Here is a 55,653-nt window from a genome sequence, read left to right on the forward strand (position 1 = left end):
TGAGGATAGGCTCGACGAGCAACCCTCGCTTCAACACTGCCAGTGTAGGGCGAACCACCTCACAGCCGGCAACCAGAAAGGACATAAGGTCTTACGTCGCTTGCCCGGCGCGTCAGGGACCAGCGGCAGCGCGAGCGCGGCCGCAAGGTCTATTCCCTGCACGCTCCCGAGGTGGAATGCATCGGCAAGGGTAAGGCCCACAAGCCCTATGAGTTCGGCGTCAAGGTCTCGGTCGCCACCACGCTGCAGCGCAGCCGCGGCGGCCAGTTCGTCGCCCATGTCAAGGCGCTGCCCGGCAATCCCTATGACGGCCACACGCTGGCCACCGTCATTCCCGCCATCGAAACCGCGATCGGCGCCAATCTCGGTAAGATCGTCGCCGATGCCGGCTATCGCGGCCACAACGCGCCGAAGGACAAGATGTTCAAGGTCCATGTCGCCGGCTACAGGCGCGGCCTCACCAAGACCATCAAGCGGGCACTGCGACGCCGGGCCGCCGTCGAACCGGTCATCGGCCATCTCAAGCAGGACCACCGCATGGGCCGAAACTTCCTGGCCTTCACCGAAGGCGACGCCAACAACGCCATGCTCGCCGCCGTCGGCTACAACTTCAGCCTCTTGCTCAACTGGCTGAGGCTTTTGTTTGCCTTCTTCCTGGCGCTGCTTGCAACCGCTCCAGCGTCACCGGTCCAGCCACGATCAGCCTGACCTCCGCAGATCAACCGCAATAGCCTCTGAAACGGGGCTCGCCTTCAACGCCGGTGCCGAAATGGCTTTCTTCACGGGCGACTAACAACAATCGGTAATCAAGTCGTTGCGATGAACGAAATGCCGTCTTCGCCGGAGTTCCGCGCGTAGGGAAACTTTGGCTTCAGCACGCCAGCTCCGCGACATCAGATACTGGTCCTCCGCTGGAACCTCCTCGCTTTTTATTGCCTTTGAAATCGTAATCGGCTCTCACGACCCAGCCTCGCAATGCACACTGCTAACCTCGGTCTCGCTGCCCGGCAGAGAAGACAACATCGTAAGGCGTAACTGCGACAACAGCCGAGTGTCGGTTGTCGTTCAAATGGTCACAGATTTACCGTCAACCTGTATGCTTCCAAAATTGCGGCATGGATCGTGCGCGACGTTAAGGCGTCGCCGATCCGGTGCAGCGCGAACCCGTCCCCAATTTGCCGCGGCTGCGGTAACCATTCTGCCATTGCATCAACATCCGTAATTCCCTTGTTGAGCGAACGTTCGCTTAGATCAAAGAAAAGCTCCGCTACGGGCATCGTTCCCGTCTCCAAAACTACCTGATCAGTGGTGATTTCTTGCCGGGCATTTGTGAGTTGATGGATCAGCGTTGCGACAAGCCGATTGCCCTCTCTACGGATATCGCTAAGCTTCAGGTATGGAAGTGTCGTGACGTCCTGCGCCGCCAGCCGCTTGTGAAAGATTATCCTATCGGGGTACCCCATCTCAGTTGCGGCATAGGCGTCGGCCGTGGCTAACGTGACAATGTGCCCGTTGCCCGAAAGATGATCGGCCGTGGCAACGGCTTCGTGGCGACCGGTGTGGTCGCAGATCAGCACGTGTTTTTCGGGACGAACATCCCCGGAGAGAATATCCCAACTTGAAACTGCAAGGTTGGCGCCGGGGAGGTTGGCGCCAGGGAGGTCACCACCGGCTGGTATGCCACCTGTCGCGACAAAGACATGATGCGGGCGTTCAGCCAGCACGTCGTCCGCTTCCGCGAATACGTTGCACCGTACGTCCACACCGAGCCTTTCTAGTTCGCTCACCCGCCAATCAACAATGGAAATCAGATCCTTCCGCCAAGAGGTTTTGGCTGCTAACAAGATTTGCCCACCAAGACGCGGGGCGGCTTCGAATAAAACTACGTTGTGCCCGCGTTCGGCAGCGACGCGCGCGGCTTCCGTTCCTGCCGGCCCGCCGCCAATAATGACGACCTTCTTGCTCGGCGTCGCGCTCGCGGTCACGGTCATCGGCAACAATGTCTCTCGGCCCGAAGCGGGGTTGTGGATGCAGTGCGGCTTTTTGTAAATGCAATGCGAAGCGCCGATGCAAGGGCGGATCCGATCCTCTTCGCCACGCACGATCTTGTTGACGATCTCTGGATCAGCAATATGGGCGCGGGTCATGGCTACCATGTCGAGCAGGCCTTCGCGGATCGCATGGCGTGCAGTAGCAACATCAGTAACTCGCGCCGCATGGAACACCGGCACTCCGATCTCTCGACGAAACCGGCCGACCAGGTCGAGGAAGGGTGCTAGAGGGCGGCTCATGCCAGGCATGTTTTCTTCAACCAGGGTCAGCTCCGTATCCATTCTGCCGACCATGCAGTTGAAGAAATCAACTGCTCCTTCTTGCTTCAAGATCGTAGCTATTTCCAGAACCTCATCGAACCTCAACCCGCCGTCACCCTCATCCAGCGACAATCTCATACCGACGACGAATTTCTCGCCGACTTGGCGGCGAATTTCTTCGTGAACCATGAGTGCGAAGCGAACACGGTTCTTGATGCTCCCCCCGAAGTCGTCGTCGCGTAGATTGGTTCGCGGCGAAAGGAACTGACCGATCAGATGTCCACCGGCTAAGGTCTCCAGACCATCCAGCAAGCCTTCGCGGCAGCGGCGAGCTGCTTGACCGAATGCGCGCACGACTCGATCGATGTCGCACCGATCCATTTGCCGGGGAAAATTCCGGTGCAGTTCTTCGCGTACCGACGATGGCGCAATCATCGGCAGCCACGCCCCAGTCTGGGCATCGCCGCGACGACCGAGATGGGTGATTTGGCACATAAGGGCAGCATCATGCTGATGAATGCGCTCAGCGAACTGCTGGAAGTAGGGAATGATCCGGTCGATTCCGGCGTCCAACTGGCGAAACGTCGAAGGCGAATCCGGCGCGATGTTGGAACTGCCTCCGAACATGGTCAGCGCTAGACCACCTTTGACCTTTTCCTCATGATAGCGCTGATACCGCAGATTCGGCATATTGTCGTCATCCATGGCGGAGGCATGAGCCGAGCTCATAACGCGATTTTTCAGCGTCAGACCACGAATGGTCAGAGGCTGGAGAAGCGGATCCTTCGTCATTTGCTCAACAGTTGTCATTGCCGTCACTCGAAGCTCCAGGGCAAGACTGCGCGGTGTCGGCTTATAAAATCAACTAAAGCATCACTAAAGACGCGACGATTTAGAAGGGCCATATCGTCCTCCCTTACTGGCGTTCGTATCCGTATGGCGGCGCAATCCAGTCGCCCTCATGTTGACAGAATGACAGCGCGTGACATATTGTCAAGCGGCTTGAACTTTAAGGCAGGGCATCTGATTTGATGGCACTCTTTTAGCGACCGCGGCACGCGTACGGCATGGAAATGCTTGATCCAAACACGGTGACTGTCGATGATGGCGCACCGCGACGGAGACGCGCGACGGATTTGCAATCTGTATAGGTGCCAATGATGAAACGTAAGTCGAGCAATGGGGCGCATCAGCTAGGTGAACGAAATACTCGGTGTGTGCAGGACGTTTTGGAAGTGCTCGCTCAACTCGTGCCCCAGATTGCGCGCAGCATAGCCAATGACTGCGAGGTGGCGCTGCACGATAATCGGACTTCGCCACCGCGTATTCTTGCGATCGGCAATGGACATGTGACGCGCCGCGGTATAGGCGATCTCATGACTCGCATTGCGATCGGCGAGACCGAAATGCACGATATGCGAGAGCCGCTGTACAATTACAGTTCGATCGGCCCAGACGGCAGACAACTGCGGGTCAGTTTGCTGCCGATTATGATCGGTGGAAAAACGATTGCTTACTTAGCCATCAACTACGCAACGGGCGACCTGCTCATGGCGCAAAAAGCGATCGCACAGCTCACCCGGACAGAGCCTCACCCGAAAGAGATACTCGAGACTTTTTTGCCGAGCTCACTGCCATTGCGGCAGGTGATAAGTCGTCAAATTGAAGAATCGCCCCGTCCACCGCATCTTCTCGACCGTGAAGATCGTATCGAGCTTGTGCGCCGCTTGCATGGTCAGGGTGTATTCCAAATGCGCGGTGCAGTGCGCGAAACTGCGGCACGGCTCGGCATCAGCCGCACGGCTGTCTACTACTATCTGAAGCTGGCGACGGGGGAAGCGAAGTCACCATAGCTAACCGCGTGCATTTTCAAGCGAGCCCAATTCTTAACGGAGCACAGGATCGCGCGGCTTTTTGGCGTCGATCTATCTACTTTGTCGGCGCGGGTCTGATCGAGAGAGTGGTGCTAATTGGCTGGCGTGCCAGTGCCTGCCCAAGCGGCTGCGGTGAAAGAATGGCCCGTCCAGTCGACATATGCGCTAAGTCGGCTGGTCGCCACACCGCAGGGGGAGTGAAAAAGGCTCAGCACATTTCGAGCCTCGCAATTTGAAATGCCTCCGGGCCGAAGTCCAAGCGGGGGTGCGATAGCGCTGGAGCTAATTTGTCACTGTCCGTCGGTAGCAAAACGTCCGCTGGGATCGACGCCGGCGTGCTGGCGCAACCCTGCGACGTAGTGCTTGTGTCGACTCGTTGGGTCCAGACCTCCGGCAGAAACGCTGAAGCGGTTGCGTGACACGAAATCTGGTTCTTCAGTTGATGGCATATACGTTTCCGTCAGCTTACTACCCGTATGACTATGGCTCCCCACATCCAATTTCCTCCTTCCGGTGAGCGATATAGGCATCGAGTTCCTCGCGGATACCCGGATCCATGGTGGGTTGCTCATATTCGCGCAACGCCTGCCGCCAGATATCGGTCGCGCGGTCGAGCGCGTCCTTGCCCCCGGCTTCCTGCCAAGCGCCGTAGTTTTGCCAGTTGGAAAGTATCGGCTGGTAAAAGGCGGTCTCATAGCGCGTGACCTGCTCCCGTGAAATGTCCTCGCTTTGAGGTTAGCCTGTCATCCGGATGAGGAGACAGGGCAATGAAGCGACCGAGATTCTCCGACGAACAGATCATCGGCATTTTGAAGGAGCACCAGGCGGGGCTTTCGGCCACGGAGCTTTGCCGAAAATACGGTGTGAGCGATGCGACGTTCTACAAGTGGCGCTCGAAGTATGGGGGCATGGACGTATCGGAGGCGAAGCGGCTGAAGAGCCTCGAGGAGGAGAACGGCAAGCTGAAGCGCCTGCTGGCCGACGCCATGCTCGACGTCTCGACCTTGCGCGAGATGCTCGGAAAAAACTTCTGACGCCTGGGTCGAGGAGGACCGCCGTGACCTGGGCGATCGAGAACAAGGGCTATTCGCAGCGTCGTGCTTGCGGGCTCGTCGGCATGGAGCCGCGGGTTTACCGGTATCGCTCGAGCCGACCGGACGACGCGGGCCTGCGAAAGCGGCTGCGGGAACTGGCAGCCGAGCGCCGACGCTTCGGCTATCGCCGGCTGCACCTTCTGCTGAAGCGCGAAGGCGTGGCGGTGAACTGGAAGAAGCTCTACCGGCTTTATCGCGAAGAGAGGCTGACGGTGCGCAGACGCGGTGGCCGCAAGCGGGCGCTCGGCACGAGAGCACCGATGGCGATACCGCAGGATGCCAACCAGCGCTGGAGCCTCGACTTCGTCTCCGACACGCTGACCGACGGCCGCCGCTTCCGGATCCTGTGCGTCATCGACGACTTCAGCCGGGAGTGCCTGGCGACCGTCGTCGACAACTCGATCTCGGGCGAACGTGTCGCCCGAGAACTCGACATCATCGCCGAGCATCGCGGCTACCCCTGCATGATCGTGTCGGACAATGGCACTGAGCTGACCTCGAATGCCATTCTGGCGTGGCAGGAAGACCGGCATGTTGAATGGCACTACATCGCGCCGGGCAAGCCGATGCAGAACGGCTTCGTGGAAAGCTTCAACGGAAGGATGCGCGACGAGTGTCTCAACGAGCGGCTCTTCACCAGCTATCGGCATGCCCGAGACAGCATCGAAGAATGGAGGATCGACTACAATGTGAACCGCCCCCACACGAGCCTCGACGGGCTCACACCGAACGAATTTGCAACCCGGTCCAGATCGGACCACAACGTGAACAGGGCTAACTTATAGGCGCGGACAAAACGGGGAGCAGGTCACGCGACCTGGTGTGCTCCGAGCCGAAGAAGTGGCCACCGGCCGACACGGCCTTGATGGCCTCAAAGCCGAGATCCTCCTCTGCGAAGGGCATAGGCTTGAGATAGTCTATCATGTTCTGAAGAATCTCGACGTCAAGCACGAGCTTCTCGTAGGAAGCGGTCAGTCCACCCTCCAGCCAGCCGGCCGCGTGATAGATCAGGTTGGCGCCACCCAGGACTGCCCCCCAGGTCGCCATTCCGGTCTCGTAGGCTGCCTGCAGGTCGACAGCGTTTGATGCGTTGGCGTTTGAGGTGCGGTATGGCAGGCCGTAGCGGCGCGCGAGCTGGCCACCGATGACGTTCGCCTTGGCATTTTCGGGCGTGCCGAAGGCCGGCGCACCCGAACGCATATCAACGTTGGAGGTGAAGGCGCCATACATGACAGGCGTGCCGGGATTGACGAGCTGCGTCAGAACCACCCCGAACAGCGCCTCGGCATTCTGCTGGGATAGGGCTGCAGCGAGCGTGACAGGTGTCATCGCGCCCATCAACGTGAACGGCGTCACCGTCACCGGCTGGCCATGCTCGGCCATGGCGATCAGTCCGTCTGCCATCGCGTCGTCGAACAGGCGGGGCGAATTGACCGAAATGATCGTAATGACGCCCGGAGTGGCGCGCATGTCCTCAAGCGTTGCCCCGCGCGCGATCGCCATCATCTTGATGCCGTCGATCGCTCGGCCGCGGCCGATTGCCGTGCAGTGGTAGCAGAGGTCGCTTAGCGTCAAGTTGGCATTGTAGGTATCGAGATGGCGAGAATTCGCGGGCAGCTCGATGGGCGCGCAGACCTGGTTGCCAAGGATGTGGATCGCATTGAAATAATGCGCGAGCCGCGTGAAGTCGTTGTAATCCTTAGCATTGCCAGCGCGGCGGCCATTGACGCGATCGTGTACGTTGGGTGGCCCCGCGACCAAGCCGAAGGCCATCGCATTGCCGCCGATGGTGAGCCGCTTAGCGGGATTGCGACTGGTCAGCGTGAAGCTCGAGGGAATGGTCGCCAGCGCGGCATCAACGAACGACTGGTCAATTCGAACGGTCATGTTCTCGCGATCGATGATACCGCCAGCTTCAGCGAAGATGTCCAAGGCCCTCTCGCTCAAAACTCGAATCCCGAGCTCCGATAGGATGCGCATGGAATTTCGGTGCAGCGCCTCAATGCGCTCCTCGTCAAGGATCTGCGTGGGTCCGTAGGTATTACGCACTTCTTGCCAAGGCAATTGCGGAATGCCGCCGCTAGCCCGCGCAGCCCGTGATCGCCGTCCGCCGCCGCGCCTGTCCTGACTCATCACCGAATGCCTTTCGTTCCGTTGCTCCAGCGATCGAGGTCGAGCCGCCCGTCCCCGGCTCGAACATCCCGAATGCTCTGTTGTTGGATACCTGCGCGTTTTCGCCACCGGGCGTCTTTATCAGCGTGGCGTACACCTCGATGGTCCAGACTATGACCAAAGTGAGGACGCCCATCACGCGATAAGAACGCAGTCAATGACCAAGAAAACCGAGGTCATGGCGCGAAGGCTGTTGCAGCAGCGGTAGGGACCGCTTACTGTGGGGAAAGAGGACCCTATGAAACCCCCTCCACCGCCCCTTAACTACATAAGATCTTTCGAATGCTCGGCTCGGCATCTGAGTTTCACAGAGGCCGCAAACGAGCTCGGGTACACTCAGGCTGCGATCAGCAACCACGTGCGCGCGTTAGAGCAATATCTCGGTCGGCAGCTCTTCATTCGCTATCCGCGCAGTCTGATGCTGACAGAGATGGGCGAGGCGTTCCTCCCGACACTTAGGCAGGCACTCAATCAGATCGATTTTGCGACCGAATCCGTGCTGGCTGCGGCGCGCAACAGGACTGTGGTTATCTCGTGTCCCACCAGCCTCGCAGAGAACTGGCTAGCGCGCTGCATTGCGAACTTCAGCCGGCAAAACCCGGAGATCGAAATCCTGTTGCACGGCACGATCTGGGAGGAGCGCACGGAGCAGATCGCCGATTTCGTAATCACTATTCGGCGCTACGATAACCGGCCTAATAGCGCGCTACAGCTTTGGGGGGACCGGCTTATACTTCTCTGCACGCCGCAGTTTCTCGAGGGGCCTAACGCCTTCAGAGCCCCTGAGGATGTGCTCAAGGCTAACTGGATCTCAGTCCATGGTCGTCAAGAGCTCTGGCAGGACATGGCGACGGCGCTCGGCATTGATGCGGCAGCGAATGATAAGCGGCTCTCGACTAACTCAACGAACATCGCGCTTGAATTGGCCGCTAATGGTGCAGGGTGCGTAGTGACCACCCTCTCGCTTGCACGCACCTATATGGAGCGCGGGCTGCTGGTCGAGCCCTTCGAGACGCAGGTCGAAAGCCCTTGGAACTACTATCTTTCGGAGGGCCAGACTTCGAAGGGTGCGGTGGTCAAGAAAGTGCGGGAATGGATACTCGCGGAGGCGCAAAGCTTCATGCCGGGAGCGCTGCCTATCCATCCAGACGCCCATACACCATCGCCGGCGGCAGGTGAGGCTAATTCCGTCGTAGATTTTTAACGGTCAATGACCTCGTTTTATTTGGCCAGGGACGGTCGGAACTGTGGTCATCGGCGCTTTCCGAATTTTTCCGCTGTCTCTAAGATGCCCTCGATCGGCGCCCTAACGCCGCCAAACTGAGATCGATTATCATTCGAGGGGCCCACACAATGCGTACTCATGCACAAGCCGTCGTCATTGGCGGCGGTCTGATCGGCTGCTCGATCCTTTACCATCTCGCCAAGTTCGGCTGGACGGACGTCGTGCTTTTGGAGCGCAGCGAGTTGACCTCCGGTTCGACATGGCATGCAGCGGCCAACATCCACGGCCTGCATGATTCCACCAACATCAGCCGCCTGCAGCATTACACGATGGCGCTCTACAAGGAGCTGGAGGCCGAGACCGGCCAGGGCTGCGGCATCTTCCAGCCGGGCTCGCTCTATCTCGCCCAGACCGAGGCGCGCGAGCATCAGCTGCGGCTCCAGGAAGCCAAGGCGCGGCGCTACAAGATGAACTTCTACGAGGTCGGCCGCGACGAAGCGGAACGGCTGCATCCGCTGGTCGATTTCGACGGCATACGCTGCATCATGTATGAGCCGGAGGGCGGCAATGTCGATCCTTCAGGCGTGACGGCGGCCTACGCCGCCGGCGCACGGCAACGCGGCGCCGAGATCCATCGCTTCACGCCGGTCACGGCGACCGAGGCGCAAGCGGACGGCAGCTGGATCGTTCGTACGCCGAAGGGCGACATCCGCACGCAATGGGTGGTCAACGCCGCCGGCTTGTGGGGCAGGGAGGTCGCCGCCATGGCCGGGTTGCAACTGCCGCTGATCCCGACCGAGCATCAATATTTCGTCACCGAGACCATTCCCGAAATCGCCTCCATGGGCCGGCGCCTGCCCTCGGTCGCCGATCGCGACGGCGAATATTATCTGCGCCAGGAAGGCCTCGGCCTGCTGATCGGCGCCTATGAGCGCAACATGAAGTTCTGGGCCGAGGAGGGAACTCCGCTGGATTTCGGCCACGAGCTGTTTCCCGATGACCTCGACCGCATCGAGGAAAACATGATGCGCGCCGTTCAGCGTGTTCCCGCGGCCGCCACCGCCGGCGTCAAGAAGGTGATCAACGGTCCGATGATCTGGTCGCCCGACAGCGCGGTGCTGTTTGGCCCGGCGCCGGAGGTCAACAATTATTTCTGCTGCAACGGCATCATCCCCGGCTTCTCGCAATCGGGCGGCATGGGCAAGCTCGCTGCCGAGTGGATGATCGAGGGGGAGCCTTCGCTCGACATGTTCGGCTGGGACATGGCGCGCTTCGGCCATTGGGCCGGCAAGGCCTTCACCAAGGCGCGGGTGCAGGACCAGTACAGCCACCGCTTCAAGATCCATTTCCCGAACGAGGAGCGCGCCGCGGGCCGTCCGGTGCGGACCCGCCCCGCCTATGAAATGCAGAAGGAGATGGGTGCCGTGTTCGGCTTCAATTTCGGCTGGGAGCATCCGTTGTGGTTCGCCGCGGAAGGCGAGCCGCGCGAGGAAACGATCGGCTTCACGCGGCAGAACTGGTGGGGACCGGTCGGCCGCGAAGCCCGCATGCTGCGCGAGCATGCCGGCATCATCGACATCTCCAATTTCGCGAAATACGAGGTGAAAGGTCCGGGCGCCGAAGCCTGGCTCAACGCGCTCTTCGCCAACCGTATGCCGACCAAGGTCGGCAACTCTTGTCTAACGCCGCTGATCGGCAAGCGCGGCGGCATCGCCGGCGACTTCACGGTGACCAGGCTGGCCGATGACGAGTTCATGGTGATCGGCTCCGGCATGGCGGAGCGTTTCCATCAGCGCTTCTTCAAATCGGTGCCGCTGCCCGAAGGCACGACCTTCCGCTCGCGCACCGAGGAGCTTGGCGGCTTCAACATCGCGGGGCCGAAATCGCGTGAGCTGTTGCAGCGGCTAACCAATGACGATTTGTCGAACGAGGCGTTCCCATTCATGCGCTCGCGCCAGATCACGGTCGCCGGCGTCGATGTCGTGGCGCTGAGGGTCTCCTTCACCGGCGATCTCGGCTGGGAGCTGCACTGCAAGGCCGCCGACCAGGTCGAGCTCTACAGCGCGCTGCTCAAGGCCGGCGCGGAAGTCGGCGCCGGGCCGGTTGGTTCGCGGGCGCTGATGTCGCTGCGCGTCGAGAAGGGTTACGGCAGCTGGAGCCGCGAGTATTCGCCGGAATACTGGCCGCAGGAGGTCAATCTCGACCGCCTGATCAAGACGGACAAGGAGTTCCTCAACCGCGATGCCTATCTGGCCGTGGCTGACAAGCCGGCGCGGGACGAGCTGATCATGCTTTCCGTGTCCGCCAAGGATGCCGACGCCACCGGCGGCGAGCCGATCTTCCTGCCGGACGGCACGCCGATCGGCCAGGTGTCGTCGGGCGCCTATGGTTATTTCGTCGAGCAGTCGCTGGCGATGGGCTACGTCAAGGCGGGAGCCGCCAAGGCCGGCGACAAAGTGAGCGTTGCGATCCTAGGTCGGCCGCATGAGGCGGTCATTCTCCATAAACCACCTTTCGACCCCGAAGGACTCAGGCTGCGGGCTTAGGTGGCGCTGCGAAACCACGGCGAGAAAAGGCTAGGAACGCGGTGGAATTTATCCACACCACCGAGCTTGGGGCGATCCCGCCCGATGTCCTCAAGCATGCCAAGCGCTTCCTGCTCGATCTGATCGGCGTCGCCGCGGCCGGATCCAAGCTCGAGGCAAACCGGATCATACGCGACACGGCACTTCAGCTTTTCGCGGCGTCGCATTCAGGCAGCCGTTTTTTCTTCTACGGGCGCTCGGCAAGCATAGCAGGCGCGCCGCTCGCAAATTCCACGACGATCGACAGGTTCGACGCCATGACGGCCATCCGCTGACGAAGGGACACGCCGGTTGCGGTGTCTTGGCCAGCCGAGTCGAAGCGCCGTCTGGACTTGGCAGGCCTCGCACGGGCGCCGCAACTGCGAAATCGCCATTCACTCCGCTATTTCGCTGCACGGCACCGTTCCCGACTACCATACGTCTGGGGCCTGGGTGGCACGATCCATCAGCGCTACAATCTGTGCCGCAACGTTAGCGTCACCCTTCAATCGGGTGGTGCAGGATTGGGGAATGTACTTGCACGACAACAGTATGAGTAGGACAATACTCGATCGGCGATCGGCTGACGCATCATTGCCATCACATTGAGTCCGATGGACGCAGCTATCGTCTCAAAGAAGCCGCTGAAGCCCTTGCCCATGAACAAAGTCAACCCAACAAATCCACTTCCGGTCCTGCCTTGCAGGTGAGGGAGTTGATTGAACGTAACCGGGGAATTTGAAGTGATCGCGGAGCTGTGAGATGACGTCTGCGCTTTTTTATTGATTCAACATCCACTCTCGTGAGGTGGATGATGGCGAGAGCATTAAGCGAGGAATATTCGATCGGGGTTTGAAGGCTTCGGACGCGGGTATGTCGGCGCGGCAGGCTGCGGCACGATTCGACATTGGGAAGGTAATCCCACGTTCTATAACAAGGCTAGTGCGCGTTTAGCACAAAGCTCGTCTTGTTGAATTGTGAATCAGCGATATTGAGAGCTAAGATCAACGAGCTCGTCCCAGAGGCTTTCAGCAAACCCCCGCAGTACCATCAGCTCGAAGCCAAATTCGGTCATTCTCGTGATAGTGACCGCGATGTGGTCCATTAGCATCGTCGTCGCATGGCCAACCGGGAAAGCTTCCAAGGCAAGGTCCACCGCCGTACCCTTGGCAAGCACCAGAGCGGCCTTGGCGCCAGAAATCTCGAATCGAACGCGGCCGTGGCTCTGGTCTACCACGTCGGCATATGGCTTCAGCTTGTGTACGATCTCGGAGAGAGCTGCGGGCGACACAGGATCATGGCCAACGATGCAATATTGGCCCGGCGATAGGCTCCTGACGGCGAGAGCATCACTTTCAAGCGCGGTAATAATCGTCTCAGAGAGATTACCGCTTCCGCTTGCGGAAAGCGCCTGTAGAACAAGTCCTTCCGGAAGGGCAGTCAGTGTCACGTCTGCCGAGAGGAGGGGGTTTTTGCCTCTGAGCGCAGCGCGGTGTTCGATCGCGAATATGGACATCGGGACCTCAGGTTTTCAGTTTTTCGTTGGTCGGATCGACGAACGTCGGGCTGCAAAGTCGCACGGTCGTGTACTCGCCGCGAATGCCGTTCCACACCTGCACTTCCTCGCCATGACGCGATGCGCCGCGCTTGACGAGCGCAAGGCCGATGGTCGCGCCGACATGCGGAGAGTAGCAGCTCGAACTTACATAACCCTGGTCGTTTTCCAGCGTTGCGGCCGCACCTTTCTGCAGAATGTGGGAGCCGCTGCGGAACGAGGAGGTAGGGTCGAGCGGGACGACGCCGACAAGCTGATGGCGGTTCGGGTCGTTGAGGCCCTCGCGTTCCAACATCCGCTTGCCAATGAAATCAGCCTTGGTGGCAGAGACCATCCGGCCGAAACCAAGATCGCCAGGCACGATCGTGCCGTTGATCTCATTGTGCGTGACATGTCCTTTTTCGATACGCAACACCGACAGCGTTTCAACGCCATAGGCGCAGATGTCATGTTCCTTGCCGGCTTCCATCAGGGCGTCCGCCACTGACTCGCCGTAGCCTGCGGGCACGGCCAGTTCATAGGCCAGTTCGCCGGAAAAGGAGATGCGAAACAACCGCCCCGTCAGCCCGCCGCCGAATAGCGAGACTTCTTTGGCTCCCAAAAAGGGGAAAGCATCGTTGGCAATATCCTCGTCGACGATCTGCTGCAGAATTAAGCGCGCTTTGGGTCCCGCAATCGCCATCTGCGCCCATTGATCGGTGACGGAGGCAAGTCTCACGTCGAGTTCTGGCCACAGCGCCTGAGCGCAGAATTCCAGATGGTTCATGACGCCAGCCGCATAGGCGGTGGTCGTTGTCATGAAGAAGCGGTCCTCTTCGAGCCTGCTGGTGGTACCGTCATCGTAGATGAAGCCGTCTTCACGCAGCATGAGGCCATAGCGGGCTTTGCCGACGGGCAGCTTCTTGAAGGCATTGCAATAAACGCGGTCGAGAAATTCCGCGGCATCCTTGCCGGTAATCTCGATTTTTCCAAGCATCGACACATCGCAAAGGCCGGCATTGATGCGGACATTCTTTGCTTCGCGATCGACGCTTTCGCGCCAGCCGGTCTCTCCCGACCGGGGGAACCAGGCAGAACGGTACCAGAGACCGCTTTCCACGAAGACCGCACCGTTCTTTGCGGCCCAATCGTGCAGCGGCGATTTGCGCACCGGCTGGAAATGCTTTCCATGCGACGTGCCCGCAAGCGCACCGAATGAGACAGGCGTATAAAAGGGGCGGAACGTCGTGGTGCCGACAGCGCCTGGAGAAACGCCGCGCGCCTCGGCCAAAAGACCAATGGCATTGACGTTCGAAAGCTTGCCCTGGTCAGTCGCCATGCCGTTCGTGGTATAGCGCTTGGCAAGCTCGACGTGCCCGTAGCCTTCGCGCACCGCAAGGCGGATATCCTTGCGATGGACGTCATTTTGGTAGTCGATGAACGCCTTGCCCTTTACGCCAGGAACGGTCCAAAGCGCCTTCCCGACAGGAGAAACGATATCACCGTCCACCACCCCGAAGGCTGCGGCCTCTGCCTTGAGGCCGAGGGAGCCAAGCAAAGTGACTGCCTTGGCGGAGCCGGATTCGAGACATGCGGCGATCCCGATCGTCGTCGCGCTGGCGCCTGCCAATGACAGTCCCTTGCGGTCCTCGTCTGCTACGAACGCACCCTCTGCATCCGACCAAGTAGGCCTGCCGCCACGATGAAATGCCAGATTGATGATCGGGCTGAAGCCGCCGGAGACTCCGAGCGCATCGACACGCAGCTTTTCTGTCCGGCCACCCTTGAAGATGGTGATGGAGGAAAGTGCCTTGCCGCCGTGGGCGTCGGAAACGAACGCCCCGCGAATGATCCGGGCAGAGCCGGTATAGACGTTCGCCGCTGGTCCCGAAGAGCGGCTATCAATAATGGCCGCAAGCCGCACGTCGGAGGCTTCGAGGTCTTGAGCCAGCGCATACCCGCTGTCGTTGGTCGTGAAGATCGCCACCGATTTGCCCGGAGCAACGCCGTAACGGTTGAGATAAGCACGCATTGCGCATGCCATCATTACACCGGGAATATCGTTGCCGCCGAAGACCAGCGGGCGCTCCTCCGAACCGGTGGCGAGAATGGCGTGCTTTGCCACGATGCGCCACAACCGCTCGACCGGCACTTCGGCCCGAGGTTCGGCGATATGCTTCTGTACCCGCTCGATCGCGCCGAAGACATTGCCGTCATACCACCCGAAAGCAATCGTGCGCGAGAGAAGCTGCACGTTGGGCAAAATTTGAAGCTCAGCGATTGTTTGACGGACAAAGCTTGAGGCAGTCAGGCCGCCGATCAGGGCGGTCTCGAACAAAAGACCGCCGCCGAACATTGAATTTTCGTCGACCAGGATGACACGCGCACCGGCACGGCCAGCCGTCAGCGCTGCCGCCAAGCCGGAGGCGCCGCCGCCGATGACCAGGAGATCGCAATGCGCCCAGGATTTCTCATAGCGGTCGGGGTCGCTCTCATAGGTCGCCTTGCCAAGGCCGGCGGCTTTGCGAATGAAGGGCTCGTAGAGCTTTTCCCACAGACCAGCCGGCCACATAAACGTCTTGTAGTAGAAACCGGCGGAGAGGAAGGGCGACAGCAGACCGTTGAGCGCGCCGATGTCGAAATCGAGCGAGGGCCAGCGGTTCTGGCTCTGCGCCACGAGGCCTTCATAAAGCTCCTGCATGGTGGCACGGGTATTTGGTTCGGTGCGTCCGCCCAGGCCAATCGTCATCAGCGCATTGGGCTCGGATGCGCCAGCCGACAGGACGCCGCGCGGCCGATGGTATTTGAACGAGCGGCCCATCAGCATCTGGCCGTTTGCCAGCAAAGCCGATGCGAGACTGTCGCCTTCGAGGCCGACCAGGTGTTTGCCGTCGAAGGTGAAGGAAAGTTGCCGAGAGCGATCAACGAGACCACCCTTCTCAAGACGATAGGACGTCATTCCGCTGCCTCCTTGCGCGCGGCGTCACGCACGTCATCAATATCATGGGTGGCCGTATCTCGGCTTACCACCAGCCAGCGGCGACATCCGGAGGTGTGGTGCCAATATTCCTGATAGGCGCCGCGTGGATTGTCGCGCAGGTAGACATAATCGAACCATGTCTTCTGGACTGCGTCCGCAGAGGGACGGGTAAGAGCCGCACCCTTGATCGTGAATTCTTCCTTGGGCCGTTGCCCGCAATGGGGGCAGGGGATGAGGCTTGCCATTTGGGTGTCCTTGCTTTCCCGGAAAATCAGTGAAGGTTCGGTTGTGCGCCCTGGCCCTTCTCGTCGATGAGATAGCCGTGCTCGAACCGATCGAGACGCATTTCGCGGGTCACTGCATGCGGCTCGTTCTTAGCGATAAGGTGAGCAAAGCAGAACCCGGACGCCGGCGTCGCCTTGAAGCCGCCGTAGCACCAGCCCGCATTGAGGTAGAGATTGTCGATGGAAGTGCGGTCGATGATCGGCGATCCATCCATCGACATGTCCATGATGCCGCCCCAGGACCGCAGAACCCGGACACGCGAGAGAGCAGGGATCATCGCCTTGCCGGCTTCCATGACGTGTTCGACCGTCGCAAGATTGCCGCGCTGAGCGTACGAATTATAGCCGTCGAGGTCGCCGCCAAAGACCAGGCCACCCTTGTCGGACTGCGACACGTAAAAGTGCCCCGCGCCGAAGGTCACGACGCAATCGATGAAGGGCTTGAGGCCTTCCGAGACGAAAGCCTGCAGCACATGACTTTCGATCGGCAGCTTCATGTCGACCATGGCGGCAACTTGCGACGAGTTGCCGGCGACGGCGACGCCAAGCTTGCCGCAGCCGATAAACCCCTTCGATGTCTCGACGCCGGTCACCTTGCCGTTTTCACGTCGGATGGCGGTGACTTCGCATCCTTGAATGATATCGACGCCGCGCATGTCGGCGCCGCGTGCATAACCCCAGGCAACACCGTCATGGCGTACGGTTCCGCCCTGCTTCTGTAGCAGTCCGCCCTGAATAGGGAACCGCGCCTCGTCGAAATTCAAGAAGGGAAGCTTTTCCTTCACCTGTGCGCGGTCGAGCAGATCAGCGTCGACCCCGTCCAAGCGCATTGCGTTGCCACGCCGTGTGTAGGCATCTCGCTGCGCGTCGGAATGGAAGAGGTTCAAAACGCCGCGTTGCGAGACCATGGCATTGAAGTTGAAGTCCTGCTCCAAACCTTCCCAAAGCTTCATGGAGAGCTCGTAGAATGGGTTGTTGCCGGGCAGAAGATAGTTTGAGCGGATGATCGTCGTGTTACGGCCCACATTGCCCGAGCCGATATAGCTCTTTTCCAGAACTGCGACGTCGCGGATGCCAAATTCCTTGGCAAGATAATAAGCTGTGGCAAGGCCATGACCGCCGCCACCAACGATGATCACATCATAATGACGCTTCAACGCCGGTGCACGCCATGCAGGCTTCCAGGCGGTGTTGCCACGGAAGCCGTTCAGGAAAATGGAGAAAGCTGAGTAGCGCATTGACCTGTTCCATTTCGTTCGGCTTTCTATAGCGGGAGACTTAGGGTACGACTTTCACAAAACGGCCAGAAAAAAGCAGGTGACGGCCATGAGCCAGCAAAACAGCCGGTTAACTCAAAACATTGGGTTTCTATTACTACCGGGGTTCGCACTAATGTCCTTCGCCTCGGCGACAGAGCCGCTGCGAGCCGCAAACCTGTTGGCGGGCCGGTCTCTTTATGATGTGGAAACGCTATCGTCCGATGGCACGGCGGTCGAAAGCTCATCAGGCGCCATCGTTCCCTGCCGGCGGATGGGCTTATCGCGCTTTGACATCATCTTCGTATGTGCGGGTGGCAATCCGTCGAAATTGGGGTCTCCTGCGCTCTATACGGCTCTTCGGCAATTCGCTCGAGGGGGGGGCCGAATAGGTGGGATTTCAGGCGGTCCCTATGTTCTAGCAGCGGCCGGTTTGCTGGATGGACGAGACTTTACAATTCACTGGGAACATGCCGCAGCTCTCAAAGAAGCCTTTCCACACCTCAATCCCAGACAGGCTCGTTTCGTTCTGGATGGCAATCGGATAACATGTGGCGGGGGCGTGGCGCCCTTAGACATGATGCACGCCCTTATTGCCGACAGGATGGGAGGGGATTTTGCCCGCCGCGTCACTGATTGGTATCTTCATACCGCAGTAGCGGAGCCGACCGCCCCGCAAAGAGCATCTTCTGCGGAGCGTTTTGGCGTCAACCATCCCGTCCTACTCAATATTCTGGCAAAGATCGAAGCCGCAATTGAGCAGCCGATGGACCGGGCTCAGATAGCTGCCTATGCCGGTGTAAGCACGCGCAACCTTGACCGTTTGTTCGCCGAGCACCTTAAGGCGGGCTATACTGAAGTCTGTCGAAATCTCCGGCTCGCCCACGCGCGCCGGCTTCTGCAACAAACTCCTCTGTCGGTTTCCGAGATTGCATTTGCCACCGGCTTTTCAAGCGCTGGGCATTTCTCCCGTTGCTACTCGGATTTTTTCGGCAAAAGTCCGTTGAAAGATCGGCGTTCATGTAGACGAGGTGCGGTGAGCAGCATCCCGTATCGACCTGTTTCGGAGAGACCACCTGCATGATCTTGGCGACACTTCGGTAACCGCTATGAAATCCAGCGGCGCCGCGCACTGCCGGATCAGGTCAAAAACAGACCTTTTCCTGGTGCGGCCGGGGATTATGGAGGAATTTGCGTGCCGATCGGGCTATGCGGTCTCTATGACAGTTCAGGGCGACTATACTGCAATCATTATTGAAGGCAAATCTGAGTGCGATGCCGGCCTACATGAAGGACCTATTTTTTGTCGATACCCGCTCGGCAGGCGGCATGAAGCCATGTTTAGAGAGCGTGGTTGCCGCATGACTGGCGGTTTTCTGGTCGGCCATGACGTAAATCCAACACTTTACCTCCTGACGATGGCAAATGATAGCGTCTGGACTGGCTCGGAACGCCTATGCAGACAGATATCCTAAAAATACTCGCGCTCCACCTTTCGGCCTCTGCCAGGCTGTTCACGAGCGTCGAAGTGCTCACTTCGGGCGATGCTGGAAGCTCAGGATTAGCCATAAGAGCTGAATGAGAAGGATGTGGTGGTAATCCGTATTAGATTCAGATAGCCGTGCGGCGCTCTAGGATACACCCAATCATGTTGCACTCATAGTCGGCCACAAAGTTATGCCTTCGCAAAACATCATGCCTTCGACGCATTTCTATAGCCATCGCAATCATTGAGACACTTTCACCGTTTGCATCCGAAGCGGTGAAGACCGTCAACGTATGAAAGTCAAAAGCTTTGGCGAGTTGAAGCCATGCAAGAAAAACCTTTCTTAACGAATCGTAGTAACATCGTGAGACTTTCCCCCGAGACGTCATGTAGACGATGTCTTTGTTCGTTTTATGCGCACGAGCCCACCATTAACCGTGGCACTTCGATTCATGTTTCGCTCTTGCCGCGACGCCTGAGCAGCTCGACGCGCCAACCACTTGTATGCGGGTGCTGTCCAAGTTTCGCATCCTCGCGTTTTGCGCGATTTGGGGCGAAGGTCGACCGGTCAGAAAAGTTCGGCCCCGTCGACGAGAGCATCGTCAACGCGACGCTGAAGACGGTGCGGCGGAGCCTAACGCTAACCTCGCGCAAGCCGGCGCGGAAGATCTTTTTTCGGCGGAGGAAATGTGGTCTTGGGGCTCATAGCGGACCCGTTTCCGTAGAGGCCGTGAATCGGCGTGAAGACAAAGTATTATGATGGACGCGCCAGCGAATTTCGCCGCAATGAGGCCTCTGGCGACGCCCGAGATTACGGCCGATCGGCCGTTTGACGTTGCGGTTCTTGTCCTGCCGGGGTTCTCGCACTTGGCCCTTCACGCGTATATCGAGCCGTTCCGGCTAGCCAACACCATATCAGGATTACCGCTTTTTGGATGGCGGATTGCAGCGCCGGATACTCAACCGGTAGAAGGCGCGAACGGCCTCAAGGTTTCTGTCGATGTTACCGTCGAAGAATTATCCTCAAACTTGGAGGACCGGAGACCTGACCAACTCGCAATTGTTGCCAGTGAACCAGTAGAGCAGCGCCTGACGCCGCAACTGAATGGCTTTCTTCGGATGATGGCCCGGCGCGGAGTTGCGATATCGGCCTTAGGTACCGCAACATGGCCGCTTGCGCAGGCCGGTCTATTGGCAGGCACTCGCTGTACCATCCATTGGTCACGCTTGGCAGCCTTTTCCGAAGTGTTCGCCCAACCTCGCATATGCGATTCTCTCTTTGTCAAAGATGGGCAATATTCGACCTGCGCCGGTGAACTGGCTGCGTTCGACCTGGCGGTCGATCTTATCGCAAACCAGGCAGGCGCATTCATCGCACAGGAAGTGTGCAGGCATGCCACGGTACACGGACAGCGCTCTGGCTCCAACCGTCAGACTGGTCCCTCGGGCGTCGCTTTCGCGGGCGTGAGCGAGTGTCTCGTCGCTGCGATCAGAATCATGGAGGAGAATATCGAGATGCCTATGTCCATGTCAGACCTATCGAACCGCATTGGTGTTTCAAGACGCCAGCTGGAGCGGCTTTTCGGAACCCACGTAGGTGTCACTCCCGCCAAGCACTATCTCAGACTGAGGGTCGAGCACGCTAGGCGACTGATTGAAGGCACGCGACTGCCTCTGGTCGACGTGGCATTGGCTAGCGGCTTTGTCTCGTCGTCGCATTTCTCGAAATGTTTCAAGAACGTTCACGGGATATCACCGCAACAACTTCGATTGAACATGCCCGCCTGGATCGGTCGGGGGCTCGGCTGAACTGATGAGCATGAAGTATAGATGCCTCAGTTCGGCGGAAAACCGCCGCACACCGCAATAATACCTGCTGTCCGGCGTTGAAGGCGCCGCCAGGCTCTGGGCCGAACGACGATGTGCGCCAGCTTGGCCGCCAGCGCCGCCACGACGACATTCCTGTGCGTTCGCGCTGATAGTTCGCGGCCCACCGGCCGAGACCCGGTCGAGAGGAAGGTGGCCTGAGCAACGGCCCGTGCGCCATAGATCAGATCCGCCCGAAGATATCGGTTGCCGCGCTTCGATATGCCCAGCAGCCGCGGCTTGCCTTCAGTTTTGTCGAGGGGGCCAGCCACGCGGAATCACGCGACCACCTTTCGGGTGCAGCAGATCAGCGCCACCGAGACGGCGGTTATGACCAAGTGGCTGGTGCACAAGGCTGCCGTCGAGAGCGTCGACTACACCACACGAATTCGCGCACGTCTGGAGCATCACCAATGACGAGGAAACACCAGATAGGCGAGGGGAATGCAGATTCCGACGATTTACCGGACGGCATTCCGATAAAGCCGGACGCGATTCCGAGAATTGGAGTGATGATGTGGACGCCTCCATCACCGGCGTCAGCAAGCGTGATATGGCTTTGCTGTTGCCTCACTGGAAAGCAAGGAGCATCCGCAATGCAAATCACCATGATCGGGCTTGATCTGGCCAAGAACGTTTTTCAGGTTCATGGCATTGATCAAGAAGGCAAGGTTGGCGTCCGGCGAAGCCTTCGCCGTTCGGAGGTTGTTGATTATTTCGCCAAACTTCCACCTTGCCTCGTTGGCATTGAAGCCTGTGCAACGGCGCATCACTGGGCTCGCGAGATCGGTCGATTTGGGCACACGGTTCGTCTGATGCCGCCTGCCTATGTAAAACCCTACGTCAAACGCAACAAAAATGACATCGCCGATGCCGAAGCCATTTGCGAAGCGGTGACGAGGCCGAACATGCGCTTCGTTGCCGTGAAGACAGCGGCTCAACAATCGGTTTTGATGCTGCATCGCTGCCGAGTTCTTCTGGTCCGGCAACGAACTATGCTGGCCAATGCAATTCGCGCGCATCTGGCAGAATTCGGCATCGCGATGCCGCAAGGGATTCGTACTTTGCTGACGGCCCTGAATGTGCCGAAAAATGAAATGAACAACCTTCCCGATCTCGTCCGAATTGCACTCACCCCCATGACAGCAAGCCTCATCGAACTGGGTCAGCGCATTAAAGCACTGGAGATCGAGATTGCGCGCGAGCATCGCGGCAACGAGACCAGTCGCCGATTGGAAACGATTCCCGGTTTTGGTGTCATCACATCAACAGCGATGGCAGCGACAGTCGCAGACCCGACAGCCTTCAAATCTGGCCGTGAATTCGCCGCCTGGCTCGGTCTTACGCCAAGAGAGAGTTCCTCGGGGGGCAAGCAACGGCTCGGCAGCATCACCAAGATGGGCGACGGGTATCTTCGAACGTTGCTCGTTGTCGGAGCGACGGCGGTGATCCGCTTCGCTCGCGAGGAAGGGTCCGCCAAGACGGCGTGGATCCGTAAGCTCATGGAGAAAAAGCCTGCGAAGGTCGTGGCGGTTGCGCTCGCCAACAAGATGGCGCGCATTGCCTGGGCGCTGATGACGAGAGGAGAGATTTACCGTGCCATCCCCGCTTGATCTGGCGTGGGCTTGAACGCGACAACGAGTTGGTGAGGACGAAAGACACTTGACGAGAACCGGTCAGGGGCCGGGGGTTGGAAAGCCCGAGGGGTGCAGCGACTTTTGAGCGCGCTGGAGTGTTTAGGGATCCAATCCGCGGAGATTCATCAGGGCCAGCGGCTCAACACACCGCATCGAAAGGCCGAACATATGACTGCAACCGACCGTTTTTGAGAATGGTGCCACTTTCGTCTTGCCAAGGAGGCGTCCACATATGCACCCCCAGACTGAGACAAGGAAAATCGCGGACAGTTTCCCCGCAAAGAGAGGAAACTGGGGCATGGCCAGGCGGTGATTGCAGTTGTTCCGGCATTCCCGGCAACCAACGGTCCCGACTGCTTTCGTCCGTTCACCTGCAACCGCTCCGATGCACCGAATACGCGCGCGGAAGACTGATATGAGATATGCCTGTGGCTGTTGAGCCACTCAGCATCGCATCCGCACCGTGTGCTGGGAGCAGTCGCTATTCGCCCGGACGCAGAGACGCTTTACTCGACACCGACGCGGCGATATCCGGCAAATAAAGGAATGCCGGGTGAATCTGACCGGGCGAACGGCATTCGCTAAAGAGGCATCGCCGCCCCGCGACGGCGATGCCGCGTTTGCCTATTCAGCGCGAGCCGCCAACTGTTGCAATCTCTGGGCGGCGGCCACCATGTTGACCAGAGAAGGGCGGACCTCCTTCCACTTCCTTGTTTTCAGATCGCAATCCGGATTGACCTCAAAGCTGATCAACGCCAATGCGTTGTCTGGCGAAGCGTCAGCAACTCCTGCATCTACTCGACTTCTGGCACCCGCGGCGAGCTGGATATCATAGCCCCGATCCCAAGACCGATCTAGTTCGGGTATTGGAGCTCCTGAACGCACCCATCCTCGAGCGCGAGGTTTTCGATGGAAATGACATCAGCCTCCATCGCGGCGATCGCGTCGATGATGTCATTGACTCCGAATAGCACATGTGGATGTGGATCTGGGTCGCATCCGTCACGCCCGAGGAAGTGAGACGGAAGCATTCGACCGCCCAGTCGAGATAGCTCTTCCGGTCTGCCTTGCGCAGGGGAAGTCCTTCGCGCAACGCTCCGTCGTCGATCTGGATCATTTTCGCGCCGGCCGGCTCGAGGTCGAGGATCTCGTCGCGGATCGCTAGCGCGATTTGCTTACGCTCATCACCACGGCACGCCTCGACGACGTCGACCCGCAAGCCTGGCTTGCCGACGTACTGGCTCGCACTGCCGCCTTCCCGCCTCGCGTCTGCACGAACTGCTGCCCTGGAATGGACGCCCCTCGACCTTTCAACTCATAGAGCCTGCAGCGCCTACGTACGCGTGCCAACCATGCGGCCTTCACTGGCGAATCAATCCAAGAAACAGTGAGCGAAATTCCTGTGCACATCCAGCAGACTCGCACCACGCCGCCAAAGGGGGTGTGCCAAATCGGACTCTTCCGTTAGATGGAAACCACCGGAAAGCTTGAATGTCTCAGTGCGATGGGACCTGCGCTCGATCACTGCAGCAATCTGATCATCATCGATCGTCTGAGCGGCTGGGGCGAACTTCGTCGAGCAGGCCATCGAGCCAAAGTTTAAGAAAGCGCCGTCCAACCTTTCAAGCGCACCAAGTCTGCGCGCAACTGCCCTTCCTTGCGATCTAGTCGGCGCAGCAAACAATGATCCGGCACCGGCCAGCCATGGAATGAGCCACCCGATGCTTACGCACCTGCCTTTCCAGGATATTCCCGTATTCCCGCGCTGCCTCGCTCAAAATTAATGATGCCGGCCCAGTCGCATTCGCCATCGCTAACCTTTGCACAAAGAGGTCAAGCATACAATGTGACGACTGGCGTTCCACATAACTAGCCGGCTAGGATGCGCCTTCAGTGGCGACCTTCAGATAATTGTAGACAGCTGCGCGACTTATCCCAAGACGCGTCGCTATTTCTCGCACGATGCCCCGCATTTGGAATACGCCTTGGTCGTGCAGGCGGCGTACGAGCTCGATTCGGTCCTCTCGGTCGAGAAGATGCGGAGGGCGCGCAAAATCTTCAAGGTAACTCTCAACGAGTTGCCTGGCAGATAGCGAATTCGGTAAAGACGCCTCTTTGCTCCTGGTTGGATAAGCCTCTATGCGGGCGAGCTCGCCGAGAATCCTCTGCGCCATAAGAAGGTCGCCTATGGCGAAATTAATTGCCAAGTAAGCGACAGTTGTTCCGCCAATGATGATTGGAATCAGGCTCACACGTATCGGGCAGCCACCAGGAGCTACGGATCCATAATTATACAAAGGCTCGTGAAGATTTGTGAGATCATGCTCGCCAATCGCAATGCGTGTCATAAGATCACCGACACAGCGGCGAGTGACGTGACCGTTGCCTATCGCAAGAATGCGCGGCGGCGAGACACGATTGTCGTGGAGCACGACCTCGCAGTCATACATAATGCTGCGCGCGAGCTGCGGGATCAGATGGCCCAGCACCTCCAGAACGTCGTCGACGTACTGTTTCTTGCGGTGGATTGGCCGCTTCTGGCCGTTAAGAGGCCCGGAGGTCATCGCGGCACAACCTTGCGGAGTATGAGCACCAGCCGCAACAAGAGTGATCTAGTGGGTTCTGTCTGACATAAGAATCCAATTTGGGATTCCCTTTGGCGCGTGCGCGTGCGATTCTAGCGCATGCGCACAGGAATATCGTTCATCGTTGCGCTGACCGATCGCCATGGAGCTCGCCAAGGATCGCAACCGGCAGCAGAATTCTGGCGGGCCGAGATCATCCTGCTGAGCGCCGATGGCGTCGGCTCTGTCGAGGCGGCGACGAGACCGCCCAGCGTCTTCATGGCTGCTCCTCTCTTTGAGCTGCAGCCGTATCAGGAATCTGAAGAACCCAATAATGCGCATTCTCGTCGTAATATCTGGCGTCCTTTAGACACTGTCTCAGACCAACAATGCCGGCATCGTGAAGACGTTGCACTTCATCCTCAAAGAGCGCCGCCTCCGCATAACTCTTGCGGGTGCTTACGATTACCATTCCCTTGGGGCGCGTGACGCGTGCCAGTTCCCGCAGCCCGTGCGGTCGGACATGTCGTTGCACGAAGACGCCACAGCAGATCGTCATGTCGTAGCTAGCGTTCGGGTATTCAGAGAGCGAGCCGTTAAGGTCAACGTTGCCTTGGACATGACGGTAAACGCCGATCTCCCGAGCCTTTTCGGCCATTTCATCGAAGAGGTCAAAGCCGTCGAGCTGCCGGAAACCGAGGCTTTGCAACTGCACGCCGACAAGCCCTGTCCCGCACCCCGCGTCAAGGATTTCGACGGCCTCTCGCTCTTTGGCTAAATAGGCGGTCTGCATGGCGGCGGCCAGTGCCGTAATGACCACAGGACCGTAGTACCCGTGACGGTTCCTCTGGTTGTAAGTATCGGCCCCTTCGCCATAAAACCTAGCCAAGTAACCCGCATCATCAAGATCATGGGAAGCCTTCCGATCTCGCGTGCCTGCATCCGGAGCGTTTTGTCGATGTGGCGTGTTCAAGACGATTTCTCCATTTTAGGGCAGAGGAAGCGACGCAGTCCTCTTCGGTGGCCTATCGCTGGCGTAGCTGTCCCCATTTCAATGGGCGCCTATACTCGCAATAAAATAGCTCGAGTGGACAAGTAACCCACCGGCCCGTCCGGCGAATTCACATGCTTTTTTTGGAAACAGCCGGCGCGCATGACATTTCCTCGACCATCACAAAGAAGACATAGGCGCTTCTTCATCATCAAACTGCGACACCACTCCGCGCTCTAACTGTGACACCACTCCGCGCAAGCCAACCTTTGTTTTAACACCATATATACCACCTCTATCCAATTGCTAAGTATTGGCCGGTGAAAGTTTTGTTAAACAATTATTACATTCGTTGCCGAGGCCAACCTAACGTTTATAGACGTGCACGAAGTCGCTCGGCCCGCGCATGAGCGATATCAATCCGAAAAGCTGCACAGCGGGCGGTAGAGGGGGGAGCATAGGCCGCTCGCGCGGCGGCCGTACCACCAAGATCGACGCTGGTTGGCGCATCTTGCTGAGGCCGGCTTCTTTCGGGAGGTGCACGTGAAAGGCCTTCGACACCTCAAGCTTCCAACCAAATTCGGGGGATCATGAAAATCTTCGGCCTCGTCGTTCCCGCAGGCAGGGGTTAACGTTCGAACAGAATGTCCGGAGCCCTATTATCAACCAGAAAGAGCTTGCTCCTATCGTGTTAGAGATGTTGGTGGCCTGGCGCAGCGTTTGCGTCTTGGCGCCAGCTGGTTGCGGATGCGGCGAGGGCAAGCGTGCCGCACCCCAAGCGCGGTAGGAAATGGAGCCTGCAATCAAGGTCTCTCTGCCTCAGCATGCTCTTGCTGCGACTTCCAAAGGGTTCTTCACCCTGGCACCCGCCCTTCAAGCTTCAACGAAGGGCCTGTAGTCGGGACCACCATTGACGACGGCGTGCACCACGAGCGCCATCTTGGCATCGGGATTGCTTCGATTCCCCGTGATAGCGTTCGATCTTAGGTCGGCAATGAGGGTCAATGCGTCGACCAGTCCGATGCCCCGGATTTGTCGCGCGAATTGGCAATCCTGGCTGTGCCGCAACAGCTCGTCAGCGTGCTTCGATCTTATTGCGCTGCAGGCTCAGGCTACGTGCTTCGGCGCTGTTGGGGGCGAGCTCGCGAACGGCTTCGCACAGCCGAGCCGGACCACGCGCCAGGAGATCTCAACCTTTCGGCGAGCATAAGTATGCCTGACTTCATTCGCTGGTCGCGTCAAGGCCCTGCAGCGGCCACTTTGTTTAGGCTCTACTCCCAGTTCATCGCTGCGACCCGCATGAAGTTGGCACCGAGGATCCCACTGATGTCCTTGTTCGAATACCCGCGAGCCGACAAAGCGGCGGCAAGTTGCGGAAATACTTCTATATCGACGAAACCAAGGTCCCCGCCACTTGGATAGTGTTCGGGAGGCCAGTAGTCCGTCGCCTTGGCGAACCGAGACTCTAATGCGGTCGTGATTTCTGCAAAATCGCTGCCGATACCTACATGCTGCGGTCCAACCAATTCGCAAAGATGATCGATATTGCGAACAAGACGATCGAGGTCAGTGCTGTTATCGCCCATATTTCCCAAGAAGATTCGGATTCCCGTGACACCAATCACGCCGCCTGTATTAGCGCAGGCGATCGCTTGTTCATCCCGGATGTTCCGCGGATGGCCATGGAGCACCCAGCTGTTTGCATGAGAAATGATAATCGGCTTGGACGAAACTTCGGCGATCTCGATCGCGGTTTTGGGACTACAATGGGAGCCGTCCACAAGCATTCCGACACGGTTCATCTCTTTGATGACATTCCGTCCAAAGCGAGTTAGCCCGGTGTTCTCGCCGTGGCAGCCGCCACCCCCGGCGTTGTCTTTGTTGTAGACAAAGCTCATTTGGCGCACGCCCAAGCGATGGTAAACTTCTACTAGGTCCGTCGTCCCATTCAGCGCGGACACGCCCTCAATATCCATGGACACCGCGAGCTTTCCGTCTCGTTTGGCGGCCACAACGTCGCCAATGTTGGACACGGGGATATATCCGTCGCTGTTTTCCCCTAGCCAACGCCGGTACGCGCCAATCACCGGAAACGCCTCATGCCAAGGCAATACGTCATAACCAACATTGGTGCTGACATATGTAAACCCGGCCTTGCGAATGCGCTCCAAGGAGCTTACGTCGAGTGGCACCTGCGGGTCTATCCCGCAATGTGCATCCCAAATAACGCTGTTTTGGAACAGTTCGTCTACGCTCAACCGGCTTACATCCATTGAATTCTCTCCTTCGCTAGATACTGCCACTTTGCCGCGCATGGCGACGCCTTTCCAACAGTGAATTGATACAGCGTGATGAGAAACTGAGACAGGCGTAAAGCGACTTCTGGATAGGCAAATGGAGGCGAGGTCGCAGCCTGCGCAATCTCTGGCGCGCTAGTAAAAGAAGCGCCCATACCTCTATTTCGCGTGACCGCTATTGGATCGGAATCTGTACTTCTTCTGCATCGGACAGGATAGAAAATTTCGTCCATCACCCTTGATCACGGTCATAAGAGCTAGAACGCCGGCCGCTTCTAATACCGACGCACAAGGTGCACGCCAGCGATCGTGCATCGTACGGAACCGCCCGCCCGCTCAATCGTGGGAATTTCTAAAGGTAGCAGCCGCACGCTTTCGCCGATGATGTTAATCTGGTCGGCAGTCAATGCCGAGAACGCGGTGTTCGACAGAGCCAAGATACGCCCGTCGCCGCCCAGGAGTTCGATCGCATTGCCAGCAAACTTCTCTATTTGTGCGTTAGTAAGCCCCACTACTGGGCGGCCGGCGCGTTCGAACCGATTGACTATTTCGCGCCGTGTCCCTGACTCTGCTATCATGTCGACGCCTATCATAGCGAAATTGGTTGCTACGCACATCAGCACGTTTGTGTGATAAATGTCGAACCCGCGGGAGTCCTTCGCCGAGAACACAACCGGTTCGAAGCTGAACTGCGTGCAAAATCTTGCAAGTGCGATGGGGTCGGTGCGATCCGAGTTTACTGCATAGACGACCCGATCGATATGATCGATTACCATCGAACCGGTACCTTCTAAGAACACGCCATCCGCCTCAAGGCCGGAATAATCCACTACCTGCTGAACTCTGTATTGGCCCTTCAACATTTCAATGATATCGCTCCGGCGCTCTCGCCGGCGACTTGGGAACTTCAGTGGATAAATCGCTACGAGACCGCCTGCGTGGGTTGAAAACCAATTGTTCGAAAAGACTGAATCAGGAACGTCCCTGCCATAGCTCTCAAATAAATGTACTGTTACGCCCTGCTCTTCGAGCAACGCAGCGGCGCGGGTGATCTCCGCGTAGGCCAACCCCGAAAGATCGTTGGCATCATTCGTTGTTTGAAAGCTGTTGTCGGCCCCCGTCTCGGTGTTGACCGTGAAATGGTGTGGACGGACCATAACCACGGCGGAAGGTGCCTGAACCGAGAATTCTGAACGTACTGTCACTGGAAAAATCCCGAGTAGGTCGCCGAGCGCTCGGAGCATGCGGACGCCAGTCAGCACGCTCCGAAGTTCAGTCGTGATAGTTCGTGGCGTCTGCTGTGAACGAGCTGCGTTCGGCAAGTCGATACTGCGTCGGCCGCATCAGATCGCATTCTGCAGCTCGATGAGAGGCCCCGAGCTCGAGCCCCCCACTCGTGCCTTTGTTCAAATCGGATCGCGAACCAGTGGACAAGTCATGCAGTGTGCCCCCCCACGGCCACGGCTGAGTTCATCACCGTGGAAAGTGATCACTTCAACGCCGGCCCGCCTCAAGAGCGTATTGGTGTATATGTTTCGCTCGTACGCAATCACAACGCCCGGCTCGACTGCGATCACATTATTAGCAGCGTTCCATTGCTCGCGCTCTGCGGCGAAGCCATCACCACCGGTTGCGACAGTACGAAGAGCCTTCAAACCCAGCGCCTCCGCCACTACCGACAAAAACGGTCTGTTCTCCTTAGTAACACGGGGTACACCTCGCGCATCACTCGGCTGCATGGAAAATGTTTGAATCAAATCAACTACCGGCTTGTAGATTGTAACAAGATCTCTGTCGCAGAACGTGAATACTGTGTCGAGATGTATCGTGTTGCGACTCTGAGGTATCATTCCTGCTATCACGCGGGTGACTTGTCCTATCCTGAACAGTCGGTCCGCAAGCACCTCGACCGCTTGCGGCGTAGTTCGTTCCCCCATTCCAATCAGAACAATGCCTTGTCCAATCGGCATCACATCTCCACCCTCTAGACTGCAGGCGAGTTCCGTTCCATTGGGCACCAGACAGGTGAAGTCGGCATCGCGAAACCGCGGATGAAAGCGGTAAACCGCCTCGACGTTCGCAGCTTCAGGCTGTCTCGTGGGCCAGTACATAGCGTTGACCGAGACGCTATCATAGATCCAAGAGGAGCTGTCACGTATGAAAAGCTGATTCGGCAACGGCGGGAGGACGAAATCGTCCGGCATAAGCATTTGTCCCGTCAAGCTGCTCGCTACGAACGGCATTTCCGCAGTCAGAATTCCGCTAGCCAGATAGGTTGCGAGTTGGCCGCAAGGAATCTCCTGGAGCCAGCCCCACAGTTCATCAAACATGCCTCGCCCGACAGCCGAAGGATGAACGCGACGGTCGAGCAGCCATCGGCGTGCTTCCGGTAATGCAAGTGTTTCGGAAAGCAGTTCGTCCAGCGAATGAACCAACACGCCGTGATCGCGCAGAACCCGTACGAACATATCGTGCTCCTGTTCAGCTCGCTGGACGCAGACTACATCGTCGAAGAGGAGGCCCTTGCAGTTCCGCGGAGTAAGGCGGTGGAGGCTAAGGCCTGGCCGATGAACCAGCACCTCTCGCAAACGGGCGACCTCGGAATGCACACCTAAGCTATTCATGGCACTTGTCCTCTGAGCGGGGCCAACGGGGCAAATCGTGTCTCGTTGACGGCAAGGCAATCGCGGCGAAGGCCGGAGAATGGACGCTCACGCCACTCGCACCCGCCCTGCACGAGGAAGCGATCCTCATTTGGGGCAGCCTCGATCTGCGGATGCAAGCCGTCCGGGCATAGCAGTCAAGTCGCAGTATAAAGACACGTAGCCCGGCATTCGGCGGCCACATGCAAAGTGCGGAGAATCTCTGCAACTATCGAGGAGTCTCCGGTAGCTAAGTTCTGATGCACATCATCTATTCAGACATCGAGAAGCCCTCGTACTGAAAGGTCACCGTTTGTCTGCAATCCTCATGCCAACTCAAAAAAGGATTTCATTTCAACAGTCTTCCTTCAGGGATTCTGTTGGCTGCCCGTCCAGCGATAAAATTCTGTCGGACTCCGAACGCAATTAGCTAGTAGTTACATAAAAAGGCAGCATGATGCAGGTACGGGTTGAGTTGCGGCAAACTCGAGATTGTCTTCCCCTTGGCAACGGGGTACGAGGCCGAAAACTTACACCTCCCGATATCGGCACCATTCCATCAAAACCAGAGATCATCACCCAGGTCCCCTTTTGTGTGGGCATTCCCAGCTTCAAAACTTGGTCGCCTCTGGCATCAACGCGCTCGTCGAACTCAAACCCTCAAGTGTCGAAACCGAACGCTCGGCAGGCCCAATCGGATGGCCCACCTAACACGACCTCGGACGGTACGTGAATTGGCCCGCAACGTCCTTGCGCGCAGCCCGGCGCATAGCAATGGCCGCCCTAGAAAACCGGAACCGGTAGCTTGCGCCTCCAGCCAATGGCTGTATAAGCAGGCGATCTCATCGAGCATTTTTCAACAAACTGAAAAGCTTCAGAGGCATTCGCGACCCGCTCTACTCCTCAAAGCAGCCCGGCCTGCTCGGCCTCGCGGCGCAGATTTTGGCGCGGGCGCGGGCCGATCTGCTGAATCACCAGCCCGGCGGCCAGCGAGCCGAGGTCGCCGCAATCCTTGAGGCTGCGTCCGGTCGTGTAGCCGTAGAGGAAGCCGGCGGCATAAAGGTCGCCGGCGCCGGTCGTGTCTACCAGCTCCTTGATCTTCGTTGCCTCGATGGTGACGGTCTCGTCGCCGCGCACCATGACCGAGCCTTTTTCGGAACGGGTGACGGCGGCTATTTTGCAATCCTTGCGGATGGCGGCGAGCGCCTGCTCGAAGGAAGCGGTCTGGTAGAGCGACTTGATCTCGTGGCTGTTGGCAAAGACGATGTCGACGGTGCCCGAGCGCATCAGCTCGAGGAACTCATCGCGGTAGCGGTCGACGCAAAAGGAATCCGACAGCGTCATCGACACCTCGCGGCCGGCCGCATGCGCCAGCTTTGCAGTCTGCCGGATCGCTTCCTTGGCGCGCGGCGGATCCCACAGATAGCCCTCGAAATAGGTCACCCTGGCGCCGGCGGCCTTGTCGGCCTCGACATCCTCGGGACCAAGCTCGACACAGGCGCCGAGATAGGTGTTCATCGAACGCTCGCCGTCTGGCGTCACGAAGATCATCGAGCGCGCCGTGGGCGGCTGGCCTGTAAGCGGCCTGGTGTCGAAGGCCACGCCCTGGGCCTGGATGTCGTGCGTGTAGATTTCGCCCAGCGCGTCGTTGGAAACCTTGCCGAAGAAGGCGGCCCGTCCGCCGAGGCTGGCGACACCGGCCGCCGTGTTGCCGGCGCTGCCGCCTGAAGCCTCGATCGCCGGCCCCATGCGGCTGTAGAGCAGTTCGGCGCGCCTGGCGTCGATAAGGTTCATTGCGCCCTTGATGATGCCGTTGGTCTCGAGAAAAGCCTCGTCGCACTGCGCGATGATGTCGACAATGGCATTGCCGATGCAAAGCACGTCATATTCCGGCATCAATGTCTCCGCTAAGGAGTATAGTTGTTTGCCGGGCGTCGATCCGCCGAGCTTATACCTCATAGAACAGCGATAATCCCGCGTCAGCTTTCAGGCAGCCGCCACTCCTGCCTCGCGCCGCAACTCCTCCACCTTGTCCGTCCTCTCCCACGTGAACTCGGGCTCATTGCGGCCGAAGTGCCCATAGGTCGCTGTCTTGCGGTAAATGGGGCGTAAGAGATCCAGCATTTGAATGATGCCTTTGGGTCTCAGGTCAAACAGCTCGATAATGAGGCGCTCGATTCTTTTCTTCTCGATCTTTGCCGTTCCAAAGGTGTTGACGAGAATAGAGACTGGAGCTGCAACGCCGATCGCGTAAGCAAGCTGTACCTCGCAGATCTCAGCAAGCCCGGCAGCCACGATGTTCTTGGCGACGTAACGGGCAGCATAGGCGCCCGAGCGGTCGACTTTAGACGGGTCCTTGCCCGAGAATGCGCCGCCGCCGTGACGTCCCATGCCGCCATAGGTGTCAACGATGATCTTGCGTCCTGTGAGGCCGCAGTCGCCGCGCGGGCCACCGACCACGAACCGCCCCGTTGGATTAATCAGGAACTTGGTGCCTGTCGTATCCAAGTGGGTCGGCAAGACAGGCTTGATGATCTCCTCGATCACGCCTTCGCGGACGGTTTCGTAAGACGCGTCCTCGGCGTGCTGCGTCGATAGGACAATGGTGTCCAGTGCTACGGGGCGAAAACCCTCATAGCGTACCGACACCTGGGATTTCACGTCGGGCCGAAGCCAGTCAAGCTGTCCCGATTTGCGGATCTCTGCCTGTCTTTCGGTGAGGCGGTGAGCGAGTTGGATCGGCAATGGCATGAGCTCCTCGGTCTCGCTACAGGCAAAGCCGAACATTAGGCCTTGGTCGCCAGCTCCTTGCTCGAGATTAAGCCCGCGGCCCTCGTCAACGCCTTGACCGATGTCGGGTGACTGCTCGCTGAGGCCAAGGATGACGGCGCAATGCCTTCCGTCGAAGCCGATGGCATCGTTGTGGTATCCGATATCGACGACCGTATCGCGGGCGACCTGGATATAGTCGATCTTCGCGTCACTGGTGATTTCACCCGCCAGAACGATCATCCCTGTTTTGAGCAATGCTTCACAAGCGACGCGTCCCAGGGGATCCTGGTGGAGGACGGCATCAAGGATGGCATCCGAGATGTTGTCGGCCATTTTATCCGGGTGACCCGCGCCAACGGATTCGGAGGAGAATACGAACTGCTTGGCCATGAGATGATCTCGCGTCAAAGGTTGGTCGGTCGGGGCGTCTTGATTGGGCGCTTAGCTGCCGGGGATACCTGGGACCTGGAAGCTGGAACAGAAGTCCGCGACGGCTCTGCGCACACAGCTATGAACGTCCGGGTCGTCGGGGTGCGTGAAGACCGTGGCAATGAAAGCGGCGATCTGATCCATCTGCTCCTCGCGCATGCCCATGGACGTCACTGCCGGCGTGCCCAGGCGTATCCCGCTTGTGACAGCCGGGTCACGCGGATCGCCCGGCACCATGTTGAAGTTCGTAATGATGCCCGCTTTTGCCATGCGCTCGGCATAGGCCTTGCCTGACAGCGGTCGGTCCCGCAGATCAAGGATTAGTATGTGGTTGTCGGTCCCCCCGGTGACCAAGTCAAAACCCCGGTCCTGAAGCGCCTGGGCCAGAGCCTTGGCATTCTTGACGATCTGCTGGCCGTAGGCACGGAAGGACGGGGTCGCCGCTTCCTGCAACGCGACCGCTAGCGCCGCGATGGTGTTCATATGCGGGCCGCCTTGCAGTTGAGGGAACACAGCGCGGTCGATCCGTCGGGCGAGATTGTGTTTGCTCTTTGGGTGGTAGAGCGCCTGATAGCGGTCTTCCTTATTGGACAAAATGAAGCCCCCACGCGGACCGCGGATCGACTTGTGGGACGTACTGGTGACGACGTCGCAACAGGGCACGGGATTGGGATGGGCTCCGGCGACGATCAGGCCGCTTATGTGCGCGATGTCAGCAACGAGATAAGCCTCCACCTCCAAAGCGATTTCGGCCATCGCGGTGTAATCAAATATGCGCGGATAAGCGGTTCCGCCGACCCAGATCAGCTTTGGCCGTTCCCGTTTGGCCGTGTCGCGCAAGCGGTCGTAATCGATCTGCTGTGTCTTTTCGTGCACCCCATACGGCACGCTCTGATAGTCGGTGCCTGAGAAGTTGACGCCCCAGCCGTGAGTCAAATGCCCTCCTTCTGGAAGGGCCAAGCCCATGACTTTGTCTCCTGGGCGCAAAAGCGCGCGATAGACAGCTTGGTTGGCCGGCGAACCCGAATAGGGCTGGACGTTGGCGTGCTCACTGCCGAACAGCGCTTTCAGCCGCTCTACCGCGAGGTTCTCAAGCTGGTCGACGATCTCGTTGCCCTCATAGTAGCGTGCACCGGGGTAGCCCTCGGCATATTTGTTGGTGAAGATCGAGCCGGTCGCTTCCAGAACCGCCGAGGAGGCAAAGTTTTCGGAGGCAATGAGTTTGAGCGTTGTCCGCTCCTGTTGAACCTGCCGTTTGAGTAATTCGTAAACGCGGCGGTCCGCCCTGGACAGCGCAGACCCCGTGGGCGCACTTGATTTTGCGATTGACCGATCTGGCGACTCCTCTCTGTTGACTTCCCACACAAATTCGGTTGCTTTATCCAGGCTGTCGTGGGTCACCACCGTGCGAGGCGCGTCCTGGACCCGTTCCAGGCGGTCCAGGTCTCGCTTGTGGCCTCCGTCTTTGTAAAGCAGGTCCACCAGCAACTGCACCAGCCCCCCGTCGTTGCGTTCTCCATTGAGTTGGTAGGACGACCCCGGGCCTGCTCCTTCGCGGCTAAGCAACTCCGCGCTGGCCAACAGCCGCAGATCGCGAACAGCCCGCTTACGGGGCAGTTCGAGAATGTCAGCTATCTGGGAAGCGGTCAGTTCCGCATGTGAGCAAAGGCCGACGATTCGAAGGCGATCAGGATGTGCTGTCGTAACAAGGCGGTTTAGCAATGTCCTCATGGGCGGCATTCTCCTAAAGCAAGCGGCAGAGCCGAGCGCATTGCTTGGATCCCTTCCGGCCGTAAGCCCATCCTTCTCATTCGGAGGTCTGAGCATTAAGCAGTACTCGAGATCACTGCCTCGGTGCCGCCGATGGATGTCGAGAGTTTATGAGGGACCATATCACCAGCAATGACGGTCGATCGCGAAGAGTTTATGAATTTGCTTGAAGGATCTGTTGCAACGCAGCCGAATCATCACCGCCCGTCGTTCCGCAAGTAACCGTCCAATCGGTCATTGGCTCAGACGAAGCCTTCAGTTCACGTCCTCCCAAGGCGCCAATCGCCCCTAAGTTAGATTAGGCCATTGCCGCAGCCGCTCGAGAGGGGCGTCCTAGGAGACTGGGATTGCTCAACGTCACCTTATTCCTGAAGGGACGCCAGCATGACCAAGACGAAAGTTAAATCCGCAAGCCCGTCAAAGATATTCGCTTTCGAGTCCGGACTGTTGCCCGCAAGCTCGCTGTCATCCTGCATCGCATGTGGAGCGATGCGACAGAATTCCGCTTTGGCAAGGCACCCGGCTCCGTATCGGCCATGAAATAGACACAGCGGACCAACGAAGGAGGAGTTGATTCCACCCGAAAGGGCGTGAGCGGGATCGTTCCCGTGGGGACGATGGGCAAGGCGATCTCGTTAGCAGGCACGATCCTGGGACGAACTCTCCTAAGGTCGTTCAACAGATTGAGACGCCTCGCTCTACTGACCCCATCATGCGGCGGCCTAACGTCGACCGCGAAGAGAAGCGAGTGACCCGCGGGGCGACATAGTCCGGAAATTTATCAGCAGGAGCTTGACCTCAACGACCCCAATCAGAGAAGCCTGCTAGCTCGCGCCGAGAGGATGAAGCCGCATCACCATGTCGATCGACCTTCTCTGGTCGACATGGGTGTAAATCTCCGTCGTGCCGATATCTTCGTGGCCAAGCAGCGTTTGTATCGCCCTGAGGTCGGCCCCATTTGACAGCAGGTGGGTGGCGAAGGCGTGCCGCAACACATGCGGGCTGACTTCGTGCGGACGCGCCAACCCGGCCATTTCGGCGGTCTCCCGCACGTCCCTGAACGCCGCAGAGCGAGAAGTCGGCTTGGTGCCGTCGCGCACCGAATGAAACAGCCACTGCGGCGAAATCACACCGTATTCCGCCGCGAGGGAACGCCAGAGCCGCATGGCCTCGACGGCGCGCGACCCTAGAGGCACCATGCGTTCCTTGTCGCCCTTGCCGCGTATGTTGAACATCTTTCCGTTATTGGCGAGCACCGAGGCGGGTAGGCGGACAGCCTCGGTGATGCGCATGCCTGAAGAATACAGCGCCTCGAACAGCGCGGCGCGCCTCGCGTACGCCGCCCGCCTGTAAAGGCCGAGGCTGCCGTCGGCTGCGAGCGCGTGGGCGGTATCGAGGAAGCGCTCAGTCTCGTCGATCGAAAGCACAAACGGAACGTTCCTTGAGCGCTGCAGGGGTTCGAGCAGCGCGGCCGGATTTCCTTCCGCATGGCCTTCGGCGAAGAGCCAGGCGTGCAAAGTCCGAACGACGGCCCTCCTGTGGGCGACGGTCGCCTCGGCGTAGCCCTTCGCAGAAAGATGGCCGAAATAGCCCACGAGGCAGGCGAACGTCACGCCTGACAACCGCAGCCCGGCTGAAGAGAGCCAGCCCAGGTAGCAGTCGAGATCGTCCTGGTAGGTTTCGATCGTTCCGTCCGCTGCGGTCCCGACAGCCAGGGCTTCCAGCCACGCTTCCGCCAGCAATCTGTCGTTCGACATCGAAACCTCCGAAGAAGTTCGAATATGACATTTCGGGTTCAGGATGCGTTAACGACGTGGCTTCGGCAGACGAGCGCGCATATCACGAACCCGGCCGCTCTGCGGCAACCGCCAATCGTCCGCCTCATGGCTGAGAAGGAGACCGCGAACGAGACCTCGCCCGGTTCCGCGAGCGTCCAGACGATCTCGCCAGAGTGACCCGGTTCAAGTTGGCGGCAGTGCTGGTTCACTCGATCCCCTCAACCTGTTTGAGCCTCCGAAGGATGAACTCCTCGTAGTAGGTGATCTCGGGGAAGGGCAGGGCTCTCCGGGCACTTTTGGGAACCGAGTGGCGCAGCGCTTCGCCGAGCGGAGCCATCCAGTCGTTGCTGTCAAAGTCGATGATCAAGATTGGCCGTCCCGCTATCACAGCGAAGCTTCATCCGCGTTGTCGGCGCCTTCGAGCGCAACCAACGCCCGGACCACTGGGCCCCGCAGCTCTTCTGCCATCAATCCGTGCGGGTCTTTCAGGAGAGCGATGACGTCCTCCCTGCCGAATTTCGACAGGACCACCTCCGATCTGACCCGGCGCACTATGGCCTGCGGCAGGTAGCGAGAACGCACCGCCACCTCGATCACCGTCGTATGTTCTTCTCTCTGAGGGACGAACGGGACCACGAACTCTTCCTCGGTGCCGTGCTGAAACTGTTTGCATAGGAAGCGTTTCGACCATTCCGAAGACTCGTCGGATACGTCTACGAACCGATGGTCGTGCGCGTGCCGAGCAGCCAACTGCTCCGCAATGTTCGGGATCGCAAGGTCGAGAGCCTCAGGCGGCGTGGGCAGCTCGATGCCGAAGTCGGTCAGATCATGAAACGCCTCTGGAGCGATAAACCGTGCGCCCGAACGGATGTCCATCTCAACTCGTACAGCCTCGTCCGGCTTTGTACCCTTATTTGCAACACGTATCGAGACCGCGCTGACCAGTGAAAGCGTCTCTAGGAGACTCAAAAGATCCTGAGCGCTAAGAGCATCGACCTGATGATCGAAAGTCTCCAACTCTTCAGCGTAGCGATCGATCTGCCGCCCCGTCACCCGCCCAAACCCGCCAATATCGATATCCAGACCAAACGGCTGTCGGACGACTTGGTGCCTCACCGCGACCTCGCGAGCTGTCGGCAGCCCGTGGGACGCCCGGATGTTCCGCTTCAGGACTTCAAGGAAAACATCAGCGTCAAAGGCATCATCGAAACCATCGAATATCCGGTGCTCCGAGGTTTCCTCAATCCTGGAGATTACCGTGGAAGGATAAGCGCCAAGCCTCGACTGCAGTTCCCTGTTCTCGGCTCTCAGGCGCGCCATTTCCGGAGTGTCCGGTTCCGACCGGTCCTCCTCCCAAGCGTCGGGTCGGACGCCCCGCATGCCATGCTGCCGTGCGACCCGCAGTGGACGCGCGTCGTTCGCCAGCAGCAACATAATGATCCCTCGCGTCTTTGCCTCTTGCATAAGCTGCGCAACGATTCTCGAGTCGTCCTCTGCCAGGTCAAAGGCTTCACCGTCGAGTTCCGAATCCTTCGGGCGGTCAAGAAAGACGAACTCGACCTCGGCCGCACCGCTTCGGGAGCGATGGACATAACCTTCGTCCTCTTCAGCGGATCGCAGGATTTGTTGGTACTGGCGTGTCCGCTTGCGCATGTAACCAAACGAAGTGTCCTTGTGGTTGTCCAGCTCCTTCTGGACCTGCGCGCACACATAAACGGTTACGGCTGTGACGCCGGGGAACAGCTTCTCCCATTTCAGCTCCTCAACGTTCCCGAAGTGGAGAAAGATGTTCGTATCCACCCCGACATGTACGTGCCCCATCGACCTGCCCATTTTTGTCACAACAGCAGCGGGATGGTAGCCAAGAAACGATCCGCCACCAAGCGCCGCAACTGTCGTCAGCAAGGCTGCGACAAAAGTGTCCTCAACTAGATTTCCCAGGAGGCAACGTCAGTCCATCGGCGTGCAGATCGAGCTTGGAGTGGGCAGCCCATGTATTTTGAGCCATAAGCTCACACACAAAATCCCCAATAAATCAATGGCGTAGCGTCGCGACGAGAGTCATAACTTCAGCCGAATTTCGACCCATAAGCCTGCGAAAGAAGGAAATTGTGGGCATAAGCCGGACAGCCGGCCCCTAGCGTGCCGGCGAGGTGAGGGCGGAGCGGCCGAAGCCGTTCGCCTCGGATCTGGATTGCGCTGTGCGGCCTTGTCGGCTTCGCCAACCCAGCCCTTGTTGGCGGAACTCGCGGTGGTAGCGCGCTCCGATGGGGTGCGATGGCTCAGAGAGGCCGCCGAGAGCGATCACAAGGATGGACGGTCGTTAAAGGTGCCAAGGTTGCCAGCTTGTCCTCTGCTCTGCTTCGAACTGGCGGCAAGGCGTGGCCTTTGACTTGCGGTCTTGCACGTGGTGTGCCAGGTCTTGATTTTGACAAAAATGAACCTTATAAGGTACAGCAATTGCAATGAAGCGGATCACCGCATCGTTTTACGCTACAGAATCCGGCAACGAACCCGTACGTGATTGGCTTCTGGAATTGGCGAAGGAAGACAGGGTAGTCGTCGGAGAGGATATCGCCACTGTGGAGTTCGGTTGGCCAGTCGGCATGCCTGTTTGCAGGAACCTGCGTGATGGTGTGTTGGAAGTTCGCTCAACGATCAAACGAGGCAGGGTTGAAGCCAGAACGTATTTTTCGATCGAGGGACGCGGGATGCTCCTTCTCCATGGCCACGAAGGAAAGAGGGGCCAGGACGAGGCCATCAGTTTAGCCATTGGTCGCCTTCGTGACCATAAGAGGCGGCAAAAGGAAAGCAAACGCAAGAAGAAGACAAAATGAGCAGAGGCCCGGCTATGAACAGAGAAACTCATCCTTCCGTCGGCGGTACTCTCGAGGACTTCCTTGAGGGGCTTGGGGAACGGGAAGAAGTCTATGGCGCAGCGATTAAGAGGGTGCTTGCGTGGGAAATCGAGAACGCCCGTAAGCAACGCTCTCTAACCAAAAGCGAGATGGCAACCCGGATGGGGACAAGCCGCACTCAGGTCAAACGGATTCTCGACCCTCACAACGTTTCGGTGTCTTTGGATACGCTGGAAAAGGCCGCCCGGTCCGTGGGGAAGAAATTGAAAATCGAGCTCGTTGACGCGTGACTAAGGAAAGCCTGACGTATCGTCTTATGGAGACCGGATCGCTCAGACTGAAACCATCTCCACGTCCTTCACATACGAGCCGGGCAGCGCTCTTCTGAACCCATCAGCAGGCGTCTATCCGGGAGCGTGGCAGCGACTGGTCGCTCCAAGGGCGATGAAACCAACTTTTGGCTCGAAATACCGAACTTATGACTCAAAATGCAAGACCACTTCCTCGTCGGGAAAGCTGCTAAAAGTTCGCAACAAAACACGTCTTATGCAACTTTAGATTGAATTTTTTAGCGCGTACATGCTATCATAGTGCGCGGTGCTTGGGCCCCCTGCCTTCCAAACGGAAGCGCGTCCGATTGCAAATCGACGGCGTGCACTATATCTTCCCGCATAAAGGAATAATTAGGGGAACGCGATGCTCGCGGAAAGCGAACTGCTCAAAACCACGGAAGCTGCCGTAGTCGCTGGCGTCGACGTGCAAAACGTCAACAAGCTCATCGACGAGGATATCCTGCCGAAGGAGCTGTACGTTCAAAACGAAGGGCGCCGTGTGCTGCCTGGCGGCTGCGCTGCCATCAACTTTTATATTCATACCGCGGGCATCCTGGACGCGATGGAGCGACGGCGCGCCATCAGGCTGCTCAGTCCGCGTCTGCGCGAGCTGTTGTGGTCCAGCCCAGCCAGCGATCTCGAACAGGATTGGGCGGTCCAGAATCAGTTCGTGACCATCGACTTCAAAAGCGTCCTCGCCGAAACGTGGAAACGCCTCCACAGGCTGGCAGCCGCGCACGATACCGTCGCTTCTGATCCGCACATCCTTGGCGGGACCCCAGTCCTCAAGGGCACGCGAGTTCCCGTCTACGCTGTGGCCGCTCAGGTTGCCGCGGGCGTGCCGCTGGAGCGTATCCGGGAGGATTATCCCAGTCTCGACGACGAGAAGATCGAGCTGGCGGCAATCTACGCCAAGGCCAATCCGCCTCGCGGTCGGCCATCGCCCTCTCGGATCAAGCTGCTTCGGGGGGCTAAGCTCGATGCGCGTCGAAGCTTTCGGGGCGGCAAAGCCCTGTGAAGCTGCTGATTGACGAATGCCTCAGTCCCCAGCTCGCGTTACGTGCCCAGCAGGAAGGTCATGGGGAGTCATCCCATGTCGTGTGGTTAGGCAAGGCAGGCTGGAAGGACTGGGAACTCAAAGCGTTCATCCTTCAGGAGGATTGGACCTTCGTGACTGTCAATTCGGTAGACTTTCGGGGGCCCAAGGTGAACCCTGGGTCCGCAGGTGAATACGCCGACATCGATCTCCACGCCGGATTAATTTGCTTCAACGGGCCGGACTTCATTGATCGAGACATGCAGATCGCCATGTTGGATGCGGCGCTGGAGATGATTGAGGATCAGGGCGGCGACCTGGTCAACAAGGTGGTTGAAGTCACGTTGGCTGATGACGGCGGAATTGAGATAGAAATTCATGCGCTGCCGTCGGAGGACTGAACCCCACGCACCCTCCCTGCTCCACGAAAGCCTTCATGCCTATCGCAGCCGCCTCGCCGGCAAATCTCTTTCTCGACTGTCCAGGGATTGGCGAGGCAATGAAGCGTGCTCAACCGCACCTCACTTGTGCGATAGATAGGCCGTCGGAAAATACGACTTGCGCGCCGCTCCGGCAGGACGCTCGACTAGGATGTTCGTTCTGGGCGGATTTGTCGTTGCCGTAAGGTCCAGAAGTGCGTTGCCTAGTTCTCTATCGGCTTCCGTCAGGCGATGGTGCAGCCGATGATAGTCGGTCCAGGTTGGCGTGCGAAACGACTCGACCCATCGTGATGGCTGCTGGATATCTCGTGTAAGTGTCCATTGTCGGGCGCCGACGCGGCTCTGGGCATAGCGGCGCTTCTGCATGATCTGCAGAAACAGATCCAAGTCCTCCTCGAGGACCGTGTATTCGGTTGTGACAAGGATCGGCCCGCTCCTTGGCTTCAGATCAAGCGCGATCGCGGGTGCGCAAAAAGCGCCGGCGGGCTCGAGCTCGGACTCGGAACGATTGCTGATCGGCAGCTTGAACCCGAGCGCGGCGACGCCCAGTGTGGCGACCGTGGACCAAGCCATTGCCGATGGGAGCGAGTAGTTCTGAACGATCGCGCCCCAAAACCAGCTGCCGCCGGCGATACCGCCATAGGTGAAGGCGCTGTAGATTGAGATCGTGCGTCCCACGATCCATCGCGGGCTTGCCAGTTGCACGTTGACGCCAAGTCCGGACCATGCCGTAACCCACCCTGCCCCGCCGAGCGCAAGGCAGACCGTCGCGATGGCAAGCGAGGACGTCAGCGCAAGCGAGATCTCGCAGAGCGCGCATGCCAGGCAGGCAAGGACCACCAGCCGTTCCTGCGTCAGCGTTTGCCTCAGTCTCGGGTTCATGAGCCCGGCCACAAGTGCGCCGGCGCCGAAGCCGCCCATCATGATGCCGTAGCCGACCGGGCCACCCTTCAAAATGTCGCGGGCAATCAGCGGCAGCAGCGCCAATGTCGAGGTGCTGGCAAACCCAAACAGGGTGCCGCGGACGATCGTCGACTTGATTTCCGAGGATATCGCGGTGAAGCGCAGGCCATCATAGACGGCCGTCATCAGCGCTTCACGCGGCAGCGATGAGCTTTGGACTTTCCACTTGTTGCGCCACAAGGCGGTTAGAGGGGCAACAAAGCCGAGTGTGGTGAGCGCGAAGGTGACAAGCGGCCCGAAGGCCGCCACGATGATGCCGCCGAGCGCGGGCCCGACACTGCGTACGGTGTTGAATCCGACATTGAGCAGCGTGACCGCCGCCGGCAGATGCCGGCGCTCCAGGATATCGCCGATGGAGGCGCGCCAGGCCGGGTCGCTGAGCGCGATGCCGCAACCGTCGAGAAAGCTGAACGCGAGAATCATCCATGGATCGTGAATGCCAAAGGCCATCAGGATCGTCAGCATTGCGGAGGCAGCCATCATGAGGCTACGACCGATGATCATGACCACGCGGCGGCTATAGTTGTCGGCAATGGCCCCAACGAAGACCGCCAGAAAGAAGGCCGGCAAAGTCGATGAGGCCTGGACCAGCGCAACCAAAACGTCCGAACTGGAAACCGTGGCCATAAGCCAGCCGAGCGCCACCGTTTGCATCAGCCAACCCAAGCTCGAAAGCTGGGACGCCAGAAAGATGGAACGAAAGGTCGGGTCCTTCAGCGGCGCCAGCAAGCCTGGGGACGCGGCTTCTTCGGTCGAAATCATGACAATCAATCTCTGTGCAATGAGGAGCTCAAGCCCATCGTCGCAGGTCGGATCCGATTCTAAGTGGCATGCACAGGGAATGCGAGCTTGGATTTCTTAACGTGACTTGTGCCCAGGCGGAAGTACTTTGCTGTGAACAGTAGAGAAATTGGTGTGAACAACGGCCAGCTGTCTCCTGAGGCTCTTGCGCTGCGTCAGACCGGTTGAGTTAGTCCTTGCTCACGGATCGCGTCAGAGGGCCCATTGCAGCGGATTTTTGTCAAAGCACCGCCTTCACGGCTCTGAGTGAAACAGCCCAACCTTGCTTGGGTTCGACCCTTACGATGAGGGGTTTTTACAAAAGGATTGGAAATGCAGGTCGTCGCAGTTGAGTTGGTGGCGAAGCTCGCGACGCGATCGAGCCGATCAAAAGACCACTTGTCTGAATTTGTCTGAACTGGATCAAATCAAGCTCTTGGAGCTCGATCGTCGCCTGCCAAGGAACGCCGTCCCTGGCAGCGCCGAAGCGGTCATGGCCCTGCTGGTTTATCGAGAGACGAAAAGCCGCAAAGGCGGAACCCAGCCGACCATCCATATTGGCGCACGAATGGCCAAAGGCTCAACTGCTGCGCGCTTCGCCCTGAGGACAGCAGATGGCGAAGCCTCCGGGCCCGCGAACAACTCGTGAGGGTGCCTCGAGTGCCACGCCGGCCCTCCATTTTTGGCCGACGATCCGTGAACTGGGTGGGATGAAGTCGGCGGCCCCCTGATCCGATTCTTCCCAAAGTTCGATGGGCAGCACCTTTCCCCCTGCCGCAACCAGCAACAATGCCACTGCAGCGCCTTCGAGTGTGATCGGGTGGTGCCACTCCTCGAGGAGACCGGCGCCGTACTCGCCGATTACATCCTGCGCGCTCGACGGAGGTGGATAGTCCGTATCTATTCCTGTCCTTTGCGCCGTCGCTGGCCGTTCAAGTGCGCGTCGCCTGTTTCGAGGATCGTGCGGAAGCGGTTGCGGCATGGCGGGGTCGAACTCGGGCGGGTCCCAATAGCGACGACACCGTGGCCCGACGATGCGGACAGCGGTCATTCATTTCCTATGTGTTCGAGGACGAATACTGCGCGCTCCTCGATGCTCACCAAAGGCAAATGAACAAGGTCGTACCCTAGTCTGGAGTACGTCTCGGCCATAATCCGATAAGTTGCCTCAGCCTCGCCCTTGTCCTGCTTCCGTTCGTCATCCTGAGAAAATATTGCGTCCCAGAAGGGCGCAATGAAGACCCGTCGATTATATCGAAAGAGCCTCGCCGCTCTTTCAGCATAGCCGGGAATGGGCAGACCACACAGGCTCAAATAGCCGATCACATCAAGTATGCTGCGATCCATCAGCACAGGACCGGCCATCCCTGATGCCTCTCGATGTGATCGAAGCTCCCATCCGAGCATGAGTTCCGCGAACGCCGATCTGTCCGCCCAAGGCAGCGCATTGCCTTCGATCCTGACCTGATCCTGAATGATTGCTCGGCCGGCCTCGGGCATGTGCTGAATACCCTTGAGCGCAAGCGCTTCAATTAAGCTAGTTTTTCCTGAACCGGGTCCACCGGTCACGACAAACAAATGGTCACACATGTGCCATCCTCGGTTCTGTTGTTAAGGGGGAGAAGCGCCGACAGGGAGCGTTGCAATCGCAGAAGGCGATGTTCGGCGCGGCTCCATGATAGAGATGCAGCGGAACGTCTGCAACGGGCATGGGATGACAATCAAGAGTGCGTACTATTCCGCTCCCTGCCGCAAACGTTTCGAATTACGGCATAACTCGTTGGCTCCACGGCACCGTCGCGGCATGCAGGCCGAGAGCATCACCGACGTCGCGAACGGAGATCCGGCAATACAACTTGCTCGAGGCGGCTCTTTCGGGTCTCCGCGTCGATACCGACGCGCTGAGACTCTCTCCTTGCGAAGACACCCCCCGATTGAGCTCTTGACACGCTGTGCCCAGAGTCTAGCGACCGGGATGGCGACCCTTCAGACGCTCATGATGCATGATAATTTCATATTTATGGGAATTGCCTGTCGCGGGCGAGTTGTCAGCGCAAGAAACGGGTGGTTTCAAGCAGAACTAGGAATAACGCTTGGCCATTCTCCAATTGCGACATTTGCCGCGACGGCATCTCAATGAAAGGTTACAAGTGCACGATTCCCATCCCAGCCGAACTTTCCAGCCCGCTCAGTTGCAGGGGAAAGCTATCGCCCGACGTCGACGTGAGAGCGAACGCTTGGCGGTGCTGGAACAGTTCGTTGAAGAAAGAAAGCGTGCTGCTGACCTAAGAAACTGGATCGATACGTATGCTGTCAATGCAGCGCAGGACAGTGAAACTGAGCTGACGCGCATGTGTGAGTGGGCAAGAGCTAGACTGCGAGAATACGATCTACTGCTTTCTCCTGCGCGGCTCTCAACAATACTGCGCGATCGCCATCTGTTCCCCGCAGTCGATCCTCTCGTCGAGACTGCTGGTGAGCCTGCACCCGAAGAAGCCTTCAGTAGCCGTCCAGGGCCGAAAACTCATCCGCGACGGCCGAATATCCTCTAGTAAAACTGCTTTCCCGAGCGGCAGCTCTGTTAGACCACGTCCGAGGATCAGGTTGGTCACGGAGGCGAAGGATAATGATCGTTGATCCAGCTGTAGCCATGGACCAGCCTCGCTCAACGAAATCACTGCGCAGACGGTTTAGGAGTTCAGACTGCCTCGCTCGCCTTCAACGGGGAGAGCCCTCTCTGGCGCGCGATATACAAGCCATGAGGCCGAGGCCGATCAGATCCACCCTGCGATAGCGAGATTGACGGTGTGATGCTCCGACCTTACGGCAATCCATGGCAGGAGCATGAGTGAAATTGCGCGCCGGCCATGAGTTGACGAAAATGGCCATCGCAATTGCAATTTCGCGACCGGTGAACCGGTCGGCGACCGTCTTCGGTCATCAGAACGCTCAAGAGAATACCACCGGTGCCGGCGATCAGCCGGCCTACAATTTGCACACCCGTTTTATCGGGGAATTAATGATCAGTGCGGCCAGAAAAAGGGCGCCCGGCAACTGGGCGCCCTTCTTATCGACGAAATGCTCGGATTGGAGGTCAGTGACAAGCAATCCGCCGACAACCTTGTGGCCCCTTCGCCGCCCTGTTTGGTCTCAGGTGGTAGCGCTCGTAGTCACCACCACGAGCGCCGGGACCAGGCCTCCAATCCTCAGAATGAGCGCTGGAACCGAACAAAACCGCCGACACTGTTCTTCTTGTCAGCACCGGTCCAGTTCAAGGCCGGAGCAGGAGAAGCAGCACCGAATTCGTCGAAGCGGCCTGCATGCAGGTAATCGACCTCAGTCGTGACCGTGAAGCCGGGAACGATATCATAAGCGATATTCGCCGCGATACCGAGGTTCTTCCACTCGTCGTAGGAAACCTGAGCATTGAACGAGGTCTTCTCATTGAACTTGTAGGTGCCGCCGCCCCACACAGCCCAGTTGCCGCCCCACTGCTTGTAGATGCCGCGACCGCGGCCCGGGATGGCCCAGGTCGGATCCGACAGGTTGTCGTCCGTGCCGTAGCCGGCCATGACGAACAGCGAGACTGCGTCGCTAACATTGACGTCCAAACGGAGCTTGCCGGCGACTTCCTCATAGTTGCTGTCGTAGGCGATGACGCCGCTGATGGCGCCCCAGCCCTGCGTATACTTCACGCCGCCGACCACGTGCGGCACGTAGCTGTCAATCGTGCCCTTAACGCCCGAACCTTCTTCGAGCGAGACCACGGCCGAGAAGCCGTTGCCGGCGTCGAAGTAGTACTGGATGGCATTGGTGTTGAAGTCGCCGTACGGCACCAGCGTGTCGTTGAGAACGTTACCGGCATAGTCAATAAAACTTTCGAACGCGGTGTCGGTCTTGCCAATCCGAAGACCGCCGAGCTGGATCCAGGCGTGCTTTAGATTGACGGCCTGGTTGTGCGCGGGATTGGGAGCCGTTCCAAAGTCGCCTTGATCATTGCCGAAGTCAAAGCGCGTCTCCGTATAGGTCTTCAGGGTGCCGAGTTCGGTTTCCTGGCCGGTCCAGGTCTTCAGGCTGAAGCGGGCATTCTTGTAGTAGGTATGGTTGCGGCTGCCGTCCTCATGATCCTCGTTGGTCGCACCGTCGTATGAGCCGACGTCGCCGAAACCGATGTCATAACGGACATAGCCGCCGATGCGCAGGCAGGTTTCGGTGCCGGGGATGTAGAAGTAGCCCGAGCCATATACGTCGCAGATCTTGACGTATTCAGCCGGTTCCGGCTCGGCGACCGTCACCGCGTCGGCGGCGCGAGCACCGGAAACTGCGATCAGGGCCGCAGCTGAGCCGAGAAGAAGGCTCTTGATGTTCATACTTTATCTCCATTCAGATTTGAAAAGGGCGAGAACGTCGATAGACGAACCGCTCCCTATCCCCACGATCGAAAAAGATGCGCATCGCGATGCATCCTTCACGGCTCGACGCTATTCATCGGCCGAATTTGTGCAAGATCAAATACTGCCTGCAAGCGAGATGCCAAAGTATCAGTTGCATTTTTGTCACTAACTTGGCAATATTACTTGCACGAATCGCACAACTGCACAATTGGACAACTGCACAAACCGCACAATTTCGCACATCGACTTTTGTGCGCACGTATTAGCGTGCGCGGAAAACAGCCACCGCGCTAAAGGTACCGGCTTTCGGATGAGGAGGCTGGCGCCCGGTAATCGTCAGAGAGATTCGATCAGAGCAAGGGCTTGGGCAGCCGACGCAACGTCGATGCTCATACCTTCTCTGAGCAATTCGATAGGAATGCGGCCTTTGAGAAGAGGCGAAGGGCTGATCAGCCACAGCCACGCTACTCTTGGATCGGCAATCGAGGAAAGCACTTGCTTGATGCCGGGTATAGGTCTGCCATCGATGAACTGGGCCAAGGGAAATACATGCTTGCGGGAGCCTCTGCGAAAGGCAACCACATCATTGTGCCGCTGCCACCAATACAGCGTGGAACGCGGTATTCCGAAACGTTTCTCCAGATGCGTTGACCCTGCAACTGGACCGGCCCACTCTGCAATGCGCGCGCCTTCTTTAGGGCAATCCTCCACAACCGGATGCACAAGCGGATGATCGGCTGACCGGGGGCGCGAAGCGATCTCACTTGCCTGGGCGTTTAGCCGTCGCGCTGCTTCGGCCTCAAGCCGGCTGAGAAATTCGGCGGCCGAGGCAGTCAAATCGTTGGAAGGAGAACCCGAAGGCACAACAGCAGCCTTTTCACCCTGCCTCGCCTCATTAGATTGGGCAAGAATGCGTTGCACCTCCTTCATGACAAAGCTTGTAAGCTCGCTCTGGCGCTTTTCATCCCCAAGATCAGTCGTCCCGGACATATCTGGTTTTCCCGATAGCATCCTCTCAGCAAACCCGCCGAAAGAGCGTTGAGGACATTAAAGTTGGAGGAAGGCGATGTCGTAAGCTCAGCGCGGAGCCGGCAGCTGAACCGGAAGAAGGCTCTTGATGGCCATACTTGAGCTCCATTCAAAGCTTTTAAAAGGGGAGGACGTCGACGGACGTACCGCGCCTTGTCACCACGATTAAAAGAAGATGCGCGCGGCACACCCTTCGCAGCGGGACGCTACCCAATGCATAGGGTTGCGCAACTTCGAATTTCAGCTCTTCAGATTTATGTAAATTAGTAGTTGCTATTTTGCAACTATTTTTGACGTATTCACTGCACGAATTGCACAATTGTACATCTGCACAAACTGTACAATCTCGATGAAACGATTTCCCTGCCGCATCAAGCGCCTGTTATAGACTTAGCCACTAGACGAACGAATTGATTGTTAAGAGAAGAACGGTGAAAGACCCGTCGCCAGATAGTCTGAATCACGAGAAAGAGCCTCCGCCGCCGAAGCAACGTCTATGTCCATACCTTCTCTGAGCAATTGGATAGGAGCGTGGCCGTTGAGAAGAGGCGAAGGGCTGATCAGCCACAGCCACGCCAATCTGGGATCAGAGATCGTGGTAAGCACCTGCCTGATGCCGGGCAGAGGCCTGCCGTCGATGAACTGAGCTAAGGGAAATACATGCTTGCGGGAGCCTTTGCGAAGGGCCACCACATCATTGTGCCGCTGCCACCAATGCAGCGTGGACCGCGGTATTCCGAAGCGTCTCTCTAGATGTGTCGACCCTGCGACTGGACCGGCCCACTCTGTAATGTGCGCGCCTTCTCTGGGGCAATCTTCCATACCCAAAAGCGCGAGCGGACGTTTGGCTGGTCGCGGTGGCGAAGCAATCTCACATGCCTGGGCGTTTAGCCGTGGCGCTGCTTCAGCCTTGAGCCTGCCAAGAAATTCGGCAGCCAAGGCAGTCAAATCGTTGGAAGGAAAACCCGAGGGGCCAACAGCAGGATTTTCATCCTGCTTTGCCTCATCGCGGTGGGCAAGAACGCGCTGCGCCTCCCTCATGACAGAGCGTGAAAGCTCGGTCTGGCGCTTTTCCTCCCCAAGATCCCCCGATCCACTCATATATGGGCTTTCCGGCAACAAACGGCCGTATTTGGACGAGCGAAAACGCCTCTGGTTATGATCCGACTGATTATAAGGGGGCATATCTCTACGTTGACTATAAGGGATGTCAATCCCCTGCCAGCGGAATATTTTGTCCGTCGACTGTCCTCTCTTCGACGTCGTCGCGAACGCGATAAACTTCGTCGGCTTCAGGCCAAAGTGGCTCAGCGCTCGCGGGCCATGTCAAGCCGCACGGCTTAAAGCGCTTCGTCCAACGCTGGCGACCAGGACGCGAAACCGAAGGGGCTCCGGTCGTTGCCGTCGGCGACAACGCTGCCCCGGCGGTATTGAGGAATACGGTCGGGAGCGCAAGCCCGATCTTCTCGCGCCGCATTAGTCCGCACAGCGAGAAGACGATAGGCCCATTCCTCCAGTTCCAGGCTCTTCCCGAGTGTGGTGGGCAATCGAGGGGCATGTTGGCCGCGGGCGGGCTTTCCTTCTGGAAGCGGACGGAGAGCTGGTGTCGCTCTGCACCTGGACCGCCCGAAACTTCGGAGCCAGTGCAGATCGGTGGCGTCTGGACGCCACCCGAAGTTCGCAATCGGGGATATGGCCGGGCCGTGGCAACGGGAGCACTCCGCGAGGCGGCCCGGGACGGTGTCACGCGCGCGGTACTTTTCAGGAGGGCCCGAGCAGTGCGGCGATCCTATGAAGCGCTCGGCTCCCGTCAGATCGGGGATTACGGAATTACGAGATATCCGACCTGACCCTCACGCAGCCTTTTCTTGATTTCAAATGGAGCGCGCACGTCCTGGCGAGTCTATATGACGGGGCTAGCAACCGTTGAGGGCGCTTATCCTGCTGATCAGGGTCTTGCCATATCTGTAGGTCGTCCTCACTTCGGCGCGCCCATCGCAAGCAGTCCCGTTTGCACGAACGTAGCTGTATGTCGCAATAACGCTATCGGTACCCTCCTTGGAAACCGACCGGAGTTTCAGCGGAGTGGAAAGTCCGGAGAAAAACGAATGGATGGACGTTTCGCTGAATGGTCCGATGCCACGCTTCTCAGGAACAACTGAAGCCGCCGCGGAAGCACCGTCTGCATTCGACAAGGCGTTGTAGAAAGCGGCCACCGTCTTCATCGGATCATATCATCGTTGCCAGGTTCCAACGACGGGGTTGTCAGCGGTTGGAACGAGGCGACCTGGAGCCCAAGTTCGCCCGCCTTCCTTTCCGAGAGCCAAGCCATCCCCGCCGGCGGCGCAGAGGTGACGAAAACGATGGTGCTCTGAGGAATTCCGATCTGGTTCAGATAGGCACCGACCAAGGCGTTTGCGACGCCGCTTTCGCTGAGCGTCCCATTGTCGACCACGTAAGAAGCGTGGAAGCCAATGTGGGCCTTCTCGCCCACGAGCCTTGGAGTGCCGGCGAGCCATGCTAGTGCACATGCGGAGGCACAAAGCGTGTCGTTCGCGACCGCGGTCGCGAAGCCCTTCAAGCGAATGGCCCTGCCAATTTCGAGGGCAGGAAGGACCGACCCGCCCTCGCTATTGAGGAGCACGACGGCTTGGCTTGTGGTCGCCGCGATCTGGTTGAACTTTACGTCATCGTTGGGCTGGATGACTCCTGTCACCAAAATGAGGTCAGGCGCGCCTGGAGCCTGAGGCAGTTTCTGTATCTCCGCCGCTTCGGCCGCGCCCGCAAACAGTAGTCCTCCGGCCAGCCACGCAAACTTGTTCACTCACTCCCCCTGTCCGCCTGTCTGCCCGGCCATGAATTACACAATGTGTGTTGCGCAAGAAAGCTCGAAAGTTGCGGCGGAAGAGCCCGAAAACTGTGCAGCCTCAATTCGCTAGCGGTATCGACACCTGTTTGGGGCGGATGATCGACTGCCCGCCAACTGCTCCAGGCAGAATCCAATGCTCGATGACCACTCATCAGAGACGCGTCGATGCGATCACCGTCGGAAGAAGATGCTTGCGGACTGATCTCGCCTGGGAGGTGCCCCGGTCGGCCGCTCGATCGCAAGCCTCGTGCGGGGCGGAAGCTCTCCCGTATGGAGTTCGCCGAGGCGCTGGTCCACCTGCTTGTCCTCTGCAGTCAGGCGATGGTTGAGGCGAAGGTAGTCCATCCAGGTCGGCGTGCGGAATGTCTCCGTCCAATGCGAGGGCTCCTGAAGGTCGCGCTGGAGGTTCCAGTGCCGGGCGCCGGCGCGGCTCTGCACCCGGCGGCGTTCCTGCATCTGGTCGAGGAAGGCTTCGACATTGGTTTCCGGTATGGAATACTCGATCTTGACCACGATCGGGCCGCTTCTCGACTTCAAGTCGAGGGCGAGCGCTGGGGTTTCGAAGCCAAGGGAATCCTGGTCGGCCTCTTTCCACTGGCGGATCGGGAGCAGCAATCCGGTGGCGGCAACCAACAAGAGAGCGCCCGCAGAGATGTCCAGCGCCAGGGTGAGAGAATAGTTTTCGGCCACCACGCCCCACAGCCAGCTTCCGGCCGCGATGCCTCCCGACGAGAGGGCCGAGTAGATCGAGAGCGTGCGGCCGACGACCCACCGCGGGCTCGACAGTTGCACGCTGACGTCAAGCCCCGTCCAGGTGACCACCCAGCCCGCACCTCCCAGCGTCAAGGCAATCGTGGCCACCACCAGGGAGGGCGTAAAAGCAAGCGAAAGGCAGCAGGCGGCGCAGGCAATACAGGCGAGCGTCGTCAGCCGCTCCTGCGACAGTGACCGTCTCAGCGCGTTGTTGGAAATGCCCGCACACAAGGCGCCCGCCCCAAATCCTGCCATCAGGACACCATAGGCGATCGCCCCTCCCCCGAGTTGGTCCCGGGCAACGAGAGGCAGAAGCGCGAGGATGGAAATGCTGGTCAGTCCGAACAGGGTTCCACGCGCAATTGCCGCCTTGATTTCCCCGGACAGCGCCGTGAAGCGGGCACCATCAAAAATGGCGGTGGTCAATGGCTCACGGGGAAGCGGCGAAGAGCGACCGCTCCATTTGTAAAGTCCTATGGTCCACAGCATCGCCACATAGGTCAAAGTCGCTGCGGCGAAAGCCGTCAGAGGTCCGAAGGAGGCGACAACGACGCCGCCGAGCGCCGGACCGATGCTTCGCATGGCATTGTAGCCGACCGAGATCAGCGTGACCGCTGCCGGAACTTCGCGTTTTCGCAGGATGTCGCCAACAGAAGCGTGCCAAGCCGGATCAGTGAAGGCAGCGCCACATCCGGCCAGGCAGCTGAAGGCGAGGATCAGCCAGGGATTGTAAAATCCCATCCCGACAAGCGCGGTCAGCATGATCGATGACAAGGCAATCACGCACCAGCCGAGTGCCATGACAGTGCGGCGGCTGAAATTGTCGGCAATGGCCCCGGCGAAGATCGACAGAATGAACACCGGCAGGGTCGTGGAGGTCTGCACCAGGGCGACCATCACGTCCGAGGTCGAAATGGTCGCCATCAGCCAGCTGACCGCAACCGTCTGAAACAGCCAGCCTAGACCGGAGACCTGTGCGGCAAGCCAGATCGCGCGAAAGGTGGGGCTCTCCAGCGGCGCGAACGTCGCCGACGAAACGGACGCTGCGTCCGCGCGTGCCACCCTGCTCATTGGGCGAGCCCTTTCTCTGTCGTGAACACGTTTAGTTGGAGATTTCTCCCTTTGGCGCACTTGCCTATGGAGAGTGGCAGGATCAGGGCATTGCAAGTGCCGAACCGAAGTAATTTTCGAGGGCTACTTCAAAGCCAAACGAAACCGTTCTGCTGGAAATACCTGTCCAGCCATCACCAATGCGCCCTAGCGGCCCGTTCGATCATTCTACTGGAAGTTTTGGGCGGTGGCGACGTGTCTATTCATGCGCGTAATGCGCGCGCCGCTTTGAGACGACCGTATTCAGTGGGCTACAACGCAACTTTCATTGCGTTCTGCGGCTCCCTTCATTAATCAAGCTGAATTTTGCAGAAGCCATTAAAATCAGGAGCATTCCGTGACAGAAGAAATCGAGAACAATAGTGATGCCCTCATCGAGCTTACCGCCGACGTCGTGTCGGCTTACGTATCGAACAATCCGGTTCCAGTGGGCGACCTGCCTGGCCTGATCGACCAGGTGCATGCCGCCTTAAAAGGCACGATCGGCGGCCCGGTGGCGAAGCCCGAGGACCTCAAGCCTGCCGTTCCCATCAAGAAATCGGTTACGCCCGACTACATCATCAGCCTGGAGGACGGAAAAAAGTTCAAATCGCTGAAGCGGCATCTCGCGACCCATTATGGTCTGACGCCTGAAGAATACCGCGCCAAGTGGGGCCTGCCGGCAGACTATCCGATGGTCGCCCCGAGCTATGCCGCGACGCGCTCGGCTTTAGCCAAGACCATGGGCCTAGGTAGAAAGCCTAATCAGACCGAACAGGCAGCCCCTGCAAAGAGGACCCGTAAGAACGGCGCGGCCTGAGCGTTGTTCCGGCGCGCTGACTTGAAAGGCGGGGAGAACCCGCCTTTCGTCGCATTCGCGCTAAGGTAGCAACTTGCGCACGGCATGCTCGATTTATGTTCCCGTACGATTTCGTTTGCGAGGGGACGGTATGGGCCACCGCCGGGCGGCTGCTCCGCATGCGCAAGAGGCCGTCAGCTCACTTTACTTTGCTGAGATTGCCGGCTGAGGATTTCCCGGTGCGGCGGTCCTGCTCGATCTCGTAATTAACCTTTTGCCCGTCAGCGAGAGTCGAAAGCCCCGAACGCTCCACAGCCGAAATGTGGACAAAAACGTCTGGGCCACCCGCATCGGGCTGAATAAAGCCGTAGCCCTTCGTGCTGTTGAACCACTTCACAGTGCCAGTTGCCATGCATTTTTCCTTTGTATCAGTTGCAGTGTTGGTTTGCCCAAGATTCTGACTTGGGGATAGGCGCAGCAAAAACGAGAAATCGCAAGGCCCTTGGATTGCCAGGAGGAAAATCACCTGCACGATACCGGCCGTAAACGCGCAACAACTGCTTTGTCCCTTATGGCTGCAACTGCCATCGCTCGCCATGACTGGACAGTTAGTCCAAAAGCGTCGTGTGCGATCCGCTCGCCAGGGCAGAGCAACCTCGCTATGACGCGCAGATCGAGAATGCCGACTATAAGACCTTATGTCCTTTCTGGTTGCCGGCTGTGAGGTGGTTCGCCCTACACTGGCAGTGTTGAAGCGAGGGTTGCTCGTCGAGCCTATCCTCAA

Annotated in this window: 42 protein-coding genes and 10 pseudogenes; 22 read left to right on the forward strand and 30 right to left on the reverse strand. The window is 58.5% G+C overall.

Annotation, left to right across the window (positions count from 1 at the left end):
* Positions 1–102: 102 nt before the first annotated feature.
* Positions 103–708: pseudogene (locus ABID26_RS34435) on the forward strand (transposase); the annotation flags it as partial.
* Between the two features lie 365 nt (positions 709–1,073).
* Here ABID26_RS34435 and ABID26_RS34440 read toward each other — a convergent pair.
* Complete coding sequence (locus tag ABID26_RS34440) at positions 1,074–3,122, reverse strand: NADH:flavin oxidoreductase (RefSeq protein ID WP_354418005.1); 2,049 nt, start codon at positions 3,120–3,122, stop codon at positions 1,074–1,076.
* 350 nt (positions 3,123–3,472) lie between these two features.
* Between ABID26_RS34440 and ABID26_RS34445 the strand changes: the two genes are divergently transcribed.
* On the forward strand, positions 3,473–4,165 hold the full coding sequence (locus tag ABID26_RS34445) for a helix-turn-helix transcriptional regulator (protein WP_354417942.1): 693 nt from the start codon (positions 3,473–3,475) through the stop codon (positions 4,163–4,165).
* A gap of 501 nt (positions 4,166–4,666) precedes the next feature.
* Here the strand turns inward: ABID26_RS34445 and ABID26_RS34450 are convergent.
* Positions 4,667–4,888, reverse strand: a pseudogene (locus ABID26_RS34450) (trimethylamine methyltransferase family protein); the annotation flags it as partial.
* 65 nt (positions 4,889–4,953) lie between these two features.
* Between ABID26_RS34450 and ABID26_RS34455 the strand changes: the two are divergent.
* Positions 4,954–5,220, forward strand: a complete 267-nt coding sequence (locus ABID26_RS34455; RefSeq protein WP_354417944.1) for a transposase — start codon at positions 4,954–4,956, stop codon at positions 5,218–5,220.
* Complete coding sequence (locus ABID26_RS34460) at positions 5,103–6,065, forward strand: IS3 family transposase (protein WP_354418006.1); 963 nt, start codon at positions 5,103–5,105, stop codon at positions 6,063–6,065. The genes ABID26_RS34455 and ABID26_RS34460 overlap by 118 nt, the downstream gene beginning before the upstream one ends.
* On the opposite strand, the gene ABID26_RS34465 is transcribed toward ABID26_RS34460, so the two are convergent.
* A complete protein-coding gene (locus ABID26_RS34465) occupies positions 6,055–7,413 on the reverse strand; it encodes a trimethylamine methyltransferase family protein (RefSeq protein WP_354418007.1) in 1,359 nt (452 codons plus the stop codon). The genes ABID26_RS34460 and ABID26_RS34465 overlap by 11 nt on opposite strands.
* 277 nt (positions 7,414–7,690) lie before the next feature.
* Between ABID26_RS34465 and ABID26_RS34470 the strand changes: the two are divergent.
* From ABID26_RS34470 to ABID26_RS34480, 3 genes and pseudogenes are all read left to right on the forward strand, one after another.
* Positions 7,691–8,566: pseudogene (locus ABID26_RS34470) on the forward strand (LysR substrate-binding domain-containing protein); the annotation flags it as partial.
* 239 nt (positions 8,567–8,805) lie between these two features.
* On the forward strand, positions 8,806–11,223 hold the full coding sequence (locus ABID26_RS34475) for a GcvT family protein (protein WP_354417946.1): 2,418 nt from the start codon (positions 8,806–8,808) through the stop codon (positions 11,221–11,223).
* 41 nt (positions 11,224–11,264) lie between these two features.
* Positions 11,265–11,537: an MmgE/PrpD family protein gene (locus ABID26_RS34480; protein ID WP_354417948.1), complete on the forward strand. Its 273-nt coding sequence runs from the start codon at positions 11,265–11,267 to the stop codon at positions 11,535–11,537.
* 686 nt (positions 11,538–12,223) lie between these two features.
* Here the strand turns inward: ABID26_RS34480 and ABID26_RS34485 are convergent.
* The 4 genes from ABID26_RS34485 to ABID26_RS34500 are packed head-to-tail and all read right to left on the reverse strand — an operon-like array spanning position 12,224 to position 17,277.
* Positions 12,224–12,757 carry a sarcosine oxidase subunit gamma family protein gene (locus ABID26_RS34485; RefSeq protein ID WP_354417950.1) on the reverse strand — a complete coding sequence of 178 codons (534 nt, stop codon included), beginning with the start codon at positions 12,755–12,757 and terminating at the stop codon, positions 12,224–12,226.
* Between the two features lie 7 nt (positions 12,758–12,764).
* Positions 12,765–15,734, reverse strand: a complete 2,970-nt coding sequence (locus tag ABID26_RS34490; RefSeq protein WP_354417952.1) for a sarcosine oxidase subunit alpha family protein — start codon at positions 15,732–15,734, stop codon at positions 12,765–12,767.
* Positions 15,731–16,000, reverse strand: a complete 270-nt coding sequence (locus tag ABID26_RS34495; protein ID WP_354417954.1) for a sarcosine oxidase subunit delta — start codon at positions 15,998–16,000, stop codon at positions 15,731–15,733. The genes ABID26_RS34490 and ABID26_RS34495 overlap by 4 nt, the downstream gene beginning before the upstream one ends.
* A gap of 26 nt (positions 16,001–16,026) precedes the next feature.
* Positions 16,027–17,277 carry a sarcosine oxidase subunit beta family protein gene (locus ABID26_RS34500; protein ID WP_354417956.1) on the reverse strand — a complete coding sequence of 417 codons (1,251 nt, stop codon included), beginning with the start codon at positions 17,275–17,277 and terminating at the stop codon, positions 16,027–16,029.
* Positions 17,278–17,365: 88 nt separating this feature from the next.
* On the opposite strand from ABID26_RS34500, the gene ABID26_RS34505 reads away from it, so the two are divergent.
* Together ABID26_RS34505 and ABID26_RS34510 are read left to right on the forward strand one after the other, a co-directional pair.
* Positions 17,366–18,379 (forward strand): GlxA family transcriptional regulator, encoded by a 1,014-nt coding sequence (locus tag ABID26_RS34505; protein ID WP_354417958.1) that lies wholly within the window; start codon positions 17,366–17,368, stop codon positions 18,377–18,379.
* A gap of 1,158 nt (positions 18,380–19,537) precedes the next feature.
* Positions 19,538–20,590, forward strand: a complete 1,053-nt coding sequence (locus tag ABID26_RS34510; RefSeq protein WP_354417960.1) for a GlxA family transcriptional regulator — start codon at positions 19,538–19,540, stop codon at positions 20,588–20,590.
* Between the two features lie 26 nt (positions 20,591–20,616).
* Here the strand turns inward: ABID26_RS34510 and ABID26_RS34515 are convergent.
* Positions 20,617–20,892, reverse strand: a pseudogene (locus ABID26_RS34515) (hypothetical protein); the annotation flags it as partial.
* A gap of 31 nt (positions 20,893–20,923) precedes the next feature.
* On the opposite strand from ABID26_RS34515, the pseudogene ABID26_RS34520 reads away from it, so the two are divergent.
* Positions 20,924–21,071: pseudogene (locus tag ABID26_RS34520) on the forward strand (Rieske (2Fe-2S) protein); the annotation flags it as partial.
* Between the two features lie 172 nt (positions 21,072–21,243).
* Entirely contained in the window at positions 21,244–22,260 is a 1,017-nt protein-coding gene (locus ABID26_RS34525; protein ID WP_354417962.1) for an IS110 family RNA-guided transposase, read from the forward strand.
* Between the two features lie 648 nt (positions 22,261–22,908).
* On the opposite strand, the pseudogene ABID26_RS34530 reads toward ABID26_RS34525, so the two are convergent.
* Positions 22,909–23,461: pseudogene (locus ABID26_RS34530) on the reverse strand (5-methyltetrahydropteroyltriglutamate--homocysteine S-methyltransferase); the annotation flags it as partial.
* Between ABID26_RS34530 and ABID26_RS34535 the strand changes: the two are divergent.
* Positions 23,456–23,574, forward strand: a pseudogene (locus ABID26_RS34535) (transposase domain-containing protein); the annotation flags it as partial. The pseudogenes ABID26_RS34530 and ABID26_RS34535 sit on opposite strands and share 6 nt — an antisense overlap.
* Positions 23,575–24,161: 587 nt before the next feature.
* On the opposite strand, the gene ABID26_RS34540 reads toward ABID26_RS34535, so the two are convergent.
* Positions 24,162–24,848: a helix-turn-helix domain-containing protein gene (locus ABID26_RS34540; protein WP_354417963.1), complete on the reverse strand. Its 687-nt coding sequence runs from the start codon at positions 24,846–24,848 to the stop codon at positions 24,162–24,164.
* 120 nt (positions 24,849–24,968) lie between these two features.
* On the opposite strand from ABID26_RS34540, the pseudogene ABID26_RS34545 reads away from it, so the two are divergent.
* A pseudogene (locus ABID26_RS34545) lies at positions 24,969–25,100 on the forward strand (IS630 family transposase); the annotation flags it as partial.
* Positions 25,101–25,125: 25 nt separating this feature from the next.
* On the opposite strand, the gene ABID26_RS34550 reads toward ABID26_RS34545, so the two are convergent.
* Entirely contained in the window at positions 25,126–25,821 is a 696-nt protein-coding gene (locus ABID26_RS34550) for a class I SAM-dependent DNA methyltransferase (protein ID WP_354417965.1), read from the reverse strand.
* Between the two features lie 448 nt (positions 25,822–26,269).
* Here ABID26_RS34550 and ABID26_RS37110 point away from each other — a divergent pair.
* Positions 26,270–26,371: pseudogene (locus ABID26_RS37110) on the forward strand (IS5/IS1182 family transposase); the annotation flags it as partial.
* 739 nt (positions 26,372–27,110) lie between these two features.
* On the opposite strand, the gene ABID26_RS34555 reads toward ABID26_RS37110, so the two are convergent.
* The 10 genes and pseudogenes from ABID26_RS34555 to ABID26_RS34600 form a co-directional block, all read right to left on the reverse strand.
* Complete coding sequence (locus tag ABID26_RS34555) at positions 27,111–28,154, reverse strand: dipeptidase (RefSeq protein WP_354417967.1); 1,044 nt, start codon at positions 28,152–28,154, stop codon at positions 27,111–27,113.
* A 257-nt stretch (positions 28,155–28,411) separates the two neighbouring features.
* Positions 28,412–29,293 carry a citrulline utilization hydrolase CtlX gene (gene ctlX, locus ABID26_RS34560; RefSeq protein WP_354418009.1) on the reverse strand — a complete coding sequence of 294 codons (882 nt, stop codon included), beginning with the start codon at positions 29,291–29,293 and terminating at the stop codon, positions 28,412–28,414.
* Positions 29,294–29,542: 249 nt separating this feature from the next.
* On the reverse strand, positions 29,543–30,760 hold the full coding sequence (locus ABID26_RS34565; RefSeq protein ID WP_354417969.1) for an arginine deiminase: 1,218 nt from the start codon (positions 30,758–30,760) through the stop codon (positions 29,543–29,545).
* A gap of 921 nt (positions 30,761–31,681) precedes the next feature.
* Complete coding sequence (locus ABID26_RS34570; RefSeq protein ID WP_354417970.1) at positions 31,682–32,674, reverse strand: adenosine kinase; 993 nt, start codon at positions 32,672–32,674, stop codon at positions 31,682–31,684.
* Positions 32,675–32,764: 90 nt separating this feature from the next.
* Complete coding sequence (metK, locus tag ABID26_RS34575; protein ID WP_354417972.1) at positions 32,765–33,940, reverse strand: methionine adenosyltransferase; 1,176 nt, start codon at positions 33,938–33,940, stop codon at positions 32,765–32,767.
* A 51-nt stretch (positions 33,941–33,991) separates the two neighbouring features.
* A complete protein-coding gene (locus ABID26_RS34580; protein ID WP_354418011.1) occupies positions 33,992–35,305 on the reverse strand; it encodes a serine hydroxymethyltransferase in 1,314 nt (437 codons plus the stop codon).
* Between the two features lie 246 nt (positions 35,306–35,551).
* Positions 35,552–35,806, reverse strand: a pseudogene (locus ABID26_RS34585) (helix-turn-helix domain-containing protein); the annotation flags it as partial.
* 767 nt (positions 35,807–36,573) lie between these two features.
* A complete protein-coding gene (locus ABID26_RS34590; protein ID WP_354417974.1) occupies positions 36,574–37,506 on the reverse strand; it encodes a tyrosine-type recombinase/integrase in 933 nt (310 codons plus the stop codon).
* Positions 37,507–37,732: 226 nt separating this feature from the next.
* Positions 37,733–37,894, reverse strand: coding sequence for a hypothetical protein (locus tag ABID26_RS34595; RefSeq protein WP_354417976.1), 162 nt, complete (start codon positions 37,892–37,894; stop codon positions 37,733–37,735).
* 17 nt (positions 37,895–37,911) lie between these two features.
* Positions 37,912–39,432: a hypothetical protein gene (locus ABID26_RS34600; protein WP_354417978.1), complete on the reverse strand. Its 1,521-nt coding sequence runs from the start codon at positions 39,430–39,432 to the stop codon at positions 37,912–37,914.
* Between the two features lie 560 nt (positions 39,433–39,992).
* On the opposite strand from ABID26_RS34600, the gene ABID26_RS34605 reads away from it, so the two are divergent.
* The 4 genes from ABID26_RS34605 (at position 39,993) to ABID26_RS34620 (ending at position 42,154) form a co-directional block, all read left to right on the forward strand.
* A complete protein-coding gene (locus ABID26_RS34605; RefSeq protein WP_354417980.1) occupies positions 39,993–40,364 on the forward strand; it encodes a type II toxin-antitoxin system RelE/ParE family toxin in 372 nt (123 codons plus the stop codon).
* Between the two features lie 14 nt (positions 40,365–40,378).
* On the forward strand, positions 40,379–40,675 hold the full coding sequence (locus tag ABID26_RS34610; RefSeq protein ID WP_127410132.1) for a helix-turn-helix domain-containing protein: 297 nt from the start codon (positions 40,379–40,381) through the stop codon (positions 40,673–40,675).
* A 406-nt stretch (positions 40,676–41,081) separates the two neighbouring features.
* On the forward strand, positions 41,082–41,735 hold the full coding sequence (locus ABID26_RS34615; RefSeq protein WP_354417982.1) for a DUF433 domain-containing protein: 654 nt from the start codon (positions 41,082–41,084) through the stop codon (positions 41,733–41,735).
* Positions 41,732–42,154 (forward strand): DUF5615 family PIN-like protein, encoded by a 423-nt coding sequence (locus ABID26_RS34620; protein ID WP_354417984.1) that lies wholly within the window; start codon positions 41,732–41,734, stop codon positions 42,152–42,154. Before ABID26_RS34615 ends, ABID26_RS34620 begins: the two co-directional genes overlap by 4 nt.
* 120 nt (positions 42,155–42,274) lie before the next feature.
* On the opposite strand, the gene ABID26_RS34625 is transcribed toward ABID26_RS34620, so the two are convergent.
* Positions 42,275–43,918 carry an MFS transporter gene (locus ABID26_RS34625; RefSeq protein ID WP_354417986.1) on the reverse strand — a complete coding sequence of 548 codons (1,644 nt, stop codon included), beginning with the start codon at positions 43,916–43,918 and terminating at the stop codon, positions 42,275–42,277.
* Positions 43,919–44,219: 301 nt separating this feature from the next.
* Here ABID26_RS34625 and ABID26_RS34630 point away from each other — a divergent pair, with 301 nt between their 5' ends.
* A complete protein-coding gene (locus ABID26_RS34630; RefSeq protein WP_354417988.1) occupies positions 44,220–44,585 on the forward strand; it encodes a hypothetical protein in 366 nt (121 codons plus the stop codon).
* Positions 44,586–44,983: 398 nt separating this feature from the next.
* Here ABID26_RS34630 and ABID26_RS34635 read toward each other — a convergent pair whose 3' ends face one another.
* A complete protein-coding gene (locus ABID26_RS34635) occupies positions 44,984–45,526 on the reverse strand; it encodes an AAA family ATPase (RefSeq protein ID WP_292452460.1) in 543 nt (180 codons plus the stop codon).
* Positions 45,527–46,029: 503 nt separating this feature from the next.
* On the opposite strand from ABID26_RS34635, the gene ABID26_RS34640 reads away from it, so the two are divergent.
* Positions 46,030–46,488: a hypothetical protein gene (locus ABID26_RS34640; protein ID WP_354417991.1), complete on the forward strand. Its 459-nt coding sequence runs from the start codon at positions 46,030–46,032 to the stop codon at positions 46,486–46,488.
* Between the two features lie 654 nt (positions 46,489–47,142).
* Here ABID26_RS34640 and ABID26_RS34645 read toward each other — a convergent pair.
* From ABID26_RS34645 to ABID26_RS34655, 3 genes are all read right to left on the reverse strand, one after another.
* A complete protein-coding gene (locus tag ABID26_RS34645; RefSeq protein ID WP_354417993.1) occupies positions 47,143–48,306 on the reverse strand; it encodes a porin in 1,164 nt (387 codons plus the stop codon).
* A gap of 360 nt (positions 48,307–48,666) precedes the next feature.
* Positions 48,667–49,320, reverse strand: coding sequence for an antitoxin Xre/MbcA/ParS-like domain-containing protein (locus ABID26_RS34650; protein ID WP_354417994.1), 654 nt, complete (start codon positions 49,318–49,320; stop codon positions 48,667–48,669).
* Positions 49,321–49,776: 456 nt separating this feature from the next.
* Entirely contained in the window at positions 49,777–50,460 is a 684-nt protein-coding gene (locus ABID26_RS34655) for an antitoxin Xre/MbcA/ParS-like domain-containing protein (RefSeq protein ID WP_354417995.1), read from the reverse strand.
* 455 nt (positions 50,461–50,915) lie between these two features.
* On the opposite strand from ABID26_RS34655, the gene ABID26_RS34660 reads away from it, so the two are divergent.
* Positions 50,916–51,209, forward strand: coding sequence for a GNAT family N-acetyltransferase (locus ABID26_RS34660; RefSeq protein ID WP_354417996.1), 294 nt, complete (start codon positions 50,916–50,918; stop codon positions 51,207–51,209).
* Positions 51,210–51,275: 66 nt separating this feature from the next.
* Here ABID26_RS34660 and ABID26_RS34665 read toward each other — a convergent pair whose 3' ends face one another.
* From ABID26_RS34665 to ABID26_RS34675, 3 genes are all read right to left on the reverse strand, one after another.
* Positions 51,276–51,584 (reverse strand): hypothetical protein, encoded by a 309-nt coding sequence (locus ABID26_RS34665; RefSeq protein ID WP_354417999.1) that lies wholly within the window; start codon positions 51,582–51,584, stop codon positions 51,276–51,278.
* Entirely contained in the window at positions 51,581–52,183 is a 603-nt protein-coding gene (locus ABID26_RS34670; RefSeq protein ID WP_354418001.1) for a COG3904 family protein, read from the reverse strand. Before ABID26_RS34670 ends, ABID26_RS34665 begins: the two co-directional genes overlap by 4 nt.
* Before the next feature lie 216 nt (positions 52,184–52,399).
* On the reverse strand, positions 52,400–54,052 hold the full coding sequence (locus ABID26_RS34675; RefSeq protein WP_354418013.1) for an MFS transporter: 1,653 nt from the start codon (positions 54,050–54,052) through the stop codon (positions 52,400–52,402).
* Between the two features lie 376 nt (positions 54,053–54,428).
* On the opposite strand from ABID26_RS34675, the gene ABID26_RS34680 reads away from it, so the two are divergent.
* On the forward strand, positions 54,429–54,890 hold the full coding sequence (locus tag ABID26_RS34680) for a Ros/MucR family transcriptional regulator (protein WP_354418003.1): 462 nt from the start codon (positions 54,429–54,431) through the stop codon (positions 54,888–54,890).
* Positions 54,891–55,068: 178 nt separating this feature from the next.
* On the opposite strand, the gene ABID26_RS34685 is transcribed toward ABID26_RS34680, so the two are convergent.
* Complete coding sequence (locus tag ABID26_RS34685; RefSeq protein WP_292634650.1) at positions 55,069–55,281, reverse strand: cold-shock protein; 213 nt, start codon at positions 55,279–55,281, stop codon at positions 55,069–55,071.
* Positions 55,282–55,653: the final 372 nt, after the last annotated feature.

Source organism: Mesorhizobium shonense, from assembly GCF_040545255.1.
GTDB lineage: Bacteria > Pseudomonadota > Alphaproteobacteria > Rhizobiales > Rhizobiaceae > Mesorhizobium > Mesorhizobium shonense.

Excerpts from the sequence above, each read along its gene's own strand:
- ABID26_RS34565 (WP_354417969.1), bottom strand. The coding sequence starts at position 30,760 with ATGAATAGCTTAGGTGTGCATTCCGAGGTCGCCCGTTTGCGAGAGGTG.
- ABID26_RS34555 (WP_354417967.1), bottom strand. The coding sequence starts at position 28,154 with ATGCGCGGCAAAGTGGCAGTATCTAGCGAAGGAGAGAATTCAATGGAT.
- ABID26_RS34635 (WP_292452460.1), bottom strand. The coding sequence starts at position 45,526 with ATGTGTGACCATTTGTTTGTCGTGACCGGTGGACCCGGTTCAGGAAAA.
- ABID26_RS34685 (WP_292634650.1), bottom strand. The coding sequence starts at position 55,281 with ATGGCAACTGGCACTGTGAAGTGGTTCAACAGCACGAAGGGCTACGGC.
- ABID26_RS34485 (WP_354417950.1), bottom strand. The coding sequence starts at position 12,757 with ATGTCCATATTCGCGATCGAACACCGCGCTGCGCTCAGAGGCAAAAAC.
- ABID26_RS34525 (WP_354417962.1), top strand. The coding sequence starts at position 21,244 with ATGCAAATCACCATGATCGGGCTTGATCTGGCCAAGAACGTTTTTCAG.
- ABID26_RS34500 (WP_354417956.1), bottom strand. The coding sequence starts at position 17,277 with ATGCGCTACTCAGCTTTCTCCATTTTCCTGAACGGCTTCCGTGGCAAC.
- ABID26_RS34675 (WP_354418013.1), bottom strand. The coding sequence starts at position 54,052 with ATGAGCAGGGTGGCACGCGCGGACGCAGCGTCCGTTTCGTCGGCGACG.
- ABID26_RS34505 (WP_354417958.1), top strand. The coding sequence starts at position 17,366 with ATGAGCCAGCAAAACAGCCGGTTAACTCAAAACATTGGGTTTCTATTA.
- ABID26_RS34615 (WP_354417982.1), top strand. The coding sequence starts at position 41,082 with ATGCTCGCGGAAAGCGAACTGCTCAAAACCACGGAAGCTGCCGTAGTC.
- ABID26_RS34570 (WP_354417970.1), bottom strand. The coding sequence starts at position 32,674 with ATGCCGGAATATGACGTGCTTTGCATCGGCAATGCCATTGTCGACATC.
- ABID26_RS34590 (WP_354417974.1), bottom strand. The coding sequence starts at position 37,506 with ATGTCGAACGACAGATTGCTGGCGGAAGCGTGGCTGGAAGCCCTGGCT.
- ABID26_RS34465 (WP_354418007.1), bottom strand. The coding sequence starts at position 7,413 with ATGAGTCAGGACAGGCGCGGCGGCGGACGGCGATCACGGGCTGCGCGG.
- ctlX (WP_354418009.1), bottom strand. The coding sequence starts at position 29,293 with ATGGTCCGTCCACACCATTTCACGGTCAACACCGAGACGGGGGCCGAC.
- ABID26_RS34455 (WP_354417944.1), top strand. The coding sequence starts at position 4,954 with ATGAAGCGACCGAGATTCTCCGACGAACAGATCATCGGCATTTTGAAG.
- ABID26_RS34510 (WP_354417960.1), top strand. The coding sequence starts at position 19,538 with ATGATGGACGCGCCAGCGAATTTCGCCGCAATGAGGCCTCTGGCGACG.
- ABID26_RS34490 (WP_354417952.1), bottom strand. The coding sequence starts at position 15,734 with ATGACGTCCTATCGTCTTGAGAAGGGTGGTCTCGTTGATCGCTCTCGG.
- ABID26_RS34540 (WP_354417963.1), bottom strand. The coding sequence starts at position 24,848 with ATGACCTCCGGGCCTCTTAACGGCCAGAAGCGGCCAATCCACCGCAAG.
- ABID26_RS34625 (WP_354417986.1), bottom strand. The coding sequence starts at position 43,918 with ATGATTTCGACCGAAGAAGCCGCGTCCCCAGGCTTGCTGGCGCCGCTG.
- ABID26_RS34660 (WP_354417996.1), top strand. The coding sequence starts at position 50,916 with ATGTTGGCCGCGGGCGGGCTTTCCTTCTGGAAGCGGACGGAGAGCTGG.
- ABID26_RS34440 (WP_354418005.1), bottom strand. The coding sequence starts at position 3,122 with ATGACAACTGTTGAGCAAATGACGAAGGATCCGCTTCTCCAGCCTCTG.
- ABID26_RS34655 (WP_354417995.1), bottom strand. The coding sequence starts at position 50,460 with ATGAGTGGATCGGGGGATCTTGGGGAGGAAAAGCGCCAGACCGAGCTT.
- ABID26_RS34645 (WP_354417993.1), bottom strand. The coding sequence starts at position 48,306 with ATGAACATCAAGAGCCTTCTTCTCGGCTCAGCTGCGGCCCTGATCGCA.
- metK (WP_354417972.1), bottom strand. The coding sequence starts at position 33,940 with ATGGCCAAGCAGTTCGTATTCTCCTCCGAATCCGTTGGCGCGGGTCAC.
- ABID26_RS34605 (WP_354417980.1), top strand. The coding sequence starts at position 39,993 with ATGAAGCGGATCACCGCATCGTTTTACGCTACAGAATCCGGCAACGAA.
- ABID26_RS34495 (WP_354417954.1), bottom strand. The coding sequence starts at position 16,000 with ATGGCAAGCCTCATCCCCTGCCCCCATTGCGGGCAACGGCCCAAGGAA.
- ABID26_RS34665 (WP_354417999.1), bottom strand. The coding sequence starts at position 51,584 with ATGAAGACGGTGGCCGCTTTCTACAACGCCTTGTCGAATGCAGACGGT.
- ABID26_RS34475 (WP_354417946.1), top strand. The coding sequence starts at position 8,806 with ATGCGTACTCATGCACAAGCCGTCGTCATTGGCGGCGGTCTGATCGGC.
- ABID26_RS34610 (WP_127410132.1), top strand. The coding sequence starts at position 40,379 with ATGAACAGAGAAACTCATCCTTCCGTCGGCGGTACTCTCGAGGACTTC.
- ABID26_RS34650 (WP_354417994.1), bottom strand. The coding sequence starts at position 49,320 with ATGTCCGGGACGACTGATCTTGGGGATGAAAAGCGCCAGAGCGAGCTT.
- ABID26_RS34445 (WP_354417942.1), top strand. The coding sequence starts at position 3,473 with ATGAAACGTAAGTCGAGCAATGGGGCGCATCAGCTAGGTGAACGAAAT.